Source organism: Mycobacterium sp. (assembly GCF_032159765.1).
Lineage (GTDB): Bacteria > Actinomycetota > Actinomycetes > Mycobacteriales > Mycobacteriaceae > Mycobacterium.
In genome coordinates this window covers 55,994-101,956 of record NZ_JAVHWM010000134.1, presented here as the reverse complement: position 1 = coordinate 101,956, position 45,963 = coordinate 55,994, and the positions used below count along the sequence as shown (strand labels likewise).

Here is a 45,963-nt window from a genome sequence, read left to right as displayed (position 1 = left end):
TTCGTCGGTCCCACGGCGATCGCATTTGTCACCGGCGAGCCGGTCGATGTCGCGAAGGCGCTGAAGAAGTTCGCCAAGGACCACAAGGCACTGGTGATCAAGGGCGGCTACATGGACGGCCGCGCGCTGACGGTCGCCGAGGTCGAGAAGATCGCCGACCTGGAGTCGCGCGAGGTGCTGCTGGCGAAGCTGGCAGGCGCGATGAAGGGCAATCTGAGCAAGGCCGCCGGCCTGTTCAACGCTCCGGCGTCGCAGGTGGCACGGCTGCTCGCCGCGCTGCAGGAGAAGAAGGAAAGCGAGTCACCCGCGGCTGCCGCATCCGACTCCGCACCCGAATCCACCGAGACAGAACCGGCTGCCGAGCCCGAACCGGCCGCCGCCGAATAACCACAAAAACCCCGTTAAGAAAGGACCACCACCATGGCCAAGATGTCCACTGACCAGTTGCTCGACACGTTCAAAGAGATGACGCTGCTGGAGCTCTCCGACTTCGTGAAGGCGTTCGAGGAGACCTTCGAGGTCACCGCCGCGGCGCCAGTCGCGGTCGCCGCCGCCCCCGGTGCCGCCGCGGGTGCGCCCGCTGAGGCCGCCGAAGAGCAGACCGAGTTCGACGTCGTTCTCGAGGCCGCCGGCGAAAAGAAGATCGGCGTGATCAAGGTCGTCCGCGAGATCGTCTCGGGCCTGGGCCTCAAGGAGGCAAAGGATCTCGTCGACAGCGCTCCGAAGGCGATCCTCGAAAACGCGCCCAAGGAAGCCGCCGAGGAGGCCAAGACGAAGCTCGAGGCCGCCGGCGCGACAGTCACCGTCAAGTAAGTCCCGCAGAGAGGGCCGCCCCCGCCCCGGAGCGGTCCTTTCGCATGTCACAACCTGGCCCGATAAGTGTTGGCTCCTGCGCTCGTAAGCTACAGTGACTCAAGCCACAAGCGGGAGGGCCGTGGCGAGAAGACTGGAAGGATCGCGCGTGACGGGCATCGGCATTCAGGTTCAGGGGCTGACCAAGTCCTTCGGTTCCCAGCGAATCTGGGAAGACGTCACGTTCGACCTACCGCCGGGTGAGGTCAGCGTACTCCTGGGCCCCTCGGGTACCGGCAAATCCGTCTTCTTGAAGTCGCTGATCGGGTTGCTGCGCCCGGAGCGCGGCAGCATCGTCATCGACGGCACCAACATCATCGAGAGCTCTTCCAAGGAGCTCTACGAGATCCGCAAGCTATTCGGCGTGATGTTCCAGGACGGCGCGCTGTTCGGATCCATGAGCCTGTATGACAACACCGCTTTCCCACTGCGTGAGCACACGAAGAAGAAGGAAAGCGAAATCCGCAACGTCGTCATGGAGAAGCTCGACATGGTGGGCCTCACCGGCGACGAGAAGAAGTTCCCCGGTGAAATCTCCGGCGGTATGCGCAAGCGTGCCGGCCTGGCCCGCTCCCTGGTGCTCGACCCTCAGATCATCCTTTGCGACGAGCCCGACTCCGGCCTTGACCCGGTCCGCACGGCCTACCTGAGCCAGCTGTTGATCGACATCAACGCCCAGATCGACTGCACCATCCTGATCGTCACGCACAACATCAACATCGCCCGGACGGTGCCGGACAACATGGGCATGCTGTTCCGCAAGCATCTCGTCATGTTCGGCCCGCGCGAGGTGCTGCTGACCAGCGACGAGCCCGTCGTGCGTCAGTTCCTCAACGGCCGCCGGCTCGGTCCGATCGGCATGTCCGAGGAGAAGGACGAGTCGACGATGGCCGAGGAACAGGCGATGGCCGACGCCGGTCACCACGACGGCGGCGTCGAAGAGATCGAGGGCGTGCCGCCCCAGATCATGGCGACGCCGGGCATGCCGGAGCGGCAAGCCGTCAACCGCAGACGCGAGCGCGTCGCGCAGATTCTGCCCACCCTGCCGCCTGCCGCGCAGGAAGCGATCCGCGACGACCTCGAGGGCACGCACAAGTACCACGCGAGCGAGTTCGGTGACAGCGATGCCACGGAGGGCCGCCACTACGGCGACGACGCACCCACCGCGCGCTATAGCGACGATGCACCGACCGGACGCATCCCGGCGGTCGAGGAACGCTAGGCGCCATTCGGGGCACCGAATGACGACCGACCGGGCACGGCTCGGTGTCATTCTCGCGGCCGCAGCCGGGTTCTTCGACATTCTGCTTGTCACACTGGTCAACACGCTGACGGGCCCGTTGGGCGCGGCACAGAACTAGAGGCGCACGGCCAACTCGGTCAGGCCCGCCGCCACGACGGCCACGTTGTAGCCCGTGGTGAACAACATCTCTCGGCCGTCCAGGCTGAACGACCGGGGGTATCCCGCGTGCCCGGACGCGCCGTCCCTGCGCACACCGTCGGCCGTCGTCGCGGCAGCGGTGGACAACCGAGTGAAGGCGCCGGCGGCGGGATCGCCCCCGAACAGGCCGAGCTGGGCCGGGAACCGGATCCAGTCGTCCGGGGCGAGCATGACGAACACTCGGCCCGGTTCCATCCCGAGCTGGGCCTCGTCGCGGGCGTAGAAACCCGCCGATCCGTAGGCGACATAGTCGTCGACGACGGCGCCGGCGCCGTCATGCAACGCCAGGCCGGCGACCAGCGATCCGTACGAATGACCGACCAGCGTCAGGTGCAGGCGCGGGTGTACGGATGTCTCGCGCACGGCACGCAGGTACTTGGCCAAGGCCGGTGCCGCGCGGAAAGCGCGCCCGCGAAGCGCCGCCGATCCCTGCCAGGGTGGCGTGTCGTACCAGATCCAGGCCACGGCGGCGACGGTCTCGCCGCCGCGACCAACGCGCTCGAGCTGCGCGAGCGCCTCGTCGCGCACCGAGGCCGTCTCCCTGGCCATGCCCTCGACGGTGCACGCGAAGTCCACCTGCGCGCCCATACCGGGAACCGACACCACCACATGATCGGCAATTTCTGGATTACCGTGCGCCACAATCGCTTTGACGTTCTTGCCCGAGCAGTCGAAGGCGATCAAGCGAATGTCGGTGTAGGTGTCCAAGCTCATCTGCAACCCGTCGAGCGCGCGCAGCCTCGAGCGCAGCCGATCACCGCGAGTCCTGCGCGGCAACCGCAGACGCCGCCGGGTCGGCGGGTGCGCGGCGTCCCACCGGCCGAGCTCCGCCTCTAGGCGTGCGCGCTCGCCGTGCAGCCACGCTCGGTTCGCTCTGTCACGAACGTCGACCGGCGCCCCATCGCGGTTGCGCAGCGGCATCAGCAGGGCGTCACCGGTCAGCCTGACGCGGCCCGTCCAGCGCCGGGGCAGCCGGGAGCGCCATGCGGGGCTTCTGGTCAACACCTTCGCGGCTCCCTCGTGCGTTCCGGTAGACGAACACAGCTACAACGTTCGGACCACGCGCCGGCATCCCCGATATGCACAGATTTTTTACGGCGCCGAGGCCATCATCATGGCGTTTCCTCTTGACTGGGCGCGTTGGACGCGTCAGTCTGTTGGGCAGCATGTGGATTGTTCGCAGTACAGGACGCCAGCCAGCGCCTTTAGTTCCGCATGCCCGCGGTTGAGGAATACGCCGTCCTGCGGTATGGTTGGACGTTGCGCTGGCTGCCTCCTGCCCACCTCACCTGCACCTGACACCGTGGTCCACGCCTGAGCCCTCGACGGGCGTGCTGTGCGTGCTCTCGTGAACCGGACAGGTCGTCAGCCGGTGTGAACCGACGCAGATGAGCGACGAAGCCGGATCAGCCAGGCTGTATGTCGCATGAGGTGCTGGAAGGACGCATCTTGGCAGTCTCCCGCCAGAGCAAGTCAGTAGCTACAGCCAACAGCTCCGTACCCGGAGCCCCCGATCGAATCTCTTTCGCAAAGTTGCGTGAACCGCTTGAGGTTCCCGGTCTGCTCGACGTGCAGACCGACTCGTTCGAGTGGCTCATCGGCTCCGAGCGCTGGCGTGATATGGCCACCGCGCGCGGGGACGTGGCGCCGGTAGGCGGCTTGGAAGAGGTTCTCACAGAGCTGTCCCCGATCGAGGACTTCTCGGGACAGATGTCGCTGTCATTCTCCGATCCGCGCTTCGACGAGGTGAAGGCGCCGGTCAACGAGTGCAAGGAGAAGGACCAGACCTACGCCGCGCCGCTGTTCGTGACGGCGGAGTTCATCAACAACAACACCGGCGAGATCAAGAGCCAGACGGTGTTCATGGGTGACTTCCCGATGATGACGGAGAAGGGCACCTTCATCATCAACGGCACCGAGCGCGTCGTCGTGTCCCAGCTCGTCCGGTCGCCGGGCGTGTACTTCGACCACTCCGTCGACAAGGGCACTGAGAAAGACCTGCACTCCGTCAAGGTGATCCCCGGTCGCGGTGCATGGTTGGAGTTCGACATCGACAAGCGCGACACCGTCGGCGTCCGGATCGACCGCAAGCGCCGCCAGCCCGTCACCGTTCTGCTCAAGGCGTTGGGCTGGACCAACGAGCGGATCCGCGAGCGCTTCGGCTTCTCCGAGATCATGATGGGGACGCTGGAGAAGGACAACACCGCAGGCACCGACGAGGCGTTGCTGGACATCTACCGCAAGCTGCGTCCGGGCGAGCCGCCCACCAAGGAGTCGGCGCAGACGCTGCTGGAGAACCTGTTCTTCAAGGAGAAGCGTTATGACCTGGCCCGGGTGGGCCGCTACAAGGTCAACAAAAAGCTGGGCCTGCACGCAGGCGAGCCGATCACCACGTCGACGCTGACCGAAGAGGACATCGTCGCCACCATCGAGTACCTGGTGCGCCTGCACGAGGGCCAGACCTTGATGACGGCGCCCGGCGGCGTCGAGGTGCCCGTCGAGGTCGACGACATCGACCACTTCGGAAACCGCCGCCTGCGCACGGTCGGGGAGCTGATCCAGAACCAGATCCGGGTCGGCCTGTCCCGCATGGAGCGCGTGGTCCGCGAGCGGATGACCACCCAGGACGTCGAGGCGATCACGCCGCAGACGCTGATCAACATCCGTCCGGTCGTTGCCGCGATCAAGGAGTTCTTCGGCACCAGCCAGCTGTCGCAGTTCATGGACCAGAACAACCCGCTGTCCGGCCTCACCCACAAGCGCCGCCTGTCGGCGCTCGGCCCCGGCGGCCTGTCCCGTGAGCGCGCCGGCCTCGAGGTCCGCGACGTGCACTCCAGCCACTACGGCCGGATGTGTCCGATCGAGACCCCGGAGGGTCCGAACATCGGCCTGATCGGGTCGCTGTCGGTGTACGCGCGGGTGAACCCGTTCGGCTTCATCGAGACGCCCTACCGCAGGGTCGTCGACGGCGTGGTCACCGACGAGATCCAGTACCTGACCGCCGACGAGGAGGACCGCCACGTCGTGGCGCAGGCCAACTCGCCGATCGACCCCGAGGGCCGGTTCACCGAATCCCGGGTTCTGGTGCGACGCAAGGGCGGCGAGGTCGAGTACGTCAGCTCCGCTGAAGTCGACTACATGGACGTGTCGCCGCGCCAGATGGTGTCGGTGGCCACGGCCATGATCCCGTTCCTCGAGCACGACGACGCCAACCGCGCGCTGATGGGCGCGAACATGCAGCGTCAGGCGGTGCCGCTGGTACGCAGCGAGGCCCCGCTCGTCGGCACCGGCATGGAGCTGCGTGCCGCGATCGACGCCGGCGACGTCGTCGTCGCCGAGAAGAGCGGCGTGGTCGAGGAGGTGTCGGCCGACTACATCACCGTGATGGCCGACGACGGCACCCGGCGCAGCTACCAGCTGCGCAAGTTCGCCCGGTCCAACCACGGCACGTGCGCCAACCAGCGCCCGATCGTGGACGCCGGGCAGCGGGTGGAGACCGGTCAGGTGATCGCCGACGGTCCGTGTACCGATCAGGGCGAGATGGCCCTGGGCAAGAACCTGCTCGTCGCCGTCATGCCGTGGGAGGGGCACAACTACGAGGACGCGATCATCCTGTCCAACCGGCTCGTCGAAGAGGACGTTCTCACCTCGATCCACATCGAGGAGCATGAGATCGACGCCCGAGACACCAAGCTGGGCGCCGAGGAGATCACCCGCGACATCCCGAACGTGTCCGACGAGGTGCTCGCTGACCTCGACGAGCGCGGCATCGTCCGCATCGGTGCAGAGGTCCGCGACGGCGACATCCTTGTTGGCAAGGTCACCCCGAAGGGCGAGACCGAGCTGACCCCCGAGGAGCGGCTGCTGCGCGCGATCTTCGGCGAGAAGGCGCGCGAGGTGCGCGACACGTCGCTGAAGGTGCCGCACGGTGAGTCCGGCAAGGTGATCGGCGTGCGGATGTTCAGCCGCGACGAGGACGACGAGCTGCCAGCCGGCGTCAACGAGCTGGTCCGGGTCTACGTCGCGCAGAAGCGCAAGATCTCCGACGGCGACAAGCTCGCCGGCCGGCACGGCAACAAGGGCGTGATCGGCAAGATCCTTGCGGTCGAGGACATGCCGTTCCTGCCCGACGGCACCCCTGTCGACATCATCCTGAACACACACGGTGTGCCGCGACGGATGAACATCGGTCAGATCCTGGAGACCCACCTGGGGTGGGTGGCCAAGAGCGGCTGGAAGGTCGACGGGTCGCCGGACTGGGCGGCCAATCTGCCCGAAGCGATGCTGGAGGCGGTGCCGGAGACGATCGTCGCGACGCCGGTGTTCGACGGCGCCCGCGAGGAGGAGCTGCAGGGTCTGCTGTCGTCGACACTGCCAAGCCGCGACGGCGACGTCCTGGTGGACTCCGACGGCAAGGCCGTGCTCTACGACGGCCGCAGCGGCGAACCGTTCCCGTACCCGGTGACGGTCGGCTACATGTACATCCTCAAGCTGCACCACCTGGTGGACGACAAGATCCACGCGCGCTCCACTGGCCCGTACTCGATGATCACCCAGCAGCCGCTGGGCGGTAAGGCGCAGTTCGGTGGTCAGCGGTTCGGCGAGATGGAGTGCTGGGCCATGCAGGCCTACGGCGCGGCGTACACGCTGCAGGAGCTGTTGACCATCAAGTCCGACGACACGGTCGGCCGGGTCAAGGTGTACGAGGCGATCGTCAAGGGCGAGAACATCCCCGAGCCGGGCATTCCCGAGTCGTTCAAGGTGCTGCTCAAAGAGCTGCAGTCGCTGTGCCTCAACGTCGAGGTGTTGTCTTCGGACGGCGCCGCGATCGAGATGCGCGACGGCGACGACGAGGACCTGGAGCGCGCTGCGGCGAACCTGGGAATCAACTTGTCCCGCAACGAATCTGCTTCTGTCGAAGACCTTGCTTAGGTATTTGTTTTTGATTTCTAGTCCCGAAAGGGGAAAGGGAGTTACGTGCTAGACGTCAACTTCTTCGATGAACTCCGCATCGGCCTTGCCACTGCGGAGGACATCCGTAACTGGTCCTTCGGTGAGGTCAAGAAGCCGGAGACCATCAACTACCGCACGCTGAAGCCGGAGAAGGACGGCCTGTTCTGCGAGAAGATCTTCGGACCCACTCGCGACTGGGAGTGCTACTGCGGCAAGTACAAGCGCGTCCGCTTCAAGGGCATCATCTGCGAGCGCTGCGGCGTCGAGGTGACGCGCGCCAAGGTGCGTCGTGAGCGGATGGGCCACATCGAGCTGGCCGCGCCGGTCACGCACATCTGGTACTTCAAGGGCGTCCCGTCGCGGCTGGGCTACCTGTTGGACCTCGCGCCAAAGGATCTCGAGAAGATCATCTACTTCGCGGCCTACGTCATCACGGCCGTCGACGACGAGATGCGTCACAACGAAATGTCGACTCTGTCCGCCGAGATGGAGGTCGAGAAGAAGGCCATCGAGGATCAGCGTGACATCGACCTGGCCGAGCGTGCCCAGAAGCTCGAGGCCGACCTCGCCGAGCTGGAGAAGGAAGGCGCCAAGTCCGACGTGCGCCGCAAGGTGCGCGACGGTGGCGAGCGCGAGATGCGCCAGTTGCGCGATCGGTCTCAGCGCGAGCTGGCCCGGCTCGAGGAGATCTGGACGACGTTCACCAAGCTGGCTCCCAAGCAGCTGATCGTCGACGAGGTGCTCTACCGCGAGCTCGTCGACCGCTACGGGGAGTACTTCATCGGCTCGATGGGTGCCGAGGCGATCCAGAAGCTGATCGAGAACTTCGACATCGACGCCGAGGCGGAGATCCTGCGTGAGGTCATCCGAAGTGGCAAGGGGCAGAAGAAGCTTCGCGCCCTCAAGCGCCTGAAGGTGGTCGCGGCGTTCCAGCAGTCGGGCAACTCGCCGATGGGGATGGTGCTCGACGCGGTGCCGGTGATCCCGCCGGAACTGCGCCCGATGGTGCAGCTCGACGGTGGCCGGTTCGCCACGAGCGACCTCAACGACCTGTACCGCCGCGTGATCAACCGCAACAACCGCCTCAAGAGGCTGATCGATCTCGGCGCGCCCGAGATCATCGTCAACAACGAGAAGCGGATGCTGCAGGAGTCGGTGGACGCGCTGTTCGACAACGGCCGGCGCGGCCGCCCTGTCACCGGGCCGGGCAACCGTCCGCTGAAGTCGCTGTCGGATCTGTTGAAGGGCAAGCAGGGCCGGTTCCGTCAGAACCTGCTCGGCAAGCGCGTCGACTACTCCGGCCGTTCGGTCATCGTGGTCGGCCCGCAGCTCAAGCTGCATCAGTGCGGTCTGCCCAAGCTGATGGCGCTGGAGCTGTTCAAGCCGTTCGTGATGAAGCGGCTCGTCGACCTCAACCACGCGCAGAACATCAAGAGCGCCAAGCGAATGGTGGAGCGTCAGCGTCCGCAGGTGTGGGACGTTCTCGAAGAGGTCATCGGCGAGCACCCCGTCCTACTGAACCGCGCACCTACGCTGCACCGCCTCGGCATTCAGGCGTTCGAGCCGATGCTGGTGGAAGGCAAGGCGATTCAGCTTCACCCGCTGGTGTGTGAGGCCTTCAACGCCGACTTCGACGGCGACCAGATGGCCGTGCATCTGCCGCTGTCGGCGGAGGCGCAGGCCGAGGCCCGCATCCTGATGCTGTCCTCCAACAACATCCTGTCGCCGGCATCGGGCAAGCCGCTGGCCATGCCGCGTCTGGACATGGTGACCGGCCTGTACTTCCTGACCACCGAGGTTCCCGGCGACACAGGCCAATACCAGCCTGCCGCCAAGGATCGACCGGAGTCGGGTGTGTACAGCTCACCGGCCGAAGCCATCATGGCGATGGACCGCGGTGCACTGTCCGTGCGTGCCCGGATCAGGGTGCGTCTGACGCAGCTGCGGCCGCCTGCCGAACTCGAAGCCGAGCTGTTCGGCGACGAGGGCTGGAAGTTGGGCGATCCGTGGATGATCGAGACCACGCTCGGTCGGGTGATGTTCAACGAGCTGATGCCTCGGGGCTATGCGTTCATCAACGAGCAGATGCACAAGAAGGTCCAGGCCCGGATCATCAACGACCTGGCCGAGCGCTACCCAATGATCGTCGTCGCGCAGACCGTCGACAAGCTCAAGGACGCCGGCTTCTACTGGGCCACCCGCTCGGGTGTCACCGTGTCGATGGCCGACGTGCTGGTGCCACCGGAGAAGGGCGAGATCCTCGAGCGCTACGAGAAGGAAGCCGACGGGATCGAGAAGAAGTACCAGCGCGGCGCGCTCAACCACGACGAGCGCAACGAGGCGTTGGTGAAGATCTGGCAGGACGCCACTGAGGAGGTCGGCCAGGCGCTGCGGTCGCACTACCCGCCGGACAACCCGATCATCACGATCGTGGAGTCGGGCGCGACGGGTAACTTCACCCAGACGCGGACGTTGGCAGGCATGAAGGGCTTGGTGACCAACCCGAAGGGTGAGTTCATCCCGCGGCCGATCAAGTCGTCTTTCCGTGAGGGCCTCACCGTGCTGGAGTACTTCATCAACACGCACGGTGCACGAAAGGGCTTGGCCGACACCGCGTTGCGTACCGCCGACTCGGGCTATCTGACCCGTCGTCTGGTGGACGTGTCGCAGGACGTGATCGTTCGCGAGCACGACTGCGGCACCGAGCGCGGCGTCAACGTCCGGCTCGCGGAGCGCCAAGGCGGCGAGTTGGTCAAGGACCAGTACGTCGAAACCTCGGCGTACGCACGGACTTTGGCCGAAGACGCGACCGATGCGAAGGGCAACGTGCTCGTCGAGAAGGGTCACGATCTCGGCGACCCCGCGATCGACCTGTTGTTGGCCAACGACATTTCGCAGGTGCGGGTCCGGTCGGTGCTGACGTGCGCGAGCGCCAATGGTGTGTGTGCGATGTGCTACGGCCGCTCGATGGCCACCGGCAAGCTCGTCGACATCGGCGAGGCGGTCGGCATCGTCGCCGCGCAGTCGATCGGTGAGCCCGGCACGCAGCTGACCATGCGGACGTTCCACCAGGGTGGCGTTTCCGGCGGCGCTGACATCGTCGGTGGTCTGCCTCGGGTGCAGGAGCTGTTCGAGGCCCGCATCCCGCGGGACAAGGCGCCCATCGCCGAGGTCGCCGGACGGATCCGGATCGAAGAGGGCGAGAAGTTCTACAAGATCACCATCATTCCGGACGACGGTAGCGAAGAAATCGTGTACGACAAGCTGTCTCGTCGTCAGCGGCTGAAGGTCGTTGTGCACGAGGACGGTACCGAAGGCCTCGTGCGTGACGGCGACCACGTCGACGTCGGCGACCAGCTGATGGAGGGCTCGGCCGATCCGCACGAAGTGCTGCGCGTACAGGGCCCGCGTGAGGTGCAACTGCACCTGGTCCACGAGGTCCAAGAGGTCTACCGCGCGCAGGGTGTGTCGATCCACGACAAGCACATCGAAGTGATTGTCCGGCAGATGCTTCGGCGCGTGACGATAATCGACTCGGGCAGCACGGAGTTCCTGCCCGGTTCGCTGACCGAACGCTCGGAGTTCGAGTCCGCCAACCGTCGGGTGGTGGCCGAGGGTGGCGAGCCCGCGGCCGGTCGCCCGGTGCTGATGGGTATCACAAAGGCGTCGCTGGCCACCGACTCGTGGCTGAGCGCGGCCTCGTTCCAGGAGACCACACGTGTGCTTACCGATGCGGCCATCAACTGTCGCAGCGACAAGCTCCAGGGTCTGAAGGAGAACGTGATCATCGGCAAGCTGATCCCGGCAGGCACCGGCATCAACCGGTACCGCAACATCCAGGTGCAGCCGACCGAAGAGGCCAGGGCCGCCGCGTACACGATCCCCAGCTACGAGGATCAGTACTACAGCCCCGACTTCGGCCAGGCCACCGGTGCCGCAGTGCCGTTGGACGACTACGGCTACAGCGACTACCGCTAGTCAATTACGAAGGGGCCCCCGCGATTTCGGTCGCGGGGGCTTTTTCGTGCTCGGCGTCAGGGTCTGGCCACAGCGGCTTCAATCTCGGCAACCCGGGCAGCGGGCAGACCCCACGGCTTGTCGACCCCGACATGTTCGTCGAGATCCCACAGCACGCACTTTTCACCGGGCCTTGCGACCAGGGTCCACGCGAGGACCGTCCGGCGAAGCTGCTCATCGGGCGGATCGTTAACTCCTGAAACGCTTTTAGGCGCGCCGCCGTCGGGATGATGGTGAAGAAACCGGCCGTACGCCGCTTCGCAGAACGCCGAATACCTTGCGGTGCACAGGATCAGACCGTGCCACGCCTCGTCCACCGCATGCGAAGGCATTCCGATCACCTGGTCGTCGGCGAGCGCGGGCGCGCAGCAACGAAGCCACTGCCGCAATCCCACATCGACGAGTTCGCGGGGCTGCCATGGGCACGTCTTGAACACGGCCTCGGGAAGCTCGAGGTCCGTCACTGCGGTGAACACTCGGTCGAACCGATCCCGACGGCTGCGCCGCACCTTTGCACTCTATGTGCAAAGCAACCCCCGGCGTAGTCTTTGCCCATGAGCGACACCACTCTGACGGTGATCGTCGTCGCGGCGTTTGTGGCTTTATGTCTTACGGCGTTGGTGATGGCTACCCGCCGGAGTGCCAGGAGAAGTCGCAAGTACTGGGCGACCGGAGCTGGTGCCGGCGAAGCGGGCAGCTACTACGCGGGCGGAAGTTGTGGTGGCGGGTCAAGCGACGGCGGCCACGGCGGCCACGGCGGCCACGGCGGGCATGGGCACAGCGGGTGCGGGGGTGGGCATAGCGGCTGCGGTGGCGGCTCTAGCTGCGGCGGTGGCGGCTGCGGAGGAGGAAGCAGCTAAGCGTCAGCCGTGCGGCATCGACGACTCGTTGCCCTCCGCGGGTCCGCAGTCCTTCCATTGGCCGTCTTTCTTTGACGAATGACTCGCGGTGAATGTTGTTGTGCGGTGTGGACTTCGAGACGACGAACGTTAAAGTGGCGGTGGCGTGTTCGCCCGAAACCACGATGTTGTCCACGCCAGTTTTGACTGGCCCGCTCACGTCGAGGTTCTTGCGTATTTCGTTGCTCGTCTGCAGCGTCGCCCGGTATGCCTTGCAGAACTGCTCTGCAAATGCGGTGGCGTCACCGCGGTTCCAGGCCGCGTCGGCCGCCGCTACGTTCGCCCTGATCTGGTCTTCCGGCGAACTCGGGGGTTCTTATTCATGACGACGAGAACGATGACCACCGCGGCCACACCGACGACGCCGACCAACGCGGCGATCACAAGCCCTAGCTTCGCTCGCTTCGGCGGCTGCGACTGCGACGGCGGCTGCGGCGCCGGTCCCCACGTCGGATCTTCCACGTACCCTCCCGAGTGACCCGGTGGCTTCGTGCCCGGATGCTATCAGCGCTTGCGGTGGGCACCCTCCGTCCTCGCGCCGAACCAATGCTTTTCACCCGTACTGTGAAATTGTGTCGGTCCGAATCGTCGCGCTGCTCGCGACGGTCGTGGTGCTCGCCGGATGCTCGTCAAGCCCGCGCGGCACCGCGGAGCCCGGAGCCAACATCCCCGACGGCAACACCAGCCGTGTCATTAACGTCGGCGGGCTGGACCGCACCTACCGAGTGCATAAACCAGCCGGCCTGCCGGCGTCGGCGCCACTTGTGGTCATGCTCCACGGCGGCTTCGGTAGTGGCGAGCAAGCCGAAAGAGCCTACGGGTGGGACCAATTGGCAGACACCGCGAAATTCGTCGTGGCCTATCCCGACGGGATCGCGCGGGCCTGGAACGTCAACGGCTGCTGTGGCCGGCCCGGCCGCGACGGGATCGACGACGTCGGTTTCATCACGGCGATGATCGACCAGATCTCCAGCGGCGCAGGCATCGACCGATCGCGGATCTATGCCACCGGCATCAGCAACGGCGGCATGATGAGCTACACGCTGGCCTGCAACACCAATGTGTTGGCCGCGATAGGTCCGGATTCGGCGACGCAACTGGACCCGTGTCGTACGCCGCACCCCACGTCCGTGATGCACATCCACGGCACCGCCGACCGGCTGATTCGCCCCGCGAGGGCGGCCCAGGCGCCGGGGTCGCTCACATCAACGGGCCGCCGGTGCCCGACCTCAACACGTTCTGGCGCAACGTCGACCAGTGCGGCGCGCCCGTCGTCTCGACGCGCGGACCCGTCACCACCTCGACCGCCGGCTGCGCCGATGGCCGCAGCGTCGCCTTGATCACCGTCGACGGCGGCGGGCACCAGTGGCCCGCATTCGCGACGCAACGGCTCTGGGATTTCTTCGCCGCCCACCACGCATAGAGTGGCGCGGTGTGCGACTGATTGCGATACTCGCCAGCCTCAGCCTTGTAATCGGCTGCAGCGTTATCGAGGATTTCCTCGTCCCGTCGCACAGGTACACCTTTTCCTACGACGGCATGGAGCGCACCTACCGCCTCTACGAGCCCAAAGGCCTGCCCCAGAATGCGCCGCTGGTCGTGATGCTGCACGGCCTGTACGGACGATCGGCCCCGGTCGAGGGATCGATGAAATGGGACAAGCAGGCCGACGCCTACAAGTTCAAGGTCGCCTACCCGGACGGGGTAGGTCATAGCTGGAACGCCCACGGGTGCTGCGGTGAAGCGGCTGAGAAGAATATCAACGACATCGGCTTCCTCACCGCGATGGTCAACCGTATCCCGGGTGTCGACAGGACCCGCGTGTATGCCGCCGGAATGAGCAACGGCGGGATGATGGCCTACACGCTGGCCTGCACCACGGACGTGTTCGCGGCGATCGGCCCCGTCGCCTCAACCCAGGTGGACACGTGCCGGAATCCGCACCCCACCTCGGTGCTGGCGTATCACAACCTCGACGACGCGACTGTGCCCTTCAGTGGCACGCCCAAAGGCGGGGAGTTTCGGGTCGATGCCCCTCCGGTGAATGACGTCATCGAGGGCTGGCGCCGCGTCGACGCGTGCGGTCCGCCCGTGGTGACCGTGGTGGCGCCGCGAACAACGTCGACGGCGACGTGTGCCGACAATCGCGAGATCGAGCTGATCACCAACGCCGACGGCGGGCATGCGTGGCCAACCGATTTCGAGGCAGGGCTGTGGACATTCTTCGCCCAGCACTCCAAATAGCGCCCCTTCTCAACGCCGAAATTCACGTTATGCAGCGGAAGTGCGAGTGGACGTCTGCATAGCGTGAATCTCTACGATGCGGGCAGTGGCTACGCGTTCCCCGCTCCGGGAAGTATTACGCTTTGTTGTCCGGCTGTCGGGAAAATGTAATACTGCGGGTATGCCCGACACGCACATCGTCACCAACCAAGCTCCGCCGCTGGAGAACTACAACCCTGCCGCCTCTCCGGTCCTCATCGAGGCGGTCATCCGGGAAGGCGGCCAGTGGGGCCTCGACGAGATCACCGAGCTCGGCGCGTTGTCCGGCTCCGCGCAGGCGCAAAGGTGGGGCGAGCTCGCCGACCGCCACCGCCCGGTGCTGCGCACCCACGACCGATACGGCCACCGCATCGACGAGGTGGAGTACGACCCTGCCTACCACGAGCTGATGCGCGTCGCGATCGGTCACGGACTGCACGCGGCTCCGTGGGAGGACGACCGGCCAGGCTCTCATGTGGTCCGCGCCGCGAAGACGTCGGTGTGGACGGCGGAGCCCGGCCATATGTGCCCGATCTCGATGACGTACGCCGTTATCCCTGCGCTGCGCTTCAACCCCGAGCTCGCGGCCGTTTACGAGCCGCTGCTGACCAGCCGCGAGTACGACCCGGAACTCAAGGTTCCGGCCACGAAGGTCGGCATCACCGCCGGCATGTCGATGACCGAGAAGCAGGGTGGCTCCGACGTGCGTGCGGGCACCACCCAGGCGACGCCGAATGCCGATGGCACCTACAGCATTACGGGACACAAGTGGTTCACGTCCGCGCCGATGTGCGATGTATTCCTCGTGCTCGCGCAGGCGCCAGGAGGGCTGTCGTGCTTCTTTCTCCCGCGCGTGCTGCCCGACGGCACCCGCAATCGAATGTTCTTGCAGCGCCTCAAGGATAAGCTCGGCAACCACGCGAACGCCTCCAGCGAGGTCGAGTACGACGGTGCGACCGCGTGGTTGGTGGGCGAAGAGGGCCGCGGTGTTCCCACGATCATCGAGATGGTCAACCTCACCCGGCTGGATTGCACACTCGGCAGTGCCACGAGCATGCGCAGTGGGCTCACCAGGGCGATCCACCACGCCCAGCATCGGAAAGCCTTCGGCGAGTACCTGATTGACCAGCCGTTGATGCGAAACGTGCTTGCTGACCTCGCCGTCGAGGCGGAGGCCGCGACGATGATCGCGATCCGGATGGCGGGCGCGACGGACAACGCTACGCGGGGTGACGAGACTGAGGCACTGCTGCGCCGGATCGGGCTTGCCGCCGCCAAGTACTGGGTGTGCAAGCGAGCCACCCCGCATGCCGGCGAGGCGATGGAGTGCCTTGGTGGCAACGGGTACGTCGAGGAGTCCGGCATGCCGCGGCTGTACCGCGAGGCTCCGCTGATGGGCATCTGGGAAGGCTCCGGCAATGTCAGCGCCCTGGATACGTTGCGCGCCATGGCAACTCGGCCCGAGAGCATCGAGGTCCTCTTCAAGGAACTCGCGCTGAGCTCCGGGCAGGACCCACGCCTGGACGCACACGTCGACGGACTGCGGCCCCAGCTCGAGGATCTCGAGACGATTCAGTACCGGGCCCGCAAGGTCGCTGAGGACATCTGCCTCGCTCTTCAAGGCTCGTTGCTGGTCCGGCACGGCCATCCCGCGGTGGCGGAGGCATTCCTCGCGACAAGGCTCGGCGGCCAGTGGGGCGGCGCGTTCGGCACCATGCCCGTGGGCGTCGACGTCGCGCCGATCCTCGAGCGCGCACTGGTCAAGGGATAAGGGCGGATCGCACATGACACACGCGATCAGGCCCGTCGACTTCGACAACCTCAAGACGATGACCTATGAGGTCACCGACCGGGTGGCCCGAATCACGTTCAACCGTCCCGAAAAGGGCAATGCGATCGTCGCCGACACTCCGCTGGAACTCTCGGCCCTCGTCGAGCAGGCGGATCTCGATCCGAACGTGCACGTGATTCTGGTGTCCGGCCGCGGGGGAGGGTTCTGCGCCGGTTTCGATCTCAGTGCCTACGCCGAGGGGTCGTCATCGGCGGGCGGGGGCAGTCCGTACAAGGGCACCGTGCTCGACGGCAAAACGCAGGCGATCAACCACATGGCGGACAAGCCATGGGACCCGATGATCGACTATCAGATGATGAGCCGCTTCGTGCGGGGATTTTCCAGCCTGATGCGCGCCGACAAGCCGACGGTCGTGAAGATTCACGGCTACTGCGTGGCCGGTGGCACCGACATCGCGCTGCATGCCGACCAGGTGATCGCCGCCGCTGACGCCAAGATCGGCTATCCGCCGACACGTGTGTGGGGTGTGCCGGCCGCGGGCATGTGGGCGCACCGCCTCGGCGATCAACGCGCGAAACGTCTTCTGCTGACCGGGGATTGCATCACCGGCGCACAGGCTGCCGAGTGGGGACTGGCCGTCGAGGCGCCGGATCCCGCCGAACTCGACGAGCGCACTGAGCGATTGGTGGAACGCATCGCCGCGGTGCCGGTGAACCAGCTGATCATGGTGAAGCTTGCGATGAACACGGCGCTGTACAGCCAGGGCGTCGCGAACAGCGCGATGGTCTCCACGGTCTTCGACGGGATCGCGCGGCACACACCCGAGGGCCACGACTTCGTCGCCGATGCGCGCCAGCACGGTTTCCGTGAGGCCGTGCGTCACCGTGACGAGCCGTTCGGCGACTACGGCCGCCGCGCGTCGCAGGTTTAGCATCGTGGCGCGCACGCTGACCCGGATGACCGCCCGCTCCGTCGTCCTCAGCGTCCTGCTCGGCGCCCACCCGGCGTGGGCAACCGCGGCCGAGTTGATCAGGCTCACCGCAGATTTCGATATCAAGGAGGCCACCCTCCGGGTGGCGCTCACGCGAATGGTCAGTGCAGGCGATCTCGTCCGCTCCGACGACGGCTACCGGTTGTCCGACCGACTTCTCGCACGCCAGCGGCGCCAGGACGACGCGATCAACCCACAGCTGAGGTCGTGGGACGGGACGTGGACGACCCTGATCATCACCTCTGTGGGAGTCGACGCGCGCACTCGGTCGGCATTACGAAACAGTCTGCAGCAGAGCAGATTTGCCGAACTTCGTGAAGGTGTCTGGTTGCGGCCGGACAACCTCAAGGTCGAGCTGCCCCGAGATGTTCTGCGTCGGGTCCGGGTGTTGCACGGCTACGACGACAGCCCCGAGGAGCTCGTCGGCCAGTTGTGGAACCTCAAGCGCTGGGCGAGCACTGGCCAGCAGCTGCTCGACGAAAGCACCTCAGCCGCAGACATTCCCAGCCGATTCATCGCGGCCGCCGCGATCGTGCGCCACCTGCTCACTGATCCAGTGCTGCCCGATGAACTGCTGCCGGACAGCTGGCCGGGTGCGGCCTTGCGCCAGTACTACGCAGAATTCGCCGCCGAGTTGGTGGCACGACGGAACGCATCAGAGTTGATGGAGGCGACATCATGAGCGACGAGGTACGCGTCGAGCGACGGGGCCATGTCACCACAGTGATCATCAACCGGCCGACGGCACGAAACGCCGTCAACGGCCCGACGGCTGCGAAGCTGGTGGCCGCTTTCGAGGAGTTCGATGCCGATGACGACGCACGAGTCGCGGTGTTGTGGGGAGACAACGGAACGTTTTGCGCCGGTGCCGATCTCAAGGCATTCGGTACACCGGAGACCAACCAGACGCACCGCACCGGTCCCGGTCCGATGGGCCCGACGCGCATGGTGCTGTCGAAGCCGGTGATCGCTGCGGTGAGCGGGTACGCCGTGGCGGGTGGCATCGAGCTGGCGTTGTGGTGCGACATGCGGGTCGCCGAGGAGGACGCAGTGTTCGGGGTGTTCTGCCGGCGGTGGGGCGTGCCCCTGATCGACGGCGGGACGGTCAGGCTGCCAAGGCTGATAGGGCACAGCCGCGCGATGGACATGATCCTCACCGGACGAGGGGTCGGTGCGGCGGAGGCGCACGCGATGGGGCTGGCCAACCGTGTCGTGCCGAAAGGCCAAGCGCGGCAAGCTGCCGAGGAGCTGGCGGCCGAGCTGGCCGCTCTGCCCCAGCAGTGCCTGCGGGCAGACCGGCTGTCGGCGCTCAATCAGTGGGGAATGTCGGAGGCCGACGCGATCGACTTCGAGTTCGGCAACTTGACCCGGGTGGCAGCTGAGGCGCTGGAAGGTGCGGGACGCTTCGCGGCGGGTGCCGGTCGGCACGGCACGCCGGCGTAGCGCTCAGGCCGGCGTGCGGTCGATGTGGTTGGTCATCCCGAGTTCGCGGCCCCGGTCCAGGATGTAGGGATCGCCGTTGTGGAACATCACCGTCTGGTTGAACCCGTACACGGTGATGTCGTCGGTGACGGTGTCGGCGATGATGATGTTGTCAGAGCCCTGGACCGTCACCGCATAGCAGGTGCCGGCGGCGTTGATCAGGTTGCTCGATCCGTTGACGAACAGCGTTCCGCCGTTGCAGTCGAACGTCAGCTCCTGGCCGACGCCGATGATGTGGGTGTCGCCTTCGCCTCGGGCATGCGCCGTCGGTATCGATAGCAGCGGAAGGATCAGGCAGGTGGCGGCTGCACCACATGCAACGGTTCGCTTCAACGTCGCCCCCTGGTCTCAGGTGTCCCTGACGGGCAAAGCCTACGTCGCAACCGGTCCGGGCGGAATCAGTTGGGCCGATCCGGCCAGGTCGCGGATGCCTGTGGCCGTCGGTACCGTCGAGCAATGAGCTGGCGTGCGCTGACAGCTGCCGTCGCGGCCCTGTCTCTGGTCGTGGCCGTCGACGGCTGCTCCCGCACGGTCTCCGGTGAGCCTCAGCGTGCCACCGAGAAAGCCAACGTCGCCGACCACGGATACGGATACACCGACGATCGGTGCGGGCTGTTGGCGGACATCACCGTTCAGCAACTGGTTGGGGCCGACCACCTGGTCCGTCCGTATAGCGGCGCCGTCTGTCAATACATACTCATGCACACGTCCACCGTCATCGATCTCACGTATTCGTGGTTCGAGACCGGCACCCTGGATCGTGAGCGGGCCCTTGCCCAAGCGAACCAAGCGCAGATCAGCGACGCCCTCGTCGAACGCCATCAGGCTTTCACTGCCCGTCGGGCGGTCACCGGGAACGCGTGCTCTGCGACCGCGGCCACCAATCCGGGGGTGGCCAGCTGGTGGGTCCAGATCCGCGGCGACGCCGCGATCGATCCGTGCCAAAAGGCGCAAGAGCTGTTGGCGAAGACCCTTGCGTCGGATCTCTGAGATGACCGATCTGCGCACGACGAGACGCGTGATGGCCGCTGTCGCGATTGCCGCCGGTGTTGCCGGCTGCGGCGCCCCCACGCAAGCGCCGTCGGCGTCGCCGACCCCCAAGCCGGAAGGGTTCCGCAGCGGTCAGTGCAACCTCGTCTCCGACGAGGAGGTCGCCAGCCTCGGCGGACCGGGACGTTTCGACAAGGTCGTCGTCAACGAGGCCGGCTGTTTCTGGCAGGAGAACACGATGATCGCCACCGTCGGCGCCGGCATGGGAATCTCGACGTGGTGGTACCGAGGCAGTGATCTCGACGTCGAGCGGTCCCTGGAACAAAAAGCCGGCCGCGAGATCAAGGAACTCACGGTGCACGGCAACGGCGGCTTTCAGGCCGCCGACCCGAACGTCTGCAGCGTGTACGTCGCCAAGGGCTCCGACGTGATCACCTGGTCGGTCCAGACATTGAACCCGTCGAGCCTTCCTGAGCTGTGCTCGATCGTCGACCGGCTGGCCCAGCTGTCACAGGACCGCGTCAACTGATCCTCGCGCGACGGCTACAGTTGCTCGTCTACTGGCGAAAAGAGGATAGGACGTGCCAACGGCTCGCGGGTCGGGACGAACGACCAAGCTGAGCCGCGACGTCATCGTCAATGCCGCACTGACGTTCCTCGACCGCGAGGGCTGGGACGCGTTGACGATCAACGCTCTGGCGGCTCAGTTGGGAACCAAGGGCCCGTCACTGTACAACCACGTCAACAGCCTCGATGACCTGCGCCGATCCGTACGCAAACGAGTGGTCGGCGACATCATCGCGATGTTGGGCACGGTCGGGCAGGGCCGCACCCGCGACGACGCCGTGCTGGTGATGGCCGGCGCGTACCGCAGCTATGCGCATCACCACCCGGGTCGGTACTCCGCGTTCACCCGGATGCCGCTCGCAGGTGGTGACGACCCGGAGTTCACGGCCGTTGCGCGTGGTGCCGCTGAGCCGATCCTCGCGGTGCTGGCCTCCTACGGTCTCGACGGCGAGGACGCGTTCTACGCCGCGTTGGAGTTCTGGGCCGCGCTCCACGGCTTCGTCCTTCTGGAGATGACCGGGGTGATGGCGGGTATCGACGTGGACGCGGTGTTCTCCGATATGGTCCTGCGCCTAGCAGCGGGAATGCAGACTCGCTAGGTAGCCCCAAGGCTGTCGGCGGCGACAAACTGCGTCGTGACCTGCGTCGACGGTCGGCACAACGAGTTTGTTTGGTCGGTATCCGCCCTGGTATCGTGGTGGTCCGTGCCTGGCTGTTAGGCGCCTGCGGTTGACGCATGCCTGTACGCCGGGCCCATTCGCATGTCCACGAAGCCACGGTCGAGACCACGGCGGACGCATGCGACACGCCCGGCCTCGGGGTGACCGAGCGGGGCGAAACCGCAGTACAGAGAAGTTTGAAGAGACCTGAAGCAAGAGACCTGAAGATCGAAAGAGAAAGCCGGTAGATGCCAACCATCCAGCAGCTGGTCCGCAAAGGGCGCCGCGACAAGATCGCCAAGGTGAAGACCGCGGCGCTTAAGGGCAGCCCGCAGCGCCGCGGCGTGTGCACCCGCGTGTACACCACCACCCCGAAGAAGCCGAACTCGGCACTTCGGAAGGTCGCGCGCGTCAAGCTGACCAGCCAGGTCGAGGTGACCGCCTACATCCCGGGCGAGGGCCACAACCTGCAGGAGCACTCGATGGTGCTGGTGCGCGGCGGTCGTGTGAAGGACTTGCCCGGCGTGCGGTACAAGATCATCCGCGGGTCGCTGGACACGCAAGGCGTGAAGAACCGCAAGCAAGCCCGCAGCCGTTACGGCGCCAAGAAGGAGAAGAGCTGATGCCGCGCAAGGGCCCCGCACCCAAGCGTCCGCTGGTCAACGACCCGGTCTACGGGTCGCAGCTGGTCACCCAGTTGGTGAACAAAATTCTGCTCAAAGGGAAGAAATCGCTGGCCGAACGCATTGTTTATGATGCGCTCGAACAGGCCCGCGACAAGACGGGCACCGACCCGGTGGTCACCCTCAAGCGCGCTCTCGACAACGTCAAGCCCGCCCTCGAGGTCCGCAGCCGCCGCGTCGGCGGTGCGACTTATCAGGTTCCCGTCGAGGTGCGCCCCGACCGCTCTACCACGCTGGCGCTGCGCTGGCTGGTGGGCTACTCGCGGCAACGGCGCGAGAAGACGATGGTCGAACGACTGGCCAACGAGATTCTCGATGCGAGCAACGGGCTGGGTGCCGCCGTGAAACGTCGCGAGGACACCCACAAGATGGCCGAGGCGAACCGGGCCTTCGCGCACTACCGCTGGTGACCGCCGGCGGCAGTGCGGCCGCGCGATCTGATGTCGCCGCCGTCGCGGCTCCGAGCGCAACGACAACACCAACCAAGCAACCGAAAGAGTGAAATTCCCGTGGCACAGGACGTGCTGACCGATCTCACGAAGGTCCGCAATATCGGCATCATGGCGCACATCGATGCCGGCAAGACGACGACCACCGAGCGCATCCTCTACTACACCGGTATCAGCTACAAGATCGGTGAGGTGCACGACGGTGCCGCCACCATGGACTGGATGGAGCAGGAGCAGGAGCGGGGTATCACGATCACCTCGGCTGCCACCACCTGCTTCTGGGACGGCAACCAGATCAACATCATCGACACCCCCGGGCACGTCGACTTCACCGTCGAGGTGGAGCGCAGTTTGCGTGTGCTCGATGGTGCCGTCGCCGTGTTCGACGGCAAGGAGGGCGTGGAGCCGCAGTCCGAGCAGGTGTGGCGCCAGGCCGACAAGTACAACGTCCCGCGGATCTGCTTCGTCAACAAGATGGACAAGATCGGCGCCGACTTCTATTTCTCCGTGAAGACGATGGAAGATCGTCTGGGCGCCAACGTGATTCCGATCCAGCTCCCGGTCGGGTCCGAGGGTGACTTCGAGGGCGTCGTCGACCTTGTCGAGATGAGGGCCAAGGTCTGGCGCGGCGAGACGAAGCTCGGCGAGAAGTACGACGTCGTCGACATCCCGGCCGAGCTCCAGGACAAGGCCGACGAGTACCGGACGAAGCTCCTCGAGGCGGTCGCCGAGACCGACGAGGCGCTGCTGGAGAAGTACCTGGGTGGCGACGAGTTGTCGGTCGAAGAGATCAAGGGTGCGCTGCGCAAGCTCACCATCAACTCCGACGCCTACCTCGTGCTGTGCGGCAGCGCGTTCAAGAACAAGGGCGTGCAGCCCATGCTCGACGCGGTGATCGACTACCTGCCGTCGCCGCTAGACGTGCCGCCCGCGGTTGGCCATGCACCCGGCAAAGAGGACGAGGAGGTCGTGCGCAAGCCGTCGACCGACGAGCCGTTCTCGGCGCTGGCGTTCAAGGTCGCCACGCACCCGTTCTTCGGCAAGCTCACCTATGTCCGCGTCTACTCGGGCAAGGTCGATTCCGGCTCACAGGTCATCAACGCCACCAAGGGTAAGAAGGAGCGTCTAGGCAAGCTGTTCCAGATGCACTCCAATAAGGAGAACCCGGTGGAGACGGCGTCGGCGGGCCACATCTACGCGGTGATCGGACTGAAGGACACCACCACCGGCGACACCCTGAGCGATCCGAACCACCAGGTCGTGCTGGAGTCGATGACGTTCCCCGATCCGGTGATCGAGGTGGCCATCGAGCCCAAGACCAAGAGTGATCAGGAGAAGCTGAGCCTGTCGATCCAGAAGCTCGCCGAGGAGGATCCGACCTTCAAGGTGCACCAGGACGTCGAGACCGGTCAGACGGTCATCGGCGGCATGGGTGAGCTACACCTGGACATCCTGGTGGACCGGATGCGTCGCGAGTTCAGGGTCGAGGCCAACGTCGGCAAGCCGCAGGTGGCCTACAAGGAGACCATCAAGCGCGTCGTGGACAAGGTCGAGTTCACCCACAAGAAGCAGACGGGTGGGTCGGGTCAGTTCGCGAAGGTGATCATCTCCATCGAGCCGTTCACCGGTGAGGATGGGGCGACCTACGAGTTCGAGAACAAGGTCACCGGTGGCCGGATACCGCGCGAGTACATCCCTTCGGTGGACGCCGGCGCGCAGGATGCGATGCAGTACGGCGTGTTGGCCGGCTATCCGCTGGTGAACCTGAAGGTGACGTTGCTCGACGGTGCCTACCACGACGTCGACTCGTCGGAAATGGCGTTCAAGATTGCCGGCTCGCAGGTCCTGAAAAAGGCTGCGCAGCAAGCGCAACCGGTGATCCTGGAGCCGATCATGGCCGTCGAGGTCACGACGCCCGAGGATTACATGGGCGACGTGATCGGCGACCTGAACTCCCGCCGTGGTCAGATCCAGGCCATGGAGGAGCGGGCAGGTGCACGTGTGGTGAAAGCCCATGTGCCACTGTCGGAGATGTTCGGCTACGTCGGCGACCTTCGGTCGAAGACCCAGGGCCGGGCGAACTACTCCATGGTGTTCGACAGCTACGCCGAGGTTCCGGCGCAGGTGTCGAAGGAGATCATCGCGAAGGCGACGGGGCAGTGAGCATCGAGGCCGTAGGCCGAGGAGCGGAGCTGGCCCGGAGTCGAGCAATCGGCATCGCGAAGGCGACGGGGCAGTAATCTGACCTGTCGCCCGGGCGGCGAACTACAAGTGCAAAGATCAACCCTGCTTTACAAGAAGCACCAACAGAAGTCCAGGAGGACAACACAGTGGCGAAGGCGAAGTTCGAGCGGACGAAGCCGCACGTCAACATCGGGACCATTGGTCACGTTGACCACGGCAAGACGACGCTGACCGCAGCAATCACCAAGGTTCTGCATGACAAGTACCCGGCGTTGAACGAGTCGCGCGCATTCGACCAGATCGACAATGCGCCCGAGGAGCGTCAGCGCGGTATTACCATCAACATCTCGCATGTTGAGTACCAGACCGAGAAGCGTCACTATGCGCACGTCGACGCCCCGGGCCACGCCGACTACATCAAGAACATGATCACCGGCGCCGCCCAGATGGACGGCGCGATCCTCGTGGTCGCCGCCACTGACGGCCCGATGCCGCAGACGCGTGAGCACGTGCTGCTCGCTCGTCAGGTCGGCGTGCCCTACATCCTGGTCGCGCTGAACAAGGCCGACGCAGTCGACGACGAGGAGCTGCTCGAGCTCGTCGAGCTGGAGGTCCGCGAATTGCTGGCCGCCCAGGAGTTCGACGAGGACGCCCCCGTCGTGCGGGTATCGGCGCTCAAAGCCCTTGAGGGCGACGCGAAGTGGGTCGAGTCGATCGAAGAGCTGATGGCCGCGGTCGACGAGTCGATCCCGGATCCGGTGCGCGAGACGGACAAGCCATTCCTGATGCCCGTCGAGGACGTCTTCACGATCACCGGCCGCGGCACCGTGGTCACCGGTCGTGTGGAGCGTGGCGTGGTCAACGTGAATGAGGAAGTCGAGATCGTCGGCATCAAGCCGTCCAGCACCAAGACCACCGTCACCGGAGTCGAGATGTTCCGCAAGCTGCTCGACCAGGGCCAGGCCGGCGACAACGTCGGTCTGCTGCTGCGCGGCATCAAGCGCGAGGACGTCGAGCGCGGTCAGGTCGTGGTCAAGCCCGGCACCACCACGCCGCACACCGAGTTCGAAGGCCAGGTCTACATCCTGTCCAAGGACGAGGGCGGCCGGCACACGCCGTTCTTCAACAACTACCGTCCGCAGTTCTACTTCCGCACCACCGACGTGACCGGTGTGGTGACGCTGCCCGAGGGCACGGAGATGGTGATGCCCGGTGACAACACCAACATCTCGGTGAAGCTGATCCAGCCCGTCGCCATGGACGAGGGTCTGCGGTTCGCGATCCGCGAGGGCGGCCGCACCGTCGGCGCCGGCCGGGTCGTCAAGATCAACAAGTAAATTCAGCACGCCGCAAGTGGCGCTCATCCGAAAGGGTGGGCGCCGCTTGTGTTTTCCCCCGGGCCCTTTTGTCGCCGAGATCGACGCCAGGGTCGTTGATCGACGAGAATCACAGCCCTGGTGCAGATTTCGGCGCTTCTGCGGGGCGTCGCGCGATGAACAGCACGGCCAACCCCGCCGGCAGCAGCACGGCCGCCAAGGCGCCGATGATCACGTTGATGCCCGAGGCCGTCGACCAGCCGCCGCCCGTCAGAATCTCCAGCACTGTACCGGCGACCGCCACACCCACACCGGCGAGCGTGACGATCGACGTGAGCGTCACCCCCGCCGCCTCGCCCGCGCGCTCCGGACGCACGACCGCCTGCGTGGCCACTGTCGTGAACGCATACACCAGTCCAAGCGTCGTGCCCGCCGCCGTCAGCGCGATCAGATACGGCACCCAGCCCGTCGCGGCCGCTAACGCCGCCAGCGACACCGCCGCGGCCGCACACCCGGCTCCCATCACAGCGACCGGCGGTTTTCGTGCGGCCAGCCACCCGGACAACGCACCTCCGAGCGCTGCTCCGGCTGACGGGCCAAGAAACGCAAGGCCAGCCGACAATGGGTCCAGCCCGCGCACCTGCTGCAGGTTCATCGTGGAGAGATAGATCGTTACGGCATAGGCAATGTTGGCAATGGTTCCCGCGATCACCAGAATCGCGAATTTCGTGTTGCGGACCAGAGAGAGATCGACGAGGGGCCAGCGCACGCGCCGCTCGACGATCACGAAGGTCACCATGAGAAGGACCGAGCCGACGAACGCTGCGATCGTCGCCGGCGACGTCCACCCCCACGCCGACCCGCGGTCAAAGGTCAGCGTGAACAACCCGACGCCGAATACGATCAGCGCCAGGCCACCGACGTCGATTCGCCGCGGAACTGTGGTGTCGGAGGACTCGTCGATGCTGATCGCGCCGATCACCAGTGAGAGCACGGTGAAGGGGACGTTGAGCCAGAAGATGGCGCGCCAACCGAACGATTCTGTCAGCAGACCGCCGATCAGTGGGCCGGCGGCATTACCCAATCCTGCTATCCCGTAAGCCATTCCGATCGCCTGACTTGCGCGTTGCGGCGGGAACGCGTTGGTCAGCACGCTGACCGACACCGGGAAAATCAGCGCGGCACCGAGGCCTTGCAGTGCGCGGAACGCGATGATCATCCCCGCCGACGGCGCGAGCGCGCACAGCACCGACGCGATGCCGAACACCGCGACCCCGGTGAGCAGTGCCCGCCGGCGCCCGAAGATGTCGCCGATACGGCCGGCCGGCGTCATGAATGCGCCCAGCGCGAGCATGTAGACGCTGATCACCCACTGCAGGTCCGTGGTGTCGGTGTGGAGATCCTGCGCCATCCGCGGCAACGCCAGATTCATCGCGAAATAGTCGATCTGGACACAGAACAACGCTGTTGACACCGCGGCGAACGTCCAGCGCGAACGCACAGCCTCCTGCGACGATCTCACGCGGTGACCTTACGCCGACGTCAACGCTTTACCGGTCGGCAAGACAGATGACTCCAAGCAGACTGCAAGAGGCAGCGATCAACAATGTTCGACGTTACTCTGACACGCGACGGGGGTCGCCAAGGCGAGGAGATTGACCGATGTTCGCGCGATACCTGAAGGCACAGTTGGTCGTCCTGTTGTGCGGCGGCCTCGTCGGGCCGATCTTTTTGATCGTGTACTTCGCGATGAGCAAGACCTTCGGCTCGAGTTCGATGATGTGGATGTTCTACACCGGCCTGTTCATCACCGCTCTCGACGTGCTGATCGCGTTGTGGTTGGCGAACTTCAGCGCCAAGTCCGCTGCGTCGAATGCGGTGCTCGAACAGAACGGGGTGCTGGCACTGGCCCGGATCACGGGGATGGGTGAGACAGGCACACGCATCAACGATCAGCCGATGATCTCACTCAACCTGCACATCGAAGGGCCGGGCATCACCCCGTTCGATGCGCAGGACCGCGTCATCGCGCAGGTGACCCGGATGGGGAACTTCAACAAGGGCAAGGTCGTCGTGCTCGTCGACCCAACGACGCACAAGTTCAAGATCGACTGGGAGCGAAGCGCTTTGGTGAACGGCCTGGTGCCAGCGCAGTTCACTGTCGCCGAGGACAACAAGACATACGACCTGACGGGCCAGGCCGAGCCGTTGATGGACATCCTGCGGCTGCTGCAGACCAACGGCATCCCGCTGAACCGGATGGTCGACGTGCGCTCCAACCCGGCGGTCCGAGGTCAGCTCCAAGCGATCGTGCGCAGGGCTGCTGTACAGCCCTCGGGCGCCTCGCCAGCGAGCCCGGCCCCCTCGGTGGCGCCGGCGCCGGGTGCGATCGCACCGTCGATCGCGCAACGACTGCAGGAATTGGAAACGCTTCGCGCCTCGGGGGCGCTGAGCGACGAGGAGTACAAGGCCAAGAGGACGCAGATCATCTCCGAGATCTGAACCCGGGGCGATTAGAACACGTTCCAGTTCCGCTGCTAGCCTGACCGCAATCGGCGGAAGGGACGTCCATGGGATCACTTGAAGGACGCGTCGCATTCGTCACCGGCGCCGCCCGGGGCCAAGGACGCGCACACGCGATTCGGCTCGCCCAGGAGGGCGCCGACATCATCGCCATCGACGTCTGCGCGCCGGTGGCGCCGATCACGTATCCGCTGGCGACGCCGGAAGAACTGGAAGAGACAGTCCGCGGCGTCGAGGCGGCGGGCCGAAAGGTGCTTGCCCGTCATGTCGACGTGCGCGACGGCGCTGCCGTGCAACAGGTTGTCGCCGACGGCATGGAGCAATTCGGGCGGCTAGACATCCTTGTCGCCAATGCGGGTGTGCTCGGCTGGGGCCGACTGTGGGAGCTGACAGAAGATCAGTGGAACACCGTGATCGACGTCAACCTCACGGGTACGTGGCAGACCATCCGCGCTACCGTCCCGGCCATGATCGAAGCCGGAAACGGCGGGTCGATCATCATCGTCAGCTCCGCCGCCGGCCTGAAGGCCACCCCCGGCAACGGGCACTACTCTGCGTCCAAGCATGGGCTGACTGCGTTGACGAATACGCTCGCCCTCGAGGCCGGCGAGTTCGGTATCCGGGTGAATTCTATTCACCCGTACTCGATTAACACGCCGATGATCGAACACGACGCGATGATGGAGCTGTTCAAGAAGTTCCCGACCTACCTGCACAGCTTCGTGCCGATGCCCTATCACCCCGGCGATGTCGGTGGCAGGCGGCACCGCAACGAGTTCATGGCGCCGGAAGAAGTTTCCGACGTGGTGGTGTGGCTTGCCGGCGACGGCTCCGCGACGTTGTCGGGTGTGCAGGTGCCCGTCGACCGCGGCGCGCTGAAGTACTGACGACGTCAGGCTGGCACGAGCGCGCGGGATTCGGCCAGTACCGCCGCGAATTCGCTTACCGCCCAGTCGATCTCTTGTGCGGTGATCACCAATGGCGGTGCGAACCGCACAGTTGAGCCGTGCGTGTCCTTGACGAGCACCCGACGTTCGGCCAGGCGCAGGCTGATGTCTTTGCCCGTGCCGTACCGCGGGTCGATGTCGACCCCTGCCCACAGGCCGAGGCCGCGCACAGCCACCACACCGCGGCCAACGAGGTCATGCAGTCGGTGGTGCAGCACATCACCCAATTGTTGTGACCGGCGCTGGAATTCACCGCTGCCGAGCAATCTGATGACCGTCGATCCGATGGCGGTGGCCAGCGGATTGCCGCCGAACGTCGAGCCATGCTCGCCGGGGTGCAAGACGCCAAGGATGTCCTCGTCGGCCACCACCGCCGACAGTGGCACGATCCCGCCGCCCAGTGCCTTTCCCAAGAGGTAGACGTCCGGCACCACGTTCCAGTGCTCACACGCGAACGTGTAACCGGTACGGCCCAGACCGGATTGGATCTCATCGGCGATCAACAGCACGTCGTGTTCGGTGCACAGCGCGCGCACCGAGGGAAGGTAGTCATCGGGTGGCACGATGATGCCCGCCTCGCCTTGAATGGGTTCGAGCAGCACCGCGACGGTGTCGTCGTCGATGGCGCGCGCAAGAGCGGCGGTGTCACCGAACGGGACCGAGCGGAATCCAGGGGTGAACGGGCCGAAGCCGCCGCGGGCGGCCGGATCGGTGGAGAAGCTGACGATGCTGATCGTGCGGCCGTGAAAGTTGTTGTCCGCGACAATGATATTGGCGCGCTCGGCCGGTATGTCCTTGACGTCGGCGCCCCACTTTCGCGCCACTTTGAGACCGCTCTCGACCGCCTCGGCGCCGCTGTTCATCGGCAGCACCAGGTCCTTGCCGCACAAGTCGGCCAGCGCCGCGCAAAACGGGCCCAGGCTCTCGGTATGAAACGCACGGCTCACCAGGGTGACCCGGTCGAGCTGGGCATGCGCCGTCGCGACGATCTCGGGATGGCGGTGGCCGAAGTTGACCGCCGAGTAGGCCGCCAGGCAATCGAGGTACCGTCGCCCGTCGACGTCGGTGATCCACGCGCCCTCGGCGCTCGCGGCGACCACGGGCAGCGGGGCGTAGTTGCGGGCGGCGTGGGCGTTCTCCAGCCCGATTGCCGCGGCCGTCGTCGTCATGGGTGCACCTCCAACGTGCAGCACTTCACGGCCCCTCCGCCCTTCAGCAACTCCGACAGGTCGACGCCGATGGGCTCGAAGCCCGCGCTGCGCAGCTGTGCGGCGAATCCGGTTGCCCCGCATGGGTGTACAACATGCAGGCCGTCAGACACCGCGTTGAGTCCGAACGCGTACGCGTCGGCACTTGCGACAACGATCGCGTCGGGAAACATGGTGCTTAAAACCTGTTGAGCCGCCGCACTGAACGCGGGCGGGTAGTACGCGATGGTGGTGTCGTCGAGGACGGCGAGCGCGGTGTCGAGGTGATAGAAGCGGGGATCGACGAGCTCGAGTGAGATCACCGGCATCCGCAGGATCTCGGCGACCTCTGCGTGGGCACGGACGTCGGTCCGAAAACCATGACCTGCCAACAGCATCCCGCCAATACGCAGGAAGTCGCCCTGTCCCTCGCTGACATGGCGGGTCGATACGATGCGATATCCGCGGCGCGCCATCCAGGTGGCGTACGCGATCGATTCGGCCTTGCGCTGCGTGAACTTGAAGTGCGCGACGACAGCGGTGTTCCCGGCGATGAACCCGCCGTTTGCGGCGTAGACCATGTCGGGCAGGCCAGGTGCCGGCGCGAGGACGTCGACGGCGTGGCCGAGCCGGATGAAGGTGTCGCGCAGGGTCTGCCACTGCGTCAGGACTGTGTCGCGGTCCACGGGCGTGCCGAGATGCATCCACGGGTTGATCTCGTACTCGATGGCGAAGTATTGGGGCGGAGTCATTAGAAACTGGCGCGGACGTGCGGTGCGCGAGGCGTTTGCTCGCGCTGCGGGGGCGATCAGCTGGTCCGTCATGAACTGACGGTATCCGCAGTGCTTTGCGCAATCAAACGTTATATATTGCGTATCTACGCTAGATCTGTTGCGTAAGGCTGGCATATTTGGCTATTCATTGCGTGAGGGAGGTGAGCGCCGTGAATCGGTTCGACGACATCGACGAGCGCATCCTTGCCGAGCTCGGCGAGCACGCGCGGGCCACGTTCGCCGAGATCGGTGAGAAAGTGAGCCTGTCGGCGCCAGCGGTCAAGAGGCGAGTGGACCGGATGCTGGACAGCGGTGTGATCAAAGGTTTTACCGCCGTCATCAACCGGAACGCGCTGGGCTGGCACACCGAGGCCTACGTCCAGGTGTTCTGTCACGGCACGATCGCCCCCGAGCGGCTTCGTGCGGCGTGGGTCGACATTCCCGAGGTCGTCAGCGCCGCAACGGTTACCGGCACGTCCGACGCGATCCTGCGCGTCCTCGCCCGCGACATGCAGCATCTCGAGGAGGCGCTGGAACGCATCCGCTCCAGCGCGGACGTCGAACGCAGCGAGAGCATCGTCGTGTTGTCGAATCTCATCGAGCGGAGCCTGCCCTAGCGAGGGGACTAACACCGAGGCTGCGCGATCGTGTATGAACCGTTAGATGACCAAGCGGATAGTCATCGTCGGTGGGGGACTGGCGGCGGCGCGCACAGCAGAGCAGCTTCGGCGATCCGAGTTCGACGGCTCGATCACGATCGTCAGCGACGAGGTGCACCTCCCTTACGACCGGCCGCCCCTGTCCAAGCAGGTGCTGCAGGGCGAGCTCGACGACACCGTGCTCAAGCCGCGCGAGTTCTACGACGAGAACGACATCACCCTGCTGCTGGGGTCAGCGGTGGTCACGCTCGACACCGTCGCCCGGACGGTGGCGGTGGAGAATGGCGCGACGCTCGAATACGACGAGTTGGTGATCGCGACGGGCCTTGTACCGCGGCGGATTCCGTCGTTTCCCGATCTGCCAGGCATCCATGTCCTGCGGTCGTTCGACGAAAGCATGGCGCTGCGGGAGGAGGCCGGTTCGGCGCGGCGCGCGGTCGTGGTCGGCGCCGGCTTCATCGGGTGCGAGGTCGCGGCGAGCTTGCGCGGCCTTGGCGTCGACGTGGTGATGGTCGAACCGCAGCCCGAGCCGTTGGCGTCGGTGCTCGGCGAGCAGATCGGTGCGCTGATCTCGCGACTGCACCGCGCCCAGGGCGTGGACCTGCGCACGGCGGTGGGTGTCGACGCCGTGGTGGGTGAGGGGCGAGTCGAGAAGGTGGTACTGACAGACGGCTCCGAGGTGGAGACGGACCTGGTGGTGGTGGGCATCGGCTCACGGCCCGCCACCGACTGGCTCGAAGGCAGCGGCGTGGAGGTCGACAACGGCGTGGTGTGCGATCGCGTCGGCAAAACCAACGTCCAGCACGTCTGGGCGCTCGGCGACGTGGCATCGTGGCAAGACGCCACGGGACATCAAGCGCGCGTGGAACATTGGAGCAACGTTGCCGAACAGGCACGCGTGATGGTGCCTGCGATGCTCGGCCAGGAGGTACCGACGAACCTCGTCGTGGTGCCGTATTTCTGGAGCGACCAGTACGACGTGAAGATCCAATGCCTCGGTGAACCCGAGGCTGACGACGTCGTGCATCTGGTGAGCGACGACGGCCGCAGGTTCCTGGCGTACTACGAGCGCGACGGCGTGGTCGCAGGGGTGGTCGGTGGCGGCATGGCAGGCGCCGTGATGAAGACCCGCGGCAAGATCGCCGCGGGCGCGCCGATCGCCGACGTCCTGCCGTAACCCCGTCGCGAATGGAATTCCATGTAGTAGATCCCGCGAGATCACTACATGGAATTCCATTTCGCGGAGCAGCTGCCTAGAAGCCGCTGCCGAGATAGAAGCGGGTGCCCTGGTCGTCGCGGCACTCGGCCATCACGCCGTAGGGCTGGCGAGCGGGTTCCTGCAGTACAGTGCCGCCGGCCTCCAGCACGCGAGCGACGGCGTCGTCGATGTCGGCGACGGTCCACATCGGCACCGTCGTCGCCTGGGGACTACCGCCGGCCGCCCCCGCCATCGGATGCGTGTCGGTGATCTGCCATCCGTCATCAACGTGGCCCGGTTCGAAGGTCCAACCCAGCACCCGTCCGTAGAAGTCGCGGAAGGCCGCCGAGTCGGTCACTTCGTAAGTGACATAGGACAATTCGCCAGGCCCGGCGCCGTTGAGCTGCGGTCGTGGATTGCCGGGGCGCGGCACGTAGACAGCGAACGCCATGCCGGCCGGATCGGTGGCTTCGAGGATGGTGCCGTGGCTTTCCTCCTGCTCCTCGCCGGGCTGGCCGCCGGCACTCAGGATCGCCTCGCGCGCTGCCTGAATGTCTGAAACCGCATAGGCGCAGAACAACGTCGGGGGTGCGTCGACGGAGAACATGCCGACGGGCTGCTCGGTGCTGGTGACCCGGTGAGTGACGGGGTCATAGCTCCAGCCCAGCACATGGCTGTAGAACGCCGCGGCGCGGGCGGCGTCGGGTGTCCAGACAGAGACGTAGCCAATGTCGCCCGCTCGGATGAGTTCAGCCGTGCGCACCGGGCCGCTGAGCATCCAGCGGTGACCGAACGGGTCGGTGATCGTCGCGCGCCGGCTTCCGTAGTTCTCATTGATCTCGCCACGCACGACAGCCCCGTGGGTACGCGCCCGCTCCAGCGCGGCGTCGGTATCAGGCACATGCAACATCAGGCTGACTGAAACTGCCTCCGGTGCAGGAGCTTTCAGCCCGAGCTCTGGGTACTCGTCAGCGAGATAGAGAACGCCGCCTTCGAGTGCGAGCTCCGCGTGGCCGATGCGACCGTCGTCCATGACGATTGGTTCGCCGACAACCACGGCGCCCAGCGCGTCGGCGTACCAGGCGAGCGCGGCTCGGGCGTCGGCCACGGCAAGGTAGGGCACCGCTGCCGGGCGGGGTGGTTGTGCCGGTTCGACGGTCTCGTTGAGTTCGGCGATCACTTGCGCGGTTCCGCTCATGTCAACTCCTTCAGTTCCTGCGGGCAGAGACAGGGCGGATTCCAGCCGGGCCCGCAGGGCTGCCGCGAAGGCCGGATCCGGTTGTACCGGAAGGTCATCGGCGCGCAATACGGTCAGTGGATCGGGCTGGGTCATCGCACACCTCCGTCCTCGTAGTGATGTCGAAACGCCCGCTTGGCCCGGACCAACAGCGCCTCGGTGGCGTGGACCGTGCGGCCGATGAGCTGCGCGCACTCGTTCACCGAACAGTCGTCCATGTAGCGCAGCGTCAGGACCGCTCGATGCGCATCCGACATCCGCGCCAGGGTGCTCTCGGCGACGATGCGGTCCAACTCCGCGTCCCACGAGTCCACCGGCTCCTGCGGCTCCGGCACGTCGTCAACCGGAATCGCACGCCGGCGCCGGTAGTGGTCGGCCAGTTTGTGTCTGGCCACTCCGATCAGCCAGGGCACCGTGATATCCGGCGGGTCGTGGCGGCGCGCCGTGTCCATCGCGGCAAGGAAGGTCTCCGACGCGAGGTCTTCGGCCGTCCCACGGTCAGGACAGCGGCGCACGAAGTACCCGTACACCGCGGGCAACGCCTGGTCGTACAGCGTGAGGAGCGCGCGCGGAGCGTCGGGATGGCGAGGTTCGGCGCTCACATCTGTATCGTCGTCGCCCGACGCCGAAATCCGACGCCCTGATCGCAAGAATTTTTTGCGACGTCGCCCGCCGAGCGCGCGCTCGCGGATTAGCCGCCCAGATCGAGGCCGGGGCGGGCCACGTCGAAGGCGTCGCCGAGCGCCTGCGTCAGCGACACCGACTCGTCGTCAAGCCAGTGCTCGTACGCCGACAACGCGACGCCGAGCATCACCCACGCGATTGTCTGCGGCACCAGGTCCGCCGCCTTGACCCCGCATCGCACGGCGACGAATTCCGCGATGACTTCCCGCCAGCCGGCGTACATGGTCAGCGAGTACGCCTGCAGCTCGGTGGTGCGCAGGATCACCTGCATCCGACGACGGTGTCGGACGAACTCGGATGAGCCAAAGGTGTTGAACGCCAACAGCGCATCCCGAAGGGCTTGATCGATGGGCACTGCGGGGTCGACGGCCGCGAGCAGCGTACGAAGCTGCTGCAGGTGTTGGTCGAATTCCCCCCATGGAATGGCGTTCTTCGAGGGGTAGTAGCGGAACAGCGTCCGCCGGGCGATTCCTGCCGCTTCGGCGACGTCGTCAACGCTGACCTCGTCGAATCCGCGGTTGGCGAAGAGCTCAACGGCCACGTCGGCGATCTGATGGCGCGTGGTCGACCGACGCCGGCCCACCCGTGACTCGACCACACCCCGCCCTTCCATTTCGGCACTCGATGCCATATTCTGACGACTCAACTGCAATCTGTCGAGACCCACACACCAGAAAGGCGGCTTTCGATGGAACCCAATGACCAGGTGCACGCCGAGACGGCGACATCGAGCACCGGAGCCGGAAGGCCGGCGACATCACGCGACGCGCTCGTCACCGAGACACTCGTCGAGGAAGTGTCGATCGACGGGATGTGCGGGGTCTACTGAGCGTGCCTCGCTCCTTGCTGGATGGTCGCTCGGACAAGCCTCGCTCCTTCGACCCGGCGCTCGGCTGGCGACTGCATCCGCAGGTGTCCGTACGGCCTGAACCGTTCGGTGCGCTGCTGTACCACTTCGGCACGCGCAAGCTCTCGTTCCTGAAGGACCGGACGATCCTGACGATCGTCCAGTCGCTGGACGAGCACGCCGACGCTCGAACCGCTTGTCGCGCAGCCGGAGTCGACGCCGAAGGGGAGCGACCGTACCTGCATGCGCTCGGCGTTCTCGCCGACTCCAACATGCTCGTGACGAAGGGTTGAGATGACCGTGCCCAAGCTCGTCGACCAGTTCGAGCGCGGATTGGACGCGCCGATCTGCTTGACCTGGGAACTGACCTACGCCTGCAATCTTGCGTGTGTGCACTGCCTGTCCTCGTCGGGCAGGCGTGACCCGCGCGAGCTCACGACGCGCCAATGCAAGGACGTGATCGACGAGCTCGAACGCATGCAAGTGTTCTACGTCAACATCGGCGGCGGCGAACCAACTGTGCGGCCGGACTTTTGGGAACTCGTCGAGTATGCGACCGCCCACCACGTCGGCGTCAAGTTCTCCACCAACGGTGTCCGCATCACTCCCGAGAGGGCGCGGTGGCTTGCGGCGAGTGATTACGTCGACGTGCAGATCTCGCTGGACGGGGCGACCGCGGAGGTCAACGATGCCGTGCGCGGACCCGGCTCCTACGACATGGCGCTACGCGCCTTGGACAACCTGGCAGACGCGGGCTTCAAGGACGCCAAGATCTCGGTCGTCGTCACCCGCCACAATGTCGATCAGCTCGACGACTTCGCCTCCCTTGCGAGCCGGTACGGTGCGACGCTGCGGATCACCCGACTGAGGCCCTCCGGCCGCGGCGCCGATGTGTGGGATGACCTGCATCCCACGGCCAATCAGCAAGTGCAGCTGTACAACTGGCTTGTCGAGCATGGTGACCGAGTGCTCACCGGCGACTCGTTCTTTCACCTCTCGCCGCTCGGGCAGCCGGGTGCGCTGGCCGGGCTCAACCTGTGCGGGGCAGGCCGGGTGGTCTGTCTGATCGATCCGGTCGGTGACGTCTACGCCTGCCCGTTTGCCATCCACGATCGGTTCCTGGCCGGCAATGTGTTGGCGGACAGCGGGTTTGACGCTGTGTGGAAGAATGCCCCACTGTTTCGCGAACTCCGCGAGCCCCAGTCGGCAGGCGCCTGCAGCAGCTGCGGCCACTACGACAGCTGTCGCGGGGGCTGCATGGCGGCAAAGTTCTTCACCGGCCTCCCGATGGACGGACCCGACCCCGAATGCGTCCAGGGTTTCGGAGCCTCGGCGCTGGCCGCGGACCGCCACGTGCCCCGGCCCAGCGTCGACCATTCCCGACGGGGTCCGGTGGCGCTGACGCTGACGCGACGGCCACCGGCCCGGCTGTGCAACGAGAGCCCCGGGTAGCGATGGCCGAGTGGTTTGAGACAGTCGGCTTCGCGCAGCAGAAGGCCAAGAAGCGACTCCCGAAGCCGGTGTATTCCTCCTTGATCGCTGGAAGCGAGAAGGGTACGACGGTCGCCGACAACGTGGAGGCCTTCGGCGAGCTCGGCTTCGCGCCACACGTGATCGGCTCGACCGACAAGCGGGAGTTGTCGACCACCGTTCTGGGCCAGGAGATTTCGTTGCCGGTACTGATCTCGCCCACCGGGGTGCAGGCAGTGCACCCCGAAGGTGAGGTTGCTGTTGCCCGCGCGGCTGCGGCCCGCGGAACCGCGATGGGACTGTCGTCATTCGCCAGCAAGCCCATCGAGGACGTCGTCGCGGTCAACCGGAAGATCTTCTTCCAGATCTACTGGCTGGGTGACCGCGACGCGATCGCAGCGCGCGTTGAGCGTGCGCGGGCAGCCGGGGCGGTCGGCCTGATCTTGACCACCGACTGGAGCTTCTCCCACGGCCGCGACTGGGGCAGCCCCAAGGTTCCCGAACAGATGAATCTGCCCACCGCGCTGCGGATGTCGCCCGCGGCGATCACCAAGCCGCGGTGGCTCTGGCAGTGGGCCAAGACACTGCGGCCGCCGGACCTGACGGTGCCCAACCAGGTGCCGCGAGGCCAGCCCGGGCCGCCGTTCTTTGCCGCGTACGGCGAATGGATGAACACGCCGCCAGCGACGTGGGACGACGTCAACTGGTTGCGAGAACTGTGGGGCGGCCCCTTCATGCTCAAGGGTGTGATCCGCGTCGATGACGCCAAACGCGCTGTCGACGCGGGGGTTTCGGCAATCTCGGTGTCAAACCATGGCGGAAACAACCTCGATGGCACGCCCGCTACCATCCGGGCGCTTCCTGCGGTCGCGGCCGCCGTCGGCGACGAGGTCGAGGTGCTTCTCGACGGCGGCGTGCGGCGGGGCAGCGACGTCGTCAAGGCATTGGCACTCGGTGCCAGGGCGGTCATGATCGGCCGGGCGTATCTGTGGGGTCTCGCCGCGGGCGGACAGGCCGGGGTCGAGAATGTGCTCGACATCCTCCAGGGTGGCATCGACTCTGCGCTGAGGGGCATCAGCAAAGCGTCGATCCACGACCTGACGCCCGACGACATCGTCATCCCCGCGAGCTTCACGAGGGCACTCGGCATCACCACCGACCGGGGTTCCTGACCCGGCTGCGGGTGTGGTGCCCGCGGGGCTGACGGTGCTGACGTGATTCTTGTGGGGCCTTTCGGCAAAAAATTTGCAAGTTCTGGCTTACTCATTCACCAACATCTGGCGTATCCCAGATGAATTCGGCTTACGATCGCAACGTGATCGCCCCGACGGAGCTAGGGAAGTCGAGGTCGAAGCAGCTAGAAGGTACGTCGCCCGCCGTAGTGGTCGCGGTCGGTTCCACCGAGCAACACGGCCCGCACCTGCCACTGGACACCGACACCCGCATTGCCGCAGCTGTTGCCAATGCTGTCGTCGTGGATCTCCAGACCACCGGTTACCCAGAACCGTTGGTGGTTGCTCCAGCGGTCGCCTACGGGTCCAGCGGCGAACACCAGAGCTTCGCCGGCACGGTGTCGATTGGCACGTTCGCGCTGGAGCAGGTACTACTGGAGTTCGGGCGCTCGGCCTGTGAATGGGCGCAGCGCCTCCTCTTCATCAACGGACACGGTGGCAATGTCGCCGCTCTGAGGGCTGCTGTGGCGTGTTTGAGAGCGGAAGGCCGGGACGTCGGGTGGTACTCGTGCGTGGTGACGGGAGGCGACGCCCACGCCGGACACACCGAAACGTCGATACTGCTGCATCTTTCACCCGAAGAAGTCTGTATTGATCAACGGTGTGCGGGTAACGTGACTCCGCTAGCGGAAATAATGCCGGCCATGCGTCGTGGCGGCGTCGCCGCAGTGAGCGAGGTAGGCGTGCTGGGTGACCCCACGACCGCGTCGGCGGCCGAGGGTGCGCGCCTGTTCACCGAGATAGTTGACACGTGCGTCAGCCGGGTCAGGCGCTGGGCTCCTAACCGGTACGGGATGCTTGAATGACCCAACCTCGTCTGCCGGACGGGTTTGCTGTCCAGGTCGATCGTCGCGTTCGCGTGCTGGGCGCAGGCGAGGCGTTGCTCGGTGGATCGCCCACGCGGTTGCTTCGGCTGGCTCCCGACGCGCAGACGTTGCTCGACAACGGCAGGCTCGAGGTGAACGACGCTGTCAGCGCCCAGCTCGCGCGTACGTTACTCGACGCAACGGTTGCGCACCCACGGCCATCCGGCGGCCCGTCGCACCGCGACGTGACTGTCGTTATCCCGGTGCGTGACAATGTATTCGGGCTTCGGCGCGTGCTATCGACGCTGCGCGGGCTGCGGGTGGTCGTAGTTGACGACGGGTCGGCGGTCCCTGTGCGGCAACATGAGTTCGAGAGCGCCCGGTGTCAGGTCGAGGTGATCCGGCACGCGCGTAGCAAGGGCCCCGCCGCGGCGCGCAACACGGGCCTTGCCGCATGCAACACCGACTACGTCGCCTTCCTGGACTCCGACGTCGTGCCCCGCAGGGGCTGGCTGGAGGCCCTGCTGGGTCATTTCGCCGATCCGGCGGTGGCTCTTGTGGCGCCGCGGATCGTCGGACTTTCCCACAGCGACAACATGATTGCGCGTTATGAGGCGGTGCGCTCGTCGCTGGACCTCGGTCGCCGCGAGGCGCCGGTGGTGCCTTATGGGCCCGTCTCGTACGTTCCGAGCGCGGCGATCATCTGCCGGAGATCGGCGATGGCGGCCGCAGGCGGTTTTGACGAGACATTGCGGTCCGGCGAGGACGTCGACCTGTGCTGGCGCCTCGTGGAATCCGGTGCAAGGCTGCGCTACGAGCCGATCGCACTGGTGGCCCACGATCACCGGGTCGGAATGCGAACATGGTTGGCGCGCAAGGTGTTCTACGGCCAGTCGGCCGCGCCGCTGTCGGTCCGGCACCCAGACAAGACGGCGCCACTGGTGATCTCCGGATGGACATTGCTGCTGTGGCTGCTGATGGCGATGGGCTCAGGGTTGGGATACCTGGCGTCGATCGTGATCGCGGCGTTCACTGCGCGGCGCATCGCCAACACGCTCAACGGCGTGGAGTCCAAACCCAAAGACGTGGCCGAGCTAGCGGCGCGCGGAATGGGCTCGGCGGCGCTGCAATTGGCATCCGCTGTGTGTCGGCACTACTGGCCGATCGCGCTGATCGCCGCGATTCTGTTCCGGCGGTTCCGTCACATCGTGTTGATCGCGGCGGTCATCGACGGGGTGGCTGACTGGGTGAGCAGGCACAAGAACGTCGACGTGGAGACCAAGCAGCTGGGCATCGTGCCGTATCTGGTGCTCAAGCGCCTCGACGACCTCGCGTACGGGGCCGGCATGTGGACGGGAATGGTCCAGGAACGACATCCCGGGCCGTTGAAACCGCAGATTCGGACATAACCATCGCGTTGCACAGCGATGTTCTTGTCGTAGGGGCCGGTAGCGCCGGAAGCGTTGTAGCAGAACGGTTGTCCGCTGACGACCGGTGCCGCGTCACTGTGGTCGAGGCGGGCCCGGCCCTGACGGACGCGGGCGTCGGCGCGGTGACTTCCGACGCTAGCGTGCTGCCGATCGGATCGGCCAGCCCCCTGGTGCGACGCTATGAGACAGTGCTGACCGAGCAGCCCCGTCGGACGCGCGAGATCGTCCGGGGTGCGTTGGTGGGCGGTTCCGGGGCGGTCAACGGCGGATATTTCTGCAGGGGCCTGCCCTCCGACTTCGACGGGTGGAAGCTGCCGGGTTGGGCGTGGGCCGACGTGCTTGCACACTTCCGGCAGATCGAGACCGACTTCGACTTCGCCGGCCCGCTGCATGGGAACGCAGGGCCGATACCGGTCCATCGTCCCGACGAAATCACGGAATGCACAGATGATTTCGTTCAACGATCACGGCGCGCGGGCTTCACCTGGATACCGGATCTCAACGGCGCCGCCGACGCCGGTGACGACATGGTCGGCATTGGCCTGCTCCCGCTGAACATCGCCGACGGCGTTCGTGTGGGCCCTGGTACCGCCTTCCTGCAACGCGCTCTCGGGCGGCCCAACCTCACCGTGCTCACCCGGACGGCGGTGAGGCGGCTGCGGATATCGTCGAACCGGGTCACCGGCGCGGAAGTGACAGGGCCAGGCGGGTCAGTTCTACTGACAGCCGATCGAATTGTGTTGTGCGCCGGTGCAATCGATACCGCGCAAATCCTTATGCTCTCGGGCATCGGCGACGAAGCGGTGTTACGGACGTCGGGGATACCGCGCACAGCCGTCGCGCCCGTCGGGATGAACAGCATCGACCACCCCGAGTGGGTCATGCCCACGACCTGGGTGACAGCAGCCGGACGGCCGCCGCTCGAAACCGTTCTGCGCACCGACTTCGACGTCGAAATCCGGCCGTACACAGGAGGGTTCATCGCTATGGTCGGTGACGGCGGCGCGGGTGCGCCTGACTGGCCGCACGTCGGCGTCGCATTGATGCAGCCGCGATCACGTGGTCGTGTCACCGTCGTCTCAGACGACCCGGGAGTTGCTCCGCTCATCGAACACCGCTACGACAGCTCTCCAACGGACACGTCCGATCTTGAGCGGGGAAGCGAGCTCGCCCGCGAAGTGTGCGCTGTGGCAAGCCCGGCGTCCGAACCGCTTTGGTCCACGTCGCAACATCTGTGCGCGACTGCGCCGATGGGCGCAGACAGCGACGATCGTGCGGTGCTGGATTCGCAGTGCCGCGTGCGGGGTGTCGACGGCCTCTGGGTGATCGACGGAGCGGCGCTGCCTGCCATCACCCGTCGGGGGCCCCATGCGTCCATCGTGATGCTGGCCCACCGGGCTGCGGGGTTCGTCGCCGCCGGCTGACCGACGCGGCCAGCTTCGATAGGTAGTTTGGCTTTCGTGCGTATCGTCCGGTCGCTGCTCGTCACGGTCATGTGCGCGGGGCTCTTGACGGCCTCGGCGTGCGGGCAGAAGCCCGAGGTCCCCAAGGCTGCGGGCCCCGAGGTCGCAACGACCGCGGGCACCGTGCGCGGAGTGGCCGCCGATAAGCATCTGCTGTATGCGGGCATCCCGTACGCCGCGCCGCCGGAGGGCCCGCTTCGCTTTCAGCCGCCGCAGCCGCCGAAGCCATGGGACGGCGTGCGCGACGCGACGAGTTTCGGCAACCGCTGTCTACAGGACACGAAAAGCGACCCGGCCGGCGGCCAAAAGGTCAGCGAGGACTGCTTAACCCTCAACGTGTGGGCGCCCGCAGCGCGGGCGGACGCCCCACGTCCGGTGATGGTGTGGATCCACGGCGGCGCGTTCGCAAACGGCAGTAGCGACGTCTTCGATTCCCGATGGCTCGTCGAGCGCGGCGACATCATCGTCGTCACGATCAACTATCGCCTTGGCGCACTGGGGTTTCTGGCACACCCGGCACTGGCCGCCGGCGACGACGTCGGCAATTACGGCTTCCAAGATCAGCAGGCGGCATTGCGATGGGTACGCGACAACATCGCCAACTTCGGTGGCGATCCCGCCAAGGTCACGATCGCCGGCGAATCGGCGGGAGGCATGTCGGTCTGCGATCACCTCGTCGCGCCCGGGTCGGAGGGTCTGTTCCGCGCGGCCATCGTGCAGAGCGGGCCCTGCCAGGCGGCGGTGGACCGGGCCACCGCCGAACAGGCGAGTCTCGCGTACGCCGCCGCTGTCGGATGTGCCGATCCCGCCAGCGCGCCGGCGTGCCTTCGTGGGTTGCCGCGGGAGAAGCTGACCGATCCGCCGGGCTACTACCCCATCGGCCCCGGCAGGTTGACTGGCCCGATCACCGGGACCGCGTCGCTGCCGACTGATCCGATGACAGCTGTCTCTCAAGGGAATTGGGCCAAGGTTCCTGTTCTGATCGGCACCAATCATGACGAGTGGACGCTCTTCGCTGCCCAGAAGTGGCTGGCGGATCACCGAACGCCCGACTATTCGCAACAGCTTGCCGACACGTTCCATGCTGACGCCGCCCGGGTAGGCCAGCAGTACCCAAGCGAGCGGTATGCGAATGCGCAGCTGGCGTACTCGGCGGTGATGACCGATCGCCTATTCGCCTGCCCCGCAAACCAAATGCAGTCCGACCTCGCGCGCAGCGCGCCGGTGTACGGCTACGAGTTCAGGGACCGCAATGCCCCGCTGCCGGAGCTGCTGTACACCGTGCCGTTTGCGATTGGGGCCGGTCACGCGCTGGAGCTGCGCTACCTGTTCGATATCGGCAACGCCAGACCGCTGACTGGGGAGCAACAGAAGCTGTCTGACCAGATGATCGACTACTGGTCAGGTTTCGTCGCCGACGGTGCGCCGCGCGGCGGCCCGTCGTGGCCGGCTTTCGCGGGTGGCGGCGGACCGTGGATGTTCTTGGACACTCCCGAGGTCGACGCTTCGACCACATACGCCGACGAGCATCAGTGCGCGTTTTGGGCGACGGTCCCGCCGCCGTCGCTGGGCTGACCGCGAATCTGAAATTTCTGCGAACGTCATCGGCGTGTCGTCGCAGTAGCTTCAGATTCGCGAGTGCAGGAGCTGACGACGGTTCCGCCGCGCGATCACGAACGCGGCGTCACCCAGGTGGTGATGTCGGCATGCACGACCTCGGTTCCCGTCCGGTCGAAGACGCTGACTGGGACGACGATCTCGGCACCTTCGGTGATCGTGGTGAAGTCTGGTGGGTCGAGCCGAGCCTGGGCCCGCAACGACGTCGTCGCCTTTTCGAGGTAGGCCACGGTCATCGACTTCGGGATCCAGCGATGACTGGTCGGAACGGTTGCCTCCATCAGCATTCCCATGGCCAGTTCGGCAGCATTACAGGACGCGATCGCGTGAACGGTGCCCAAGTGGTTGTGGACGTAAAACCACTTCGGCACGCTCACCTCGGCGAATCCGGGCTCCATCCGGCGCACATGCGGCACGATCGACGCAAAATAAGGCACTCGGACCATGGTCGCGACCGAGAAAACGCGGGAACCGCCCGGCCGTGAAGCCAGGGACTTCCACAGCCGGTAGGTCGGGGTGGTGTTGGTCATGACGACGCATACTATGGCCAGCTGAAATGCCCCTGAAGAGGGATTTGGCGAAGCCATCGATCTAGGGCATACTGTTCGGGTTGCCTTGCGCAGGGCGGTGCCTTTTCGGGCTGCCTGGCCGGGGCATACCGGCGCCCACACGGGCGCGTCCGGTCCACTCCTCGATTGTGGCGATTATTTCGCTGCGAACGAGACTGCGTGCGGGCGACACACCCGACCGCGGGGGCCGGAGCACCACGACAGGTGAACAGAGGCGGCGACACCCCGCGCGTGCGCGGGATGACGACACGGAGCGCAAGAGCGCTTGCGACGGCGCGAGCAGGAGTGAGGAAGAAGCGTGGCGGGACAGAAGATCCGCATCAGGCTCAAGGCCTATGACCACGAGGCCATAGACGCCTCGGCGCGCAAGATCGTCGAGACGGTCACCCGCACGGGCGCCAGCGTGGTCGGCCCGGTGCCGCTGCCTACCGAAAAGAACGTGTATTGCGTCATCAGGTCCCCGCATAAGTACAAGGACTCGCGGGAGCACTTCGAGATGCGCACCCACAAGCGGTTGATCGACATCCTCGACCCGACGCCCAAGACGGTTGATGCGCTGATGCGCATCGACCTGCCCGCCAGCGTCGACGTGAACATCCAGTAGGAGCCTGCAGAAATCATGGCTAGGAGAGGCATTCTCGGCACCAAGCTGGGCATGACACAGGTGTTCGACGAGAACAACCGCGTCGTGCCGGTGACGGTGGTCAAGGCGGGGCCGAACGTCGTCACACGCATCCGCACCCCGGAGCGCGACGGCTACAGCGCAGTCCAGCTGGCGTACGGCGAAATCAGCCCCCGCAAGGTGAACAAGCCGGTCACCGGTCAATACGCCGCAGCGGGTGTCAATCCACGCCGGCATCTGGCGGAGCTGCGGCTCGACGACCCCGAGGCAGCTGCGGAGTACGCGGTGGGTCAGGAATTGACCGCCGAGATCTTCGCCGACGGCAGCTATGTCGATGTGACCGGCACCTCGAAGGGTAAGGGCTTCGCGGGCACTATGAAGCGCCACGGGTTCCGTGGCCAGGGTGCCAGCCACGGCGCCCAGGCGGTGCACCGCAGGCCGGGTTCGATCGGCGGATGTGCAACTCCCGCACGCGTTTTCAAGGGAACCCGGATGGCAGGCCGGATGGGCAACGAGCGTGTGACGATGCAGAACCTGTTGGTGCACAAAGTGGATGCCGAGAACGGCGTGCTGCTGATCAAGGGCGCGATCCCTGGCCGCAACGGCGGACTGGTGATGGTCCGCAGTGCCATCAAAAGAGGTGACAAATAATGGCTACGAAGGCGCTCAAGATCGACGTGCATGCGCCAGGCGGCAAGAAGGACGGCACCGTCGAGCTGCCCGCCGAATTGTTCGACGCGCCGACCAACATCGCGTTGATGCACCAGGTGGTCACCGCGCAACGTGCGGCCGCGCGTCAGGGCACGCACTCGACGAAGACGCGAGGCGAGGTGCGGGGCGGCGGCCGGAAACCGTACCGCCAGAAGGGCACCGGCCGCGCACGTCAGGGTTCGACGCGTGCCCCGCAGTTCACCGGCGGCGGCGTTGTTCACGGTCCGAAGCCGCGTGACTACAGCCAGCGGACACCGAAGAAGATGATTGCAGCCGCGCTGCGCAGTGCGCTTTCGGACCGCGCTCGCAACGGCCGTATTCACGCGGTGACCGAAGTTGTTGCAGGCCAGACCCCGTCGACGAAGACGGCGAGAACATTTCTCGCCGAGCTGACCGACCGCAGGCGGGTGCTGATCGTCATTGAACGCACCGACGAGACCGGCACCAAGAG

General features: G+C 65.7%; 43 protein-coding genes and 2 pseudogenes (1 of these 45 running past the window's edge). 34 read left to right on the top strand and 11 right to left on the bottom strand.

What is annotated here, in order from left to right; genetic code table 11:
• The 3 genes from rplJ to QOH60_RS15650 all read left to right on the top strand — a co-directional run.
• Positions 1–387, top strand: a 387-nt coding sequence (rplJ, locus tag QOH60_RS15660) for a 50S ribosomal protein L10 (protein ID WP_526421900.1), incomplete at its 5' end; no start/stop codon positions are given.
• A gap of 33 nt (positions 388–420) precedes the next feature.
• Positions 421–813, top strand: coding sequence for a 50S ribosomal protein L7/L12 (gene rplL / locus QOH60_RS15655; RefSeq protein ID WP_526421898.1), 393 nt, complete (start codon positions 421–423; stop codon positions 811–813).
• Between the two features lie 148 nt (positions 814–961).
• Positions 962–2,074 carry an ABC transporter ATP-binding protein gene (locus QOH60_RS15650; RefSeq protein ID WP_526421896.1) on the top strand — a complete coding sequence of 371 codons (1,113 nt, stop codon included), beginning with the start codon at positions 962–964 and terminating at the stop codon, positions 2,072–2,074.
• Between the two features lie 135 nt (positions 2,075–2,209).
• Here the strand turns inward: QOH60_RS15650 and QOH60_RS15645 are convergent, their stop codons facing one another.
• The gene (locus tag QOH60_RS15645; RefSeq protein WP_526421894.1) at positions 2,210–3,298 is read right to left on the bottom strand and encodes an alpha/beta hydrolase; all 1,089 of its coding nucleotides are present in this window, start codon (positions 3,296–3,298) and stop codon (positions 2,210–2,212) included.
• Between the two features lie 444 nt (positions 3,299–3,742).
• Here QOH60_RS15645 and rpoB point away from each other — a divergent pair, with 444 nt between their 5' ends.
• Together rpoB and QOH60_RS15635 are read left to right on the top strand one after the other, a co-directional pair.
• The gene (gene rpoB, locus QOH60_RS15640; RefSeq protein WP_526421892.1) at positions 3,743–7,225 is read left to right on the top strand and encodes a DNA-directed RNA polymerase subunit beta; all 3,483 of its coding nucleotides are present in this window, start codon (positions 3,743–3,745) and stop codon (positions 7,223–7,225) included.
• A gap of 45 nt (positions 7,226–7,270) precedes the next feature.
• Complete coding sequence (locus QOH60_RS15635) at positions 7,271–11,224, top strand: DNA-directed RNA polymerase subunit beta' (RefSeq protein WP_526421890.1); 3,954 nt, start codon at positions 7,271–7,273, stop codon at positions 11,222–11,224.
• A 56-nt stretch (positions 11,225–11,280) separates the two neighbouring features.
• On the opposite strand, the gene QOH60_RS15630 is transcribed toward QOH60_RS15635, so the two are convergent.
• The gene (locus QOH60_RS15630) at positions 11,281–11,772 is read right to left on the bottom strand and encodes a UCP032817 domain-containing protein (RefSeq protein WP_526421888.1); all 492 of its coding nucleotides are present in this window, start codon (positions 11,770–11,772) and stop codon (positions 11,281–11,283) included.
• A gap of 211 nt (positions 11,773–11,983) precedes the next feature.
• Here QOH60_RS15630 and QOH60_RS15625 point away from each other — a divergent pair, with 211 nt between their 5' ends.
• Positions 11,984–12,205: a hypothetical protein gene (locus tag QOH60_RS15625; protein WP_526421886.1), complete on the top strand. Its 222-nt coding sequence runs from the start codon at positions 11,984–11,986 to the stop codon at positions 12,203–12,205.
• A 51-nt stretch (positions 12,206–12,256) separates the two neighbouring features.
• Here the strand turns inward: QOH60_RS15625 and QOH60_RS15620 are convergent.
• Positions 12,257–12,451: pseudogene (locus QOH60_RS15620) on the bottom strand (hypothetical protein); the annotation flags it as partial.
• A gap of 283 nt (positions 12,452–12,734) precedes the next feature.
• On the opposite strand from QOH60_RS15620, the pseudogene QOH60_RS15615 reads away from it, so the two are divergent.
• The 6 genes and pseudogenes from QOH60_RS15615 to QOH60_RS15590 all read left to right on the top strand — a co-directional run bounded on the left by QOH60_RS15615 (position 12,735) and on the right by QOH60_RS15590 (position 18,650).
• Positions 12,735–13,585: pseudogene (locus tag QOH60_RS15615) on the top strand (CE1 family esterase).
• Positions 13,586–13,596: 11 nt separating this feature from the next.
• Positions 13,597–14,406, top strand: coding sequence for a CE1 family esterase (locus tag QOH60_RS15610; protein ID WP_526421884.1), 810 nt, complete (start codon positions 13,597–13,599; stop codon positions 14,404–14,406).
• A 160-nt stretch (positions 14,407–14,566) separates the two neighbouring features.
• A complete protein-coding gene (locus QOH60_RS15605) occupies positions 14,567–16,195 on the top strand; it encodes an acyl-CoA dehydrogenase family protein (RefSeq protein WP_526421882.1) in 1,629 nt (542 codons plus the stop codon).
• A 13-nt stretch (positions 16,196–16,208) separates the two neighbouring features.
• Entirely contained in the window at positions 16,209–17,147 is a 939-nt protein-coding gene (locus QOH60_RS15600; protein WP_526421880.1) for an enoyl-CoA hydratase/isomerase family protein, read from the top strand.
• A gap of 25 nt (positions 17,148–17,172) precedes the next feature.
• Positions 17,173–17,889, top strand: a complete 717-nt coding sequence (locus QOH60_RS15595; protein ID WP_526421912.1) for a PaaX family transcriptional regulator C-terminal domain-containing protein — start codon at positions 17,173–17,175, stop codon at positions 17,887–17,889.
• Positions 17,886–18,650 carry a crotonase/enoyl-CoA hydratase family protein gene (locus QOH60_RS15590; protein WP_526421878.1) on the top strand — a complete coding sequence of 255 codons (765 nt, stop codon included), beginning with the start codon at positions 17,886–17,888 and terminating at the stop codon, positions 18,648–18,650. The genes QOH60_RS15595 and QOH60_RS15590 overlap by 4 nt, the downstream gene beginning before the upstream one ends.
• Positions 18,651–18,653: 3 nt before the next feature.
• Here QOH60_RS15590 and QOH60_RS15585 read toward each other — a convergent pair whose 3' ends face one another.
• A complete protein-coding gene (locus QOH60_RS15585; RefSeq protein ID WP_526421876.1) occupies positions 18,654–19,022 on the bottom strand; it encodes a DUF3060 domain-containing protein in 369 nt (122 codons plus the stop codon).
• Between the two features lie 123 nt (positions 19,023–19,145).
• On the opposite strand from QOH60_RS15585, the gene QOH60_RS15580 reads away from it, so the two are divergent.
• The 7 genes from QOH60_RS15580 to tuf all read left to right on the top strand — a co-directional run bounded on the left by QOH60_RS15580 (position 19,146) and on the right by tuf (position 25,558).
• Complete coding sequence (locus tag QOH60_RS15580) at positions 19,146–19,679, top strand: DUF3558 family protein (protein WP_526421874.1); 534 nt, start codon at positions 19,146–19,148, stop codon at positions 19,677–19,679.
• A gap of 1 nt (position 19,680) precedes the next feature.
• On the top strand, positions 19,681–20,208 hold the full coding sequence (locus QOH60_RS15575; RefSeq protein ID WP_526421872.1) for a DUF3558 family protein: 528 nt from the start codon (positions 19,681–19,683) through the stop codon (positions 20,206–20,208).
• Positions 20,209–20,260: 52 nt separating this feature from the next.
• Positions 20,261–20,845 carry a TetR/AcrR family transcriptional regulator gene (locus QOH60_RS15570; RefSeq protein WP_526421870.1) on the top strand — a complete coding sequence of 195 codons (585 nt, stop codon included), beginning with the start codon at positions 20,261–20,263 and terminating at the stop codon, positions 20,843–20,845.
• Positions 20,846–21,153: 308 nt separating this feature from the next.
• Positions 21,154–21,528 (top strand): 30S ribosomal protein S12, encoded by a 375-nt coding sequence (rpsL, locus tag QOH60_RS15565; protein ID WP_007167812.1) that lies wholly within the window; start codon positions 21,154–21,156, stop codon positions 21,526–21,528.
• Positions 21,528–21,998 carry a 30S ribosomal protein S7 gene (gene rpsG, locus QOH60_RS15560; protein ID WP_526421868.1) on the top strand — a complete coding sequence of 157 codons (471 nt, stop codon included), beginning with the start codon at positions 21,528–21,530 and terminating at the stop codon, positions 21,996–21,998. The genes rpsL and rpsG overlap by 1 nt, the downstream gene beginning before the upstream one ends.
• Positions 21,999–22,097: 99 nt before the next feature.
• The gene (fusA, locus tag QOH60_RS15555) at positions 22,098–24,200 is read left to right on the top strand and encodes an elongation factor G (RefSeq protein ID WP_526421866.1); all 2,103 of its coding nucleotides are present in this window, start codon (positions 22,098–22,100) and stop codon (positions 24,198–24,200) included.
• Positions 24,201–24,367: 167 nt separating this feature from the next.
• A complete protein-coding gene (tuf, locus tag QOH60_RS15550) occupies positions 24,368–25,558 on the top strand; it encodes an elongation factor Tu (protein WP_526421864.1) in 1,191 nt (396 codons plus the stop codon).
• 109 nt (positions 25,559–25,667) lie between these two features.
• Here tuf and QOH60_RS15545 read toward each other — a convergent pair whose 3' ends face one another.
• Entirely contained in the window at positions 25,668–27,059 is a 1,392-nt protein-coding gene (locus QOH60_RS15545) for an MFS transporter (RefSeq protein WP_526421862.1), read from the bottom strand.
• A 140-nt stretch (positions 27,060–27,199) separates the two neighbouring features.
• On the opposite strand from QOH60_RS15545, the gene QOH60_RS15540 reads away from it, so the two are divergent.
• Together QOH60_RS15540 and QOH60_RS15535 are read left to right on the top strand one after the other, a co-directional pair.
• Complete coding sequence (locus QOH60_RS15540) at positions 27,200–28,039, top strand: SHOCT domain-containing protein (protein ID WP_526421860.1); 840 nt, start codon at positions 27,200–27,202, stop codon at positions 28,037–28,039.
• Between the two features lie 68 nt (positions 28,040–28,107).
• Complete coding sequence (locus tag QOH60_RS15535) at positions 28,108–28,947, top strand: mycofactocin-coupled SDR family oxidoreductase (protein ID WP_526421858.1); 840 nt, start codon at positions 28,108–28,110, stop codon at positions 28,945–28,947.
• A gap of 5 nt (positions 28,948–28,952) precedes the next feature.
• On the opposite strand, the gene rocD is transcribed toward QOH60_RS15535, so the two are convergent.
• Together rocD and ddaH are read right to left on the bottom strand one after the other, a co-directional pair.
• Positions 28,953–30,176: an ornithine--oxo-acid transaminase gene (gene rocD, locus QOH60_RS15530; protein ID WP_526421856.1), complete on the bottom strand. Its 1,224-nt coding sequence runs from the start codon at positions 30,174–30,176 to the stop codon at positions 28,953–28,955.
• Positions 30,173–31,018, bottom strand: a complete 846-nt coding sequence (ddaH, locus tag QOH60_RS15525) for a dimethylargininase (protein ID WP_526421854.1) — start codon at positions 31,016–31,018, stop codon at positions 30,173–30,175. Before ddaH ends, rocD begins: the two co-directional genes overlap by 4 nt.
• Before the next feature lie 119 nt (positions 31,019–31,137).
• On the opposite strand from ddaH, the gene QOH60_RS15520 reads away from it, so the two are divergent.
• Positions 31,138–31,584 (top strand): Rv2324 family transcriptional regulator, encoded by a 447-nt coding sequence (locus QOH60_RS15520; RefSeq protein WP_526421852.1) that lies wholly within the window; start codon positions 31,138–31,140, stop codon positions 31,582–31,584.
• Between the two features lie 46 nt (positions 31,585–31,630).
• Entirely contained in the window at positions 31,631–32,803 is a 1,173-nt protein-coding gene (locus tag QOH60_RS15515; protein ID WP_526421850.1) for an NAD(P)/FAD-dependent oxidoreductase, read from the top strand.
• Positions 32,804–32,879: 76 nt separating this feature from the next.
• On the opposite strand, the gene QOH60_RS15510 is transcribed toward QOH60_RS15515, so the two are convergent.
• The 3 genes from QOH60_RS15510 to mftR form a co-directional block, all read right to left on the bottom strand.
• On the bottom strand, positions 32,880–34,157 hold the full coding sequence (locus QOH60_RS15510; RefSeq protein ID WP_526421848.1) for a VOC family protein: 1,278 nt from the start codon (positions 34,155–34,157) through the stop codon (positions 32,880–32,882).
• Entirely contained in the window at positions 34,154–34,663 is a 510-nt protein-coding gene (locus tag QOH60_RS15505; protein ID WP_526421846.1) for an RNA polymerase sigma factor, read from the bottom strand. Before QOH60_RS15505 ends, QOH60_RS15510 begins: the two co-directional genes overlap by 4 nt.
• Positions 34,664–34,752: 89 nt before the next feature.
• Entirely contained in the window at positions 34,753–35,358 is a 606-nt protein-coding gene (gene mftR, locus QOH60_RS15500; RefSeq protein WP_526421844.1) for a mycofactocin system transcriptional regulator MftR, read from the bottom strand.
• Positions 35,359–35,433: 75 nt separating this feature from the next.
• Between mftR and mftA the strand changes: the two genes are divergently transcribed.
• The 8 genes from mftA (at position 35,434) to QOH60_RS15460 (ending at position 43,568) form a co-directional block, all read left to right on the top strand.
• The gene (gene mftA / locus QOH60_RS15495) at positions 35,434–35,574 is read left to right on the top strand and encodes a mycofactocin precursor MftA (protein ID WP_526421842.1); all 141 of its coding nucleotides are present in this window, start codon (positions 35,434–35,436) and stop codon (positions 35,572–35,574) included.
• A complete protein-coding gene (gene mftB / locus QOH60_RS15490) occupies positions 35,559–35,885 on the top strand; it encodes a mycofactocin biosynthesis chaperone MftB (protein WP_526421840.1) in 327 nt (108 codons plus the stop codon). The genes mftA and mftB overlap by 16 nt, the downstream gene beginning before the upstream one ends.
• Before the next feature lies 1 nt (position 35,886).
• Entirely contained in the window at positions 35,887–37,044 is a 1,158-nt protein-coding gene (gene mftC / locus QOH60_RS15485) for a mycofactocin radical SAM maturase (protein ID WP_526421838.1), read from the top strand.
• Positions 37,045–37,046: 2 nt separating this feature from the next.
• Complete coding sequence (gene mftD / locus QOH60_RS15480; RefSeq protein ID WP_526421836.1) at positions 37,047–38,234, top strand: pre-mycofactocin synthase MftD; 1,188 nt, start codon at positions 37,047–37,049, stop codon at positions 38,232–38,234.
• A gap of 119 nt (positions 38,235–38,353) precedes the next feature.
• Positions 38,354–39,100, top strand: a complete 747-nt coding sequence (gene mftE, locus QOH60_RS15475) for a mycofactocin biosynthesis peptidyl-dipeptidase MftE (RefSeq protein ID WP_526421834.1) — start codon at positions 38,354–38,356, stop codon at positions 39,098–39,100.
• Positions 39,097–40,509 carry a mycofactocin biosynthesis glycosyltransferase MftF gene (mftF, locus tag QOH60_RS15470; protein WP_526421832.1) on the top strand — a complete coding sequence of 471 codons (1,413 nt, stop codon included), beginning with the start codon at positions 39,097–39,099 and terminating at the stop codon, positions 40,507–40,509. The genes mftE and mftF overlap by 4 nt, the downstream gene beginning before the upstream one ends.
• Positions 40,506–41,954, top strand: a complete 1,449-nt coding sequence (gene mftG / locus QOH60_RS15465; protein WP_526421910.1) for a mycofactocin dehydrogenase MftG — start codon at positions 40,506–40,508, stop codon at positions 41,952–41,954. Before mftF ends, mftG begins: the two co-directional genes overlap by 4 nt.
• Before the next feature lie 36 nt (positions 41,955–41,990).
• Entirely contained in the window at positions 41,991–43,568 is a 1,578-nt protein-coding gene (locus QOH60_RS15460; RefSeq protein WP_526421830.1) for a carboxylesterase/lipase family protein, read from the top strand.
• A gap of 95 nt (positions 43,569–43,663) precedes the next feature.
• Here QOH60_RS15460 and QOH60_RS15455 read toward each other — a convergent pair whose 3' ends face one another.
• Entirely contained in the window at positions 43,664–44,140 is a 477-nt protein-coding gene (locus QOH60_RS15455) for a PaaI family thioesterase (protein ID WP_526421828.1), read from the bottom strand.
• A gap of 337 nt (positions 44,141–44,477) precedes the next feature.
• Here QOH60_RS15455 and rpsJ point away from each other — a divergent pair, with 337 nt between their 5' ends.
• The 3 genes in view from rpsJ to rplD are tightly spaced (at most 15 nt apart) and all read left to right on the top strand, a layout consistent with a single transcriptional unit that may run on beyond the window.
• Complete coding sequence (gene rpsJ, locus QOH60_RS15450; protein ID WP_003883485.1) at positions 44,478–44,783, top strand: 30S ribosomal protein S10; 306 nt, start codon at positions 44,478–44,480, stop codon at positions 44,781–44,783.
• Positions 44,784–44,798: 15 nt separating this feature from the next.
• Complete coding sequence (rplC, locus tag QOH60_RS15445) at positions 44,799–45,452, top strand: 50S ribosomal protein L3 (RefSeq protein WP_526421826.1); 654 nt, start codon at positions 44,799–44,801, stop codon at positions 45,450–45,452.
• Positions 45,452–45,963, top strand: partial view of a 50S ribosomal protein L4 gene (rplD, locus tag QOH60_RS15440; RefSeq protein ID WP_526421824.1) — the 5' portion only. 145 nt of this gene lie beyond the right edge of the window; 512 of the gene's 657 nt are visible here — the first part of the coding sequence; the start codon lies at positions 45,452–45,454; the stop codon falls past the right edge of the window. Before rplC ends, rplD begins: the two co-directional genes overlap by 1 nt.

What these genes read in the sequence shown, in the direction of transcription:
- mftE (WP_526421834.1), top strand. Translation starts at nt 38,354, where the DNA reads ATGAATTCGGCTTACGATCGCAACGTGATCGCCCCGACGGAGCTAGGG.
- QOH60_RS15535 (WP_526421858.1), top strand. Translation starts at nt 28,108, where the DNA reads ATGGGATCACTTGAAGGACGCGTCGCATTCGTCACCGGCGCCGCCCGG.
- mftC (WP_526421838.1), top strand. Translation starts at nt 35,887, where the DNA reads ATGACCGTGCCCAAGCTCGTCGACCAGTTCGAGCGCGGATTGGACGCG.
- rocD (WP_526421856.1), bottom strand. Translation starts at nt 30,176, where the DNA reads ATGACGACGACGGCCGCGGCAATCGGGCTGGAGAACGCCCACGCCGCC.
- QOH60_RS15580 (WP_526421874.1), top strand. Translation starts at nt 19,146, where the DNA reads ATGAGCTGGCGTGCGCTGACAGCTGCCGTCGCGGCCCTGTCTCTGGTC.
- mftR (WP_526421844.1), bottom strand. Translation starts at nt 35,358, where the DNA reads ATGGAAGGGCGGGGTGTGGTCGAGTCACGGGTGGGCCGGCGTCGGTCG.
- QOH60_RS15600 (WP_526421880.1), top strand. Translation starts at nt 16,209, where the DNA reads ATGACACACGCGATCAGGCCCGTCGACTTCGACAACCTCAAGACGATG.
- QOH60_RS15590 (WP_526421878.1), top strand. Translation starts at nt 17,886, where the DNA reads ATGAGCGACGAGGTACGCGTCGAGCGACGGGGCCATGTCACCACAGTG.
- rplC (WP_526421826.1), top strand. Translation starts at nt 44,799, where the DNA reads ATGGCTAGGAGAGGCATTCTCGGCACCAAGCTGGGCATGACACAGGTG.
- mftD (WP_526421836.1), top strand. Translation starts at nt 37,047, where the DNA reads ATGGCCGAGTGGTTTGAGACAGTCGGCTTCGCGCAGCAGAAGGCCAAG.
- mftF (WP_526421832.1), top strand. Translation starts at nt 39,097, where the DNA reads ATGACCCAACCTCGTCTGCCGGACGGGTTTGCTGTCCAGGTCGATCGT.
- ddaH (WP_526421854.1), bottom strand. Translation starts at nt 31,018, where the DNA reads ATGACGGACCAGCTGATCGCCCCCGCAGCGCGAGCAAACGCCTCGCGC.
- rpsG (WP_526421868.1), top strand. Translation starts at nt 21,528, where the DNA reads ATGCCGCGCAAGGGCCCCGCACCCAAGCGTCCGCTGGTCAACGACCCG.
- QOH60_RS15575 (WP_526421872.1), top strand. Translation starts at nt 19,681, where the DNA reads ATGACCGATCTGCGCACGACGAGACGCGTGATGGCCGCTGTCGCGATT.
- QOH60_RS15515 (WP_526421850.1), top strand. Translation starts at nt 31,631, where the DNA reads ATGACCAAGCGGATAGTCATCGTCGGTGGGGGACTGGCGGCGGCGCGC.
- rplL (WP_526421898.1), top strand. Translation starts at nt 421, where the DNA reads ATGGCCAAGATGTCCACTGACCAGTTGCTCGACACGTTCAAAGAGATG.
- QOH60_RS15605 (WP_526421882.1), top strand. Translation starts at nt 14,567, where the DNA reads ATGCCCGACACGCACATCGTCACCAACCAAGCTCCGCCGCTGGAGAAC.
- QOH60_RS15595 (WP_526421912.1), top strand. Translation starts at nt 17,173, where the DNA reads ATGACCGCCCGCTCCGTCGTCCTCAGCGTCCTGCTCGGCGCCCACCCG.
- rpsL (WP_007167812.1), top strand. Translation starts at nt 21,154, where the DNA reads ATGCCAACCATCCAGCAGCTGGTCCGCAAAGGGCGCCGCGACAAGATC.
- QOH60_RS15540 (WP_526421860.1), top strand. Translation starts at nt 27,200, where the DNA reads ATGTTCGCGCGATACCTGAAGGCACAGTTGGTCGTCCTGTTGTGCGGC.
- QOH60_RS15455 (WP_526421828.1), bottom strand. Translation starts at nt 44,140, where the DNA reads ATGACCAACACCACCCCGACCTACCGGCTGTGGAAGTCCCTGGCTTCA.
- QOH60_RS15510 (WP_526421848.1), bottom strand. Translation starts at nt 34,157, where the DNA reads ATGACCCAGCCCGATCCACTGACCGTATTGCGCGCCGATGACCTTCCG.
- mftA (WP_526421842.1), top strand. Translation starts at nt 35,434, where the DNA reads ATGGAACCCAATGACCAGGTGCACGCCGAGACGGCGACATCGAGCACC.